Annotated in this window: 57 protein-coding genes and 5 pseudogenes (1 of these 62 only partly in view); 18 read left to right on the plus strand and 44 right to left on the minus strand. The window is 66.6% G+C overall.

The features are described 5' to 3' along the window. From BN977_RS18010 to rox, 3 genes are all read left to right on the plus strand, one after another. On the plus strand, positions 1-1,220 hold the 3' portion of the coding sequence (locus BN977_RS18010) for an LLM class flavin-dependent oxidoreductase (RefSeq protein WP_036399989.1). Its footprint begins 232 nt before the window's first position; 1,220 of the gene's 1,452 nt are visible here — the last part of the coding sequence; its start codon lies off the left edge, out of view; it ends in the stop codon at positions 1,218-1,220. Between the two features lie 17 nt (positions 1,221-1,237). After that, the gene (locus BN977_RS18015) at positions 1,238-1,711 is read left to right on the plus strand and encodes a GNAT family N-acetyltransferase (RefSeq protein WP_036399990.1); all 474 of its coding nucleotides are present in this window, start codon (positions 1,238-1,240) and stop codon (positions 1,709-1,711) included. A gap of 90 nt (positions 1,712-1,801) precedes the next feature. After that, on the plus strand, positions 1,802-3,244 hold the full coding sequence (gene rox / locus BN977_RS18020) for a rifampin monooxygenase (RefSeq protein WP_036399992.1): 1,443 nt from the start codon (positions 1,802-1,804) through the stop codon (positions 3,242-3,244). On the opposite strand, the gene BN977_RS18025 is transcribed toward rox, so the two are convergent. The 3 genes from BN977_RS18025 to BN977_RS18035 are packed head-to-tail and all read right to left on the minus strand — an operon-like array spanning position 3,219 to position 5,862. Beyond that, complete coding sequence (locus tag BN977_RS18025; protein ID WP_036399994.1) at positions 3,219-4,127, minus strand: MetQ/NlpA family ABC transporter substrate-binding protein; 909 nt, start codon at positions 4,125-4,127, stop codon at positions 3,219-3,221. The genes rox and BN977_RS18025 overlap by 26 nt on opposite strands. After that, positions 4,124-4,855, minus strand: coding sequence for a methionine ABC transporter permease (locus tag BN977_RS18030; RefSeq protein ID WP_036399996.1), 732 nt, complete (start codon positions 4,853-4,855; stop codon positions 4,124-4,126). The genes BN977_RS18025 and BN977_RS18030 overlap by 4 nt, the downstream gene beginning before the upstream one ends. After that, entirely contained in the window at positions 4,852-5,862 is a 1,011-nt protein-coding gene (locus BN977_RS18035; protein ID WP_036399998.1) for a methionine ABC transporter ATP-binding protein, read from the minus strand. The genes BN977_RS18030 and BN977_RS18035 overlap by 4 nt, the downstream gene beginning before the upstream one ends. Positions 5,863-5,995: 133 nt before the next feature. Between BN977_RS18035 and BN977_RS18040 the strand changes: the two genes are divergently transcribed. Next, entirely contained in the window at positions 5,996-6,907 is a 912-nt protein-coding gene (locus tag BN977_RS18040) for a MetQ/NlpA family ABC transporter substrate-binding protein (protein ID WP_036400001.1), read from the plus strand. After that, positions 6,904-8,286, plus strand: a complete 1,383-nt coding sequence (locus tag BN977_RS18045; protein ID WP_036400004.1) for an LLM class flavin-dependent oxidoreductase — start codon at positions 6,904-6,906, stop codon at positions 8,284-8,286. Before BN977_RS18040 ends, BN977_RS18045 begins: the two co-directional genes overlap by 4 nt. Positions 8,287-8,289: 3 nt before the next feature. On the opposite strand, the gene BN977_RS18050 is transcribed toward BN977_RS18045, so the two are convergent. The 5 genes from BN977_RS18050 to BN977_RS18070 all read right to left on the minus strand — a co-directional run bounded on the left by BN977_RS18050 (position 8,290) and on the right by BN977_RS18070 (position 12,742). Further along, positions 8,290-8,865 (minus strand): class I SAM-dependent methyltransferase, encoded by a 576-nt coding sequence (locus BN977_RS18050; protein ID WP_036400007.1) that lies wholly within the window; start codon positions 8,863-8,865, stop codon positions 8,290-8,292. Positions 8,866-8,948: 83 nt separating this feature from the next. Beyond that, a complete protein-coding gene (locus BN977_RS18055) occupies positions 8,949-9,680 on the minus strand; it encodes a helix-turn-helix domain-containing protein (protein WP_131590151.1) in 732 nt (243 codons plus the stop codon). A gap of 5 nt (positions 9,681-9,685) precedes the next feature. After that, positions 9,686-10,315 carry a uracil phosphoribosyltransferase gene (upp, locus tag BN977_RS18060; RefSeq protein WP_036400009.1) on the minus strand — a complete coding sequence of 210 codons (630 nt, stop codon included), beginning with the start codon at positions 10,313-10,315 and terminating at the stop codon, positions 9,686-9,688. A 4-nt stretch (positions 10,316-10,319) separates the two neighbouring features. Beyond that, entirely contained in the window at positions 10,320-11,489 is a 1,170-nt protein-coding gene (locus tag BN977_RS18065) for a URC4/urg3 family protein (RefSeq protein ID WP_036400011.1), read from the minus strand. Continuing rightward, the gene (locus tag BN977_RS18070; protein ID WP_036400014.1) at positions 11,486-12,742 is read right to left on the minus strand and encodes a GTP cyclohydrolase II; all 1,257 of its coding nucleotides are present in this window, start codon (positions 12,740-12,742) and stop codon (positions 11,486-11,488) included. Before BN977_RS18070 ends, BN977_RS18065 begins: the two co-directional genes overlap by 4 nt. A gap of 118 nt (positions 12,743-12,860) precedes the next feature. On the opposite strand from BN977_RS18070, the gene BN977_RS18075 reads away from it, so the two are divergent. Continuing rightward, entirely contained in the window at positions 12,861-13,247 is a 387-nt protein-coding gene (locus BN977_RS18075; RefSeq protein WP_024454920.1) for a hypothetical protein, read from the plus strand. Here the strand turns inward: BN977_RS18075 and BN977_RS18080 are convergent. Next, on the minus strand, positions 13,230-13,922 hold the full coding sequence (locus BN977_RS18080; protein WP_051561619.1) for a TetR/AcrR family transcriptional regulator: 693 nt from the start codon (positions 13,920-13,922) through the stop codon (positions 13,230-13,232). The genes BN977_RS18075 and BN977_RS18080 overlap by 18 nt on opposite strands. 108 nt (positions 13,923-14,030) lie before the next feature. Between BN977_RS18080 and BN977_RS18085 the strand changes: the two genes are divergently transcribed. Continuing rightward, the gene (locus tag BN977_RS18085; protein ID WP_024454922.1) at positions 14,031-15,188 is read left to right on the plus strand and encodes an acyl-CoA dehydrogenase family protein; all 1,158 of its coding nucleotides are present in this window, start codon (positions 14,031-14,033) and stop codon (positions 15,186-15,188) included. Positions 15,189-15,191: 3 nt separating this feature from the next. Here the strand turns inward: BN977_RS18085 and BN977_RS18090 are convergent, their stop codons facing one another. The 8 genes from BN977_RS18090 to BN977_RS18125 all read right to left on the minus strand — a co-directional run bounded on the left by BN977_RS18090 (position 15,192) and on the right by BN977_RS18125 (position 20,165). Further along, positions 15,192-15,533, minus strand: coding sequence for a hypothetical protein (locus BN977_RS18090; protein WP_036400017.1), 342 nt, complete (start codon positions 15,531-15,533; stop codon positions 15,192-15,194). 38 nt (positions 15,534-15,571) lie between these two features. Further along, complete coding sequence (locus BN977_RS18095) at positions 15,572-16,753, minus strand: zinc-dependent alcohol dehydrogenase (protein ID WP_036400019.1); 1,182 nt, start codon at positions 16,751-16,753, stop codon at positions 15,572-15,574. Then, entirely contained in the window at positions 16,698-18,302 is a 1,605-nt protein-coding gene (locus BN977_RS18100) for an FAD-dependent oxidoreductase (protein WP_084172597.1), read from the minus strand. Before BN977_RS18100 ends, BN977_RS18095 begins: the two co-directional genes overlap by 56 nt. Before the next feature lie 41 nt (positions 18,303-18,343). Next, on the minus strand, positions 18,344-18,547 hold the full coding sequence (locus BN977_RS18105) for an NAD(P)-binding protein (protein ID WP_024454926.1): 204 nt from the start codon (positions 18,545-18,547) through the stop codon (positions 18,344-18,346). A 120-nt stretch (positions 18,548-18,667) separates the two neighbouring features. Then, positions 18,668-19,012, minus strand: a complete 345-nt coding sequence (locus BN977_RS18110; RefSeq protein WP_024454927.1) for a rhodanese-like domain-containing protein — start codon at positions 19,010-19,012, stop codon at positions 18,668-18,670. Continuing rightward, positions 19,009-19,275 carry a hypothetical protein gene (locus tag BN977_RS18115; RefSeq protein WP_024454928.1) on the minus strand — a complete coding sequence of 89 codons (267 nt, stop codon included), beginning with the start codon at positions 19,273-19,275 and terminating at the stop codon, positions 19,009-19,011. The genes BN977_RS18110 and BN977_RS18115 overlap by 4 nt, the downstream gene beginning before the upstream one ends. Then, complete coding sequence (locus BN977_RS18120; protein WP_024454929.1) at positions 19,272-19,712, minus strand: hypothetical protein; 441 nt, start codon at positions 19,710-19,712, stop codon at positions 19,272-19,274. Before BN977_RS18120 ends, BN977_RS18115 begins: the two co-directional genes overlap by 4 nt. A 33-nt stretch (positions 19,713-19,745) precedes the next feature. Further along, positions 19,746-20,165, minus strand: coding sequence for a MarR family winged helix-turn-helix transcriptional regulator (locus tag BN977_RS18125; protein WP_024454930.1), 420 nt, complete (start codon positions 20,163-20,165; stop codon positions 19,746-19,748). A 209-nt stretch (positions 20,166-20,374) separates the two neighbouring features. On the opposite strand from BN977_RS18125, the gene BN977_RS18130 reads away from it, so the two are divergent. Then, positions 20,375-21,262, plus strand: coding sequence for a DMT family transporter (locus BN977_RS18130; RefSeq protein WP_036400022.1), 888 nt, complete (start codon positions 20,375-20,377; stop codon positions 21,260-21,262). A gap of 10 nt (positions 21,263-21,272) precedes the next feature. Here BN977_RS18130 and BN977_RS18135 read toward each other — a convergent pair whose 3' ends face one another. The 4 genes from BN977_RS18135 to BN977_RS18150 all read right to left on the minus strand — a co-directional run bounded on the left by BN977_RS18135 (position 21,273) and on the right by BN977_RS18150 (position 24,570). After that, a complete protein-coding gene (locus tag BN977_RS18135) occupies positions 21,273-21,782 on the minus strand; it encodes a DUF4232 domain-containing protein (RefSeq protein ID WP_109790229.1) in 510 nt (169 codons plus the stop codon). After that, positions 21,779-23,080: a hypothetical protein gene (locus BN977_RS18140; RefSeq protein ID WP_084172598.1), complete on the minus strand. Its 1,302-nt coding sequence runs from the start codon at positions 23,078-23,080 to the stop codon at positions 21,779-21,781. Before BN977_RS18140 ends, BN977_RS18135 begins: the two co-directional genes overlap by 4 nt. Positions 23,081-23,203: 123 nt before the next feature. Further along, positions 23,204-23,683 carry a hypothetical protein gene (locus BN977_RS18145; RefSeq protein ID WP_036400029.1) on the minus strand — a complete coding sequence of 160 codons (480 nt, stop codon included), beginning with the start codon at positions 23,681-23,683 and terminating at the stop codon, positions 23,204-23,206. A 59-nt stretch (positions 23,684-23,742) separates the two neighbouring features. Further along, on the minus strand, positions 23,743-24,570 hold the full coding sequence (locus BN977_RS18150) for an ANTAR domain-containing response regulator (protein ID WP_036400031.1): 828 nt from the start codon (positions 24,568-24,570) through the stop codon (positions 23,743-23,745). Between the two features lie 452 nt (positions 24,571-25,022). On the opposite strand from BN977_RS18150, the gene BN977_RS33320 reads away from it, so the two are divergent. After that, a complete protein-coding gene (locus BN977_RS33320; protein ID WP_234709624.1) occupies positions 25,023-25,202 on the plus strand; it encodes a hypothetical protein in 180 nt (59 codons plus the stop codon). 38 nt (positions 25,203-25,240) lie between these two features. Here BN977_RS33320 and BN977_RS18160 read toward each other — a convergent pair whose 3' ends face one another. From BN977_RS18160 to BN977_RS18195, 8 genes are all read right to left on the minus strand, one after another. Beyond that, positions 25,241-25,879, minus strand: a complete 639-nt coding sequence (locus tag BN977_RS18160; RefSeq protein WP_036400037.1) for a TetR/AcrR family transcriptional regulator — start codon at positions 25,877-25,879, stop codon at positions 25,241-25,243. A 95-nt stretch (positions 25,880-25,974) separates the two neighbouring features. Then, positions 25,975-26,802 (minus strand): MBL fold metallo-hydrolase, encoded by an 828-nt coding sequence (locus tag BN977_RS18165; RefSeq protein ID WP_051561626.1) that lies wholly within the window; start codon positions 26,800-26,802, stop codon positions 25,975-25,977. Between the two features lies 1 nt (position 26,803). Then, positions 26,804-27,421, minus strand: coding sequence for a carboxymuconolactone decarboxylase family protein (locus BN977_RS18170; RefSeq protein WP_036400040.1), 618 nt, complete (start codon positions 27,419-27,421; stop codon positions 26,804-26,806). Positions 27,422-27,455: 34 nt separating this feature from the next. After that, on the minus strand, positions 27,456-28,655 hold the full coding sequence (locus BN977_RS18175) for an alpha/beta hydrolase family protein (RefSeq protein ID WP_036400043.1): 1,200 nt from the start codon (positions 28,653-28,655) through the stop codon (positions 27,456-27,458). Positions 28,656-28,881: 226 nt separating this feature from the next. After that, positions 28,882-30,558: an acetolactate synthase AlsS gene (alsS, locus tag BN977_RS18180; protein ID WP_234709626.1), complete on the minus strand. Its 1,677-nt coding sequence runs from the start codon at positions 30,556-30,558 to the stop codon at positions 28,882-28,884. 56 nt (positions 30,559-30,614) lie between these two features. Then, a complete protein-coding gene (gene budA, locus BN977_RS18185) occupies positions 30,615-31,382 on the minus strand; it encodes an acetolactate decarboxylase (protein WP_084172618.1) in 768 nt (255 codons plus the stop codon). A 58-nt stretch (positions 31,383-31,440) separates the two neighbouring features. Further along, the gene (locus BN977_RS18190; protein ID WP_084172600.1) at positions 31,441-32,457 is read right to left on the minus strand and encodes an alpha/beta fold hydrolase; all 1,017 of its coding nucleotides are present in this window, start codon (positions 32,455-32,457) and stop codon (positions 31,441-31,443) included. A 3-nt stretch (positions 32,458-32,460) separates the two neighbouring features. Then, positions 32,461-33,702, minus strand: coding sequence for a DUF3500 domain-containing protein (locus BN977_RS18195; RefSeq protein ID WP_206666822.1), 1,242 nt, complete (start codon positions 33,700-33,702; stop codon positions 32,461-32,463). An 88-nt stretch (positions 33,703-33,790) separates the two neighbouring features. Between BN977_RS18195 and BN977_RS18200 the strand changes: the two genes are divergently transcribed. Further along, the gene (locus BN977_RS18200; RefSeq protein WP_206666821.1) at positions 33,791-34,495 is read left to right on the plus strand and encodes a cupin domain-containing protein; all 705 of its coding nucleotides are present in this window, start codon (positions 33,791-33,793) and stop codon (positions 34,493-34,495) included. 30 nt (positions 34,496-34,525) lie between these two features. Here the strand turns inward: BN977_RS18200 and BN977_RS18205 are convergent, their stop codons facing one another. Genes BN977_RS18205 through BN977_RS18215 form a run of 3 tightly spaced genes read right to left on the minus strand, consistent with a single transcriptional unit; the run spans position 34,526 to position 39,101 of the window. Beyond that, positions 34,526-35,794 (minus strand): MBL fold metallo-hydrolase, encoded by a 1,269-nt coding sequence (locus tag BN977_RS18205; RefSeq protein WP_131590153.1) that lies wholly within the window; start codon positions 35,792-35,794, stop codon positions 34,526-34,528. Beyond that, entirely contained in the window at positions 35,791-37,641 is a 1,851-nt protein-coding gene (locus BN977_RS31495; RefSeq protein ID WP_131590155.1) for a gluzincin family metallopeptidase, read from the minus strand. The genes BN977_RS18205 and BN977_RS31495 overlap by 4 nt, the downstream gene beginning before the upstream one ends. Before the next feature lie 29 nt (positions 37,642-37,670). After that, positions 37,671-39,101: a patatin-like phospholipase family protein gene (locus tag BN977_RS18215; protein ID WP_084172619.1), complete on the minus strand. Its 1,431-nt coding sequence runs from the start codon at positions 39,099-39,101 to the stop codon at positions 37,671-37,673. A 499-nt stretch (positions 39,102-39,600) separates the two neighbouring features. On the opposite strand from BN977_RS18215, the gene BN977_RS18220 reads away from it, so the two are divergent. Next, complete coding sequence (locus BN977_RS18220) at positions 39,601-39,999, plus strand: VOC family protein (protein ID WP_036400054.1); 399 nt, start codon at positions 39,601-39,603, stop codon at positions 39,997-39,999. A gap of 386 nt (positions 40,000-40,385) precedes the next feature. Here the strand turns inward: BN977_RS18220 and BN977_RS33645 are convergent, their stop codons facing one another. The 3 genes from BN977_RS33645 to BN977_RS18235 all read right to left on the minus strand — a co-directional run bounded on the left by BN977_RS33645 (position 40,386) and on the right by BN977_RS18235 (position 42,301). After that, positions 40,386-40,598, minus strand: coding sequence for a PIN domain-containing protein (locus BN977_RS33645; protein ID WP_051561632.1), 213 nt, complete (start codon positions 40,596-40,598; stop codon positions 40,386-40,388). Between the two features lie 153 nt (positions 40,599-40,751). After that, positions 40,752-41,672: an SMP-30/gluconolactonase/LRE family protein gene (locus BN977_RS18230; protein ID WP_024454679.1), complete on the minus strand. Its 921-nt coding sequence runs from the start codon at positions 41,670-41,672 to the stop codon at positions 40,752-40,754. Between the two features lie 2 nt (positions 41,673-41,674). Beyond that, positions 41,675-42,301, minus strand: a complete 627-nt coding sequence (locus BN977_RS18235) for a TetR/AcrR family transcriptional regulator (protein ID WP_024454680.1) — start codon at positions 42,299-42,301, stop codon at positions 41,675-41,677. 68 nt (positions 42,302-42,369) lie between these two features. Between BN977_RS18235 and BN977_RS18240 the strand changes: the two genes are divergently transcribed. Beyond that, entirely contained in the window at positions 42,370-43,248 is an 879-nt protein-coding gene (locus tag BN977_RS18240) for a 3-hydroxyacyl-CoA dehydrogenase family protein (RefSeq protein WP_024454681.1), read from the plus strand. A gap of 493 nt (positions 43,249-43,741) precedes the next feature. Here BN977_RS18240 and BN977_RS18245 read toward each other — a convergent pair whose 3' ends face one another. Both BN977_RS18245 and BN977_RS18250 read right to left on the minus strand, forming a co-directional pair. Then, entirely contained in the window at positions 43,742-44,773 is a 1,032-nt protein-coding gene (locus BN977_RS18245; protein ID WP_024454682.1) for a DUF4331 family protein, read from the minus strand. 212 nt (positions 44,774-44,985) lie between these two features. Then, the gene (locus BN977_RS18250) at positions 44,986-46,074 is read right to left on the minus strand and encodes an NmrA family NAD(P)-binding protein (RefSeq protein WP_234709627.1); all 1,089 of its coding nucleotides are present in this window, start codon (positions 46,072-46,074) and stop codon (positions 44,986-44,988) included. 35 nt (positions 46,075-46,109) lie between these two features. Here BN977_RS18250 and BN977_RS18255 point away from each other — a divergent pair, with 35 nt between their 5' ends. The 3 genes and pseudogenes from BN977_RS18255 to BN977_RS18265 form a co-directional block, all read left to right on the plus strand. After that, positions 46,110-46,850 (plus strand): hypothetical protein, encoded by a 741-nt coding sequence (locus BN977_RS18255; protein ID WP_024454684.1) that lies wholly within the window; start codon positions 46,110-46,112, stop codon positions 46,848-46,850. 103 nt (positions 46,851-46,953) lie between these two features. Then, complete coding sequence (locus BN977_RS18260; RefSeq protein WP_024454685.1) at positions 46,954-47,577, plus strand: TetR/AcrR family transcriptional regulator; 624 nt, start codon at positions 46,954-46,956, stop codon at positions 47,575-47,577. Between the two features lie 253 nt (positions 47,578-47,830). Beyond that, positions 47,831-48,106 (plus strand): annotated as a pseudogene (locus tag BN977_RS18265) (tautomerase family protein); the annotation flags it as partial. A gap of 31 nt (positions 48,107-48,137) precedes the next feature. On the opposite strand, the pseudogene BN977_RS33650 reads toward BN977_RS18265, so the two are convergent. Next, a pseudogene (locus tag BN977_RS33650) lies at positions 48,138-48,833 on the minus strand (aldo/keto reductase). Positions 48,834-48,934: 101 nt separating this feature from the next. Beyond that, positions 48,935-49,216, minus strand: a pseudogene (locus BN977_RS33585) (aldo/keto reductase); the annotation flags it as partial. Between the two features lie 173 nt (positions 49,217-49,389). On the opposite strand from BN977_RS33585, the pseudogene BN977_RS33655 reads away from it, so the two are divergent. From BN977_RS33655 to BN977_RS33660, 3 genes and pseudogenes are all read left to right on the plus strand, one after another. Then, positions 49,390-49,641: pseudogene (locus tag BN977_RS33655) on the plus strand (AraC family transcriptional regulator); the annotation flags it as partial. A 26-nt stretch (positions 49,642-49,667) separates the two neighbouring features. Then, complete coding sequence (locus tag BN977_RS33510; protein ID WP_268817621.1) at positions 49,668-50,093, plus strand: AraC family transcriptional regulator; 426 nt, start codon at positions 49,668-49,670, stop codon at positions 50,091-50,093. A 15-nt stretch (positions 50,094-50,108) separates the two neighbouring features. Beyond that, positions 50,109-50,489 (plus strand): annotated as a pseudogene (locus BN977_RS33660) (helix-turn-helix domain-containing protein); the annotation flags it as partial. 161 nt (positions 50,490-50,650) lie between these two features. Here BN977_RS33660 and BN977_RS18280 read toward each other — a convergent pair. The 5 genes from BN977_RS18280 to BN977_RS18295 all read right to left on the minus strand — a co-directional run bounded on the left by BN977_RS18280 (position 50,651) and on the right by BN977_RS18295 (position 55,457). Further along, entirely contained in the window at positions 50,651-51,049 is a 399-nt protein-coding gene (locus BN977_RS18280) for a type II toxin-antitoxin system VapC family toxin (RefSeq protein WP_036400060.1), read from the minus strand. Positions 51,050-51,069: 20 nt separating this feature from the next. Next, positions 51,070-51,306: a type II toxin-antitoxin system Phd/YefM family antitoxin gene (locus BN977_RS31995; RefSeq protein WP_081664526.1), complete on the minus strand. Its 237-nt coding sequence runs from the start codon at positions 51,304-51,306 to the stop codon at positions 51,070-51,072. Between the two features lie 100 nt (positions 51,307-51,406). Next, positions 51,407-52,558, minus strand: coding sequence for an S-methyl thiohydantoin desulfurase family protein (locus BN977_RS18285; RefSeq protein ID WP_051561634.1), 1,152 nt, complete (start codon positions 52,556-52,558; stop codon positions 51,407-51,409). After that, the gene (locus tag BN977_RS18290; RefSeq protein WP_234709639.1) at positions 52,555-54,120 is read right to left on the minus strand and encodes a hydantoinase/oxoprolinase N-terminal domain-containing protein; all 1,566 of its coding nucleotides are present in this window, start codon (positions 54,118-54,120) and stop codon (positions 52,555-52,557) included. The genes BN977_RS18285 and BN977_RS18290 overlap by 4 nt, the downstream gene beginning before the upstream one ends. Next, complete coding sequence (locus BN977_RS18295) at positions 54,120-55,457, minus strand: purine-cytosine permease family protein (protein ID WP_051561635.1); 1,338 nt, start codon at positions 55,455-55,457, stop codon at positions 54,120-54,122. The genes BN977_RS18290 and BN977_RS18295 overlap by 1 nt, the downstream gene beginning before the upstream one ends. Positions 55,458-55,461 lie beyond the last annotated feature (4 nt).

Consider the following 55,461-nt stretch of genomic DNA (forward strand, 5'->3'; position numbering starts at 1 on the left):
CACAGATCCCGGTGGGCGACCCCCTGCTGCTGGTCTCGGCGATGGCGCTGGTCACCCAGCATCTGGGTTTCGGTATCACCACCGGAACCGGTTTCGAACACCCTTACCCGTTCGCGCGCCGCATCTCCACCCTGGACCACCTGACCGGCGGACGGATCGGATGGAACGTGGTCACCGGTTACCTGCCCGCCGCCGCCCGGAACATGGGCCAGACCGATCAGCCCGCCCATGACGCCCGCTACGACCACGCCGACGAGTACCTCGAGGTGCTCTACAAGCTGTGGGAGGGTTCCTGGGAGGACGACGCGGTGATCCGCGACCGGGATCGTGGGGTGTTCACCGATCCCGACAAGGTGCATCACATCGGTCACGAGGGCACCCACTTCAGCGTCCCGGGGGTGCACCTGGCCGAACCGTCGCCGCAGCGCACGCCGGTCATCTACCAAGCCGGCTCCTCGCCGCGCGGCGTGCGGTTCGCCGCGGAGAACGCCGAAGCCATCTTCACCGCAGCTCCCACCAAAGCGATTCTGCGCGAGACGGTCTCGACCATCAGGTCCGAGCTCGAGCTGGCCGGGCGCGATCCCTACTCGGCGAAGATCTTCAACCTGTCCACCGTGATCACCGCCGCGACCGACGAGGAGGCGCACGCCAAGCACGCCGAGTACCTGTCCTACGGCGACCCCGAGGGCGCCCTGACCTTCATGTCCGGCTGGATGGGGGTGGACCTGTCCCGGTACGGGCTGGACGAGCCGGTGGGCAACGTGGACTCCAACGCCATCCTGTCGGCGGTCCAGGCCTTCCAGTCCGCCGACCCGGACGGCGGCGAGTGGGCCGTCCGCGATATCGCCGAATGGGGCAAGATCGGCGGGATGGGACCGCGGATCGTCGGTTCGGGTGCCCGGGTCGCCGACACACTGCAGGAATGGGTCGACGAAACCGATGTGGACGGGTTCAACCTGGCCTATGCGATCACACCGGGCTCGTTCGCCGATTTCGTGGACCATGTGGTGCCGGTACTGACCGAGCGGGGCGCCTACCAACAGGACTACGCCCCCGGCACCCTGCGCAACAAGCTCAACGGTAAGGGCGATCGGCTGCCCGAGGAGCACCGGGGAGCCAGTTACCGTGTGGGGGGCCGGAATTCGACGATCATCGAGCGCCCGTCGACGCGGCCGTCGTCGTCGGACTCGGTGGCCTCGCAACCGGCGCGGGGGCGGTAGCCCCGTAGAGTGGCCGGATGGATGCTGCACCGATCCGTCCGGCCACCGGCGCCGATCGCCCCGCGGTCCACCGTGTCGTCACGGAGGCGTTCGAGAAGTACGTCGACCGGATGGGGCGGCGCCCAGCCCCGATGGACGCCGATTTCACTGCAGCACTGAATGATTCGCGGGTCTGGGTGATCGAGCACGACGGCGGGCTGCAAGCCGCGTTGGTGCTCGAGTACGCCGACGACCATGTGCTGATCGACACCGTCGCCGTTCTGCCCACCGCGCAGGGCCGCGGGTACGGCGCGCTGCTGCTGCGCCGGGCGGAGTCACGGGCCCGCGACCTCGGGCTGGCCGAGGTGCGGCTCTACACCAATGAGGCGATGTCGGAGAACCTCGCGTACTACCCGCGGCAGGGCTACCAGGAGACCGCACGCCGAACCGAGAACGGATACCGCAGGGTGTACTTCCGGAAGCGGATTTCCCCCGCCCCTTTCAAGGTATAGCCGACCCGGGGGCTTGCCGCAAGGCCCCGGGTGTGCCGCACAATCGTCCCTCCACACCTGTTCGGCAGGCCGATTGAATTGGGGGATTGGATGTTTGACGTGATCGTCATCGGTGCGGGACCCACCGGATTGATGCTGGCCGCGGAACTGCGCCTGCACGGTGTGCGGGTGCTGGTGCTGGACAAGGCGGCCGAACCGACCCCGGTGGTGCGGGCTCTGGGATTGCACGTGCGCAGCACCGAGATCATGGATCAGCGCGGCGTGCTGGAGCGCTTCCTGGAGTTGGGCCGGACGTTCCCGGTCGGCGGCTTCTTCGCGGCCATCGACAAACCGGCGCCGAGTGGACTGGACACGGCGCACGCATACACCCTGGGCATTCCACAGCCGGTCATCGAACGGCTGCTGGCCGAACGGGCCGACCAGCTCGGCGCACAGCTGCGCCGGGGCGCCGAACTGGTGGGTTTGACGCAGGACGCCGATGGGGTGAGCGCATACCTGGCCGACGGGACGCATCAGCGCGCCGCGTTCCTGGTCGGCTGCGACGGAGGACGCAGCACGGTGCGCGCCCTGACCGGGATTCCCTTTCCCGGCGAGCCGGCCGGCACCGAGACCCTGCTCGGTGAGATGAGGCTGGCGGCCGACCCCGAGATCGTCACCGCGACGGTCGAGCGGATTCGGCAGACGCAGAAGCGGTTCGGTGCCGGACTCCTGGCCGGGACGGACGGTGTCTATCGGGTGGTGGTGCCGGCGGCCGGGCTGACCGACGACCGCGGGGTGCCGCCCACGCTCGACGAATTCCGCCGGCAGCTGCTTGCGGTGGCCGGCACCGATTTCGGGGCGCATTCCCCGCGGTGGTTGTCGCGGTTCGGCGACGCCACCCGGCAGGCCGAACGCTACCGCTGCGGACGGGTGTTCCTGGCCGGCGACGCCGCGCACATCCATCCGCCCGCCGGCGGCCAGGGCCTCAACCTCGGCCTCCAGGACGCGTTCAACCTGGGCTGGAAACTCGCCGGGCACATTCGGGGCTGGGCACCGACGCACCTGCTGGACACGTACCACGACGAGCGGCACCCGGTGGCCGCCGACGTTCTGAACAACTCGCGCGCCCAGATGGAATTGATGTCCACCGCTGCCGGCCCGCAGGCGGTGCGCCGGCTGGTCGCGGAGCTGATGGATTTCGACGAGGTGAACCGCTACCTGGTCGAGAAGATCACCGCCATCGGCGTCCGCTACGACGTCGGCGACCGGCGGTGGGGGCGTCGGTTGCGCGATATGCCCGTCGGGCGGGGACGGCTGTACGGTCTGATGCACCACGGCCGCCCACTTCTGCTGGACCAGACCGGCGCGTTGTCGGTCGCGGGCTGGGCCGACCGGGTCGATCACGTCACCGACAGCGCTCCCGAGCTGGACGCCGCCGCCGTGTTGCTGCGCCCCGACGGCCACATCGTCTGGTCGGGTGACGACCAGACGGGCCTGGCCGACCGCCTGACGGCGTGGTTCGGTGCCCCTACAGCGGCAGCAGGATGTCCTTGACGCTCGGATCGGTGGCCAAGAACTGCTGCACGGCAGGATCTTTGAACGTCTCCACCAGCTTCTTGATGTTCTCGGTGTCGGCCCACTTGGTGCCGATGGTCAGCTGACCGGCGAACTCGTCGGGAGCCGGGGGAGCGAAGATCTGCTGTTTGATCGGCACCTTGGCGGCCAGGTAGTACTCGGTGTAGCCGACGGCGGCGTCCAGGTCGGGCAGCGAGCGGGACTGTGCGGCGAAGTCGAGCAGGGTGAACTTCAGGTGCTTGGGGTTGGTGTCGATGTCCTTCTGGGTCGCCTGCCACTTGTCGACCCCGGGCTTGAGCGTGATCAGGCCGGCGCGTTCCAGCAGCCACAGACCCTGCGCTTCGTTCGCGGGATCGGAGTACAGCGAGACGTTGGCGCCGTCGGGCAGCTGCGTGACATCGGTGTACTTGTCCGACCAGATCCCGAAGCCCCAACGGAACACCGGCGTGGCGGCGGTCTCGCGGAAGTCGGGGTTGGCTTCCAGCACCTGGCCCAGCCACAACTTGTGCTGATAGACCGTGCCGGCCACCTCGCCGTCGTTGACGGCCCGGTTGATGGTGTTGCTGTCGGACAACCCACGGAACGCGACCTTGATCCCGTGCCGGGGCGCGACCTCCCTGCCGATGTACTCGATCAGGGCCTGCTCGGCGGCGTTGCCCTCGTTGGTGGCGACGACGAGCGTCGCACCGGGAATCTCGTTGGCGGACTTGGTCTCGTTGAAGAAGGCGTAGCGCACCACCACCACGCCGACGATGACGACCGCCAGGGTCAGCGCGATCCAGGCCCACTTCGCGTTGCGTTTGAGTTCGAATCCGTGGTCGTCCTGGTCGGGGGCGGTGTCGGAGGTCGGAGTGGTGGTCATGCGGGGACCTTTCGGCGCAGGGACAGGGCGGTGTGGCCCCGACGGTGCGGGGTGGTGAAGCGGACGAGTGCGTCACCGGCGAGCTGGACGAGCGCGACGGTGATGACGAGGATGACGATGGTGGCCAGCATGACGCCCTGATCGAAGCGTTGGTAGCCGTATGTGACTGCCACATAACCGATTCCGCCCGCACCGATGGTTCCGGCGATCGCGGAGTATTCGATCATCGCGATGATGTTGATCGTGAGGCCGCCGATGATCGATGGCACCGCCTCGCTGAGCTGCGCGGTGCGGATGATCTGCAGCCGGGAACCGCCGGAGGCCCGGGCCACCTGGACCACGGCCGGCGGCACCGAACGAAGCGAGTTCTCCACGATTCTGGTGAAGAACGCGATACCGGCCAGCGACATCGGCACCACCGCGGCGGCGATGCCGATGTTGGTACCGGTGATGAACCGGGTGAACGGCATGATCGCCGCCATCAGGATGAGGAACGGCAGCGACCGCCCGATGCTGATCACCCAACTCAGGGTGGTGTGCAGGGCCGGGTTCTCGAAGAGCCCGCCGGGGGCCAGGTTGTGGATCAGTGCACCCAGCGGGACACCCACCAGCACCACGATGGTCATCACGATGCCGACCATGATCAGGGTGTCCAGCAACGCCGGGAAGAGCAGACCCGGCAGCTCGTCGAACCGCACTTTGGCGTTGGCCAAGACGGATTCGGTCATGCCACCACTTCCAGCTCGGGCTCGATCGCCGCACCGGTGTTGGCCGACAACCCGAATCCGGCCAGCACGCCGGCCACCCGGGCGCCGACATCGGCCGGAATGCCCAGTGTCGCTCCGCCGATCGTCACACCGGCGACCACCTGCACCGAGGCGCCGAGCACCGCCAGCGGCACACCGAGCTCGGCCGACGCCCGCCCGATCCAGTCGGCGGGGACGTCGGGCGAGTCGTAGACGATATTCCAGACCTGCAGCCCCGCAGCGGGTGTGGCGTCGACACGGTGCGGCCGCAACTCCGAACCCAGCGCCGATTGCGGGTCGGTGAGCAGGTCGACGAGGCGGCCGGATTCGGCGATGGTGCCGTGGTCGAGGCGGGCCACCGAGTCGGCGATCTTGAGGACGGTGTCCATCTCGTGGGTGATGAACACGATCGACAGGTCCAGGTCGTCACGCAGTTCGCGCAGCAGATCCACCACCGAGGCGGTGGTGGTGGGATCCAGCCCGGCGGTGGCTTCATCGGAGAGCAGCACCGACGGCCGCAGCGCCAGCGCCCTGGCGATGCCGACCCGCTGGCGCTGCCCGCCGGACAGCTGGAACGGATAGTGCTGCGCCCGCTCGGACAATCCCACCCGGTCGAGCAGTTCGGCGACGCGCTTCTGGGTCTCCGCGGCGGTCACCCCCAGGTACTCCAGGGGCAGCGCGACGTTCTCGGCGGCGGTGCGCCGTTCCAGCAAGCCGGACGACTGGAACACGGTGCCGATCCGCCGGCGGGCGACGCGTAGCTTGCGCGCCGAGAGCGTGGTGAGGTCTTCGCCGTTGACCACCACCGAGCCCGAGGTCGGCGGGGTGAGCAGGTTGATACATTGCGCCAGAGTGCTTTTGCCGGCTCCGCTGGGCCCCACCACGGCGAGGATCTCGCCGGCCTCCACCCGGAAGTTGATCCGATCCAGCACCACCGTGCGCTGCGCACCGTGGCCGTAGGCCTTGGTGACGTCGGTGAGTTCGATCATGGATGTCGACGGTGACACAGTGGCCTGCTGTGGGCCATCATTGCGCTCACCGTGAGCGCAGCCACCCTTGGTTGGCGCCAGGCTGAGCCGAATCCTTGAGGCCGGCGTCGCCCGCGGACACACTCGACGCGTTATGACCATCGAAGAATCTCCGGCCGACACCAACTCTCACGGCTTCACCCTGCAGAAGCGCCGAAAATGGCCGCTGATCGCGATCGCCGTCGCGGTGGTGGTGGCGATCGCCGGGTACTTTCTGCTGTTCCGCGGCAACGGGTCCCATTCGGCGAACGAGACCGCCGGCGCCACGCTGGGTGTGGTGTACCTGGATTCCAACCCCGCCGAGAAGGCCATCATCGAATACATCGGTGCGCACATCGCCCCCGACTACGGCGTGAAGGTTGCCGCGGTCGGGCTGGGCGACAGCACCCAGATCAACAGCGCCATCAGCGACGGCCGCTACGCCGGCACCATCTTCCAGCACCGGCACTGGTTGCGACAGGTGCTCGACGCCAACCCCGGATTCAAGGAACAGGCCGCCACCGGTCCGTTCTTCCACTGGGTGTTCGGCATCTGGTCGGACAAGTACAGATCGGTGCAAGATCTGCCCGACGGGGCCACGGTGTCGCTGCTCGCCGACCCGGCCAACAATGCCCAGGGCATCTGGTACCTGGCCCAGGCCGGCCTGATCACCCTGCGGCCCGGTGCCGACGTCACGGCACTGACACAGAAGGACATCGCCACCAACCCGAAGAACCTCAAGTTCACCCTGCTCGACTTCGGGGCACAACCGCGCGCCTTGCCGGACCTGGACGCCATCGTCGGGTACGCCGAATCCTTCCTCGCCGCAGGCGTATCCGAGGACAAACTGATCTTCGCCCCCAAGTCACCGGACGAGTTCGCCTCGGTCCTCACGGTCGGCAGCAACTACATCGACACGCCGAACGTCCAGAATCTGATCAAGGCGTTCAAGGATCCCCGGGTGCAGAGTTTCATCGCCGACGACCCCGAGGTGAAGAAGTTGGCGCTGCCGGGTGATCCGGCATGAGCGGTGCCCGACCACAAGCCGGCGACCGCCAACTCCATTTCGGGTTGAACGTGCTGTCCGACGGGATGCACCCGGCGGCCTGGCAGCATCCGTCGGCCGAGCCGACCTGGTTCACCGACCCGGCATATTGGATCAACCTGGCCCACATCGCGGAGCGGGGCACCCTGGACGCCCTGTTCCTGGCCGACAGTCCGTCGTTGTTCCAGCCGCCGGACCAACCGCTGGTGGCACCGCCGCTGGCGCTGGACCCGATCGTGCTGCTGTCGACGCTCGCCTCGGTGACCACGCATCTGGGCCTGATCGGCACGGTGTCCACGTCGTTCGAGGAGCCCTACAACCTGGCGCGGCGATTCGCCTCACTGGACCATCTGAGCCGCGGGCGGGTCGCATGGAACGTCGTCACCAGTAGTGATCCGTACGCCTGGAACAACTTCGGCCGGGCCGGCGGCACGTCGGTGCAGCCGCCGCGGGACGAGCGGTACCGCCGCGCGGCGGAGTTCGTGGATGTCGTGCGTGCGCTCTGGGACTCCTGGGATGACGACGCGGTGCTGGCCGACAAGCGCACCGGGGCGTTCAGCCGCGTCGGGTCGATCAACACCATCGGCCATCGCGGCGAGTTCTACCGGGTGGACGGGCCGTTGACGCTGCCGCGCCCGCCGCAGGGACATCCGGTGCTGTTCCAGGCCGGTGGCTCCGCGGGTGGGCTGGACCTGGCGGCCCGCTATGCCGACGGGGTGTTCGCCGCGCAGGCCTCGCTGCCGGATGCCCTGCACTATGCCGAAGAACTGCGGGCCAGGACCGCCGCCCATGGTCGGCCGCGGGACGCCATCCGCATCATGCCGGGGTTGTCCTTCGTGCTGGGCAGCACGGAGGAGGAGGCACACCGGCGCCATCGGGAGCTCAACGAGCTGGCGGGGGAGCGGCGGCTGGCGCATCTGGCGGGCCAGCTCAGTGTGGATCCTGCCGAACTGGACTGGGACAAACCGTTGCCGCAGTGGCTGATCGACGGAGCCGAGACGACCGTCGGGTCGCAGGGTGCCCGCGATATCGTGGTGAACCTGGCCCGCCGTGAGCGCCTGACGGTGCGGCAACTGCTGGATCGGGTGATCACCTGGCACCGGTTGGTGGTCGGGTCTCCCGAGCAGCTCGCCGACGCCATCGAGGAGTGGTTCGTCGCGGGCGCGGTGGACGGGTTCAACCTGATGCCCGACGTCTTCCCCTCCGGGCTGGAACTTTTCGTCGATCACGTGATTCCCATCCTGCGCGACCGTGGGCTGTTCCGCCGGGAGTACCGGCACACCACGTTGCGCGGACATCTGGGATTGTCGCGGGTTCCCGACCGCAGGGCCGCGCTCACCGCGCACGCCAGTGGCCTGTGACGTTCAGGCGGCGCGGACGTCGAATCTCAGCACGTGGCCCCGCAATCCGGTCGCGATCTCGGGACGCAGGCCGACCGCGGCGCAGCCCGCGCCGAACTCGTCGACGGTGAACAGCCGGAACGGTGATCGGTCGACCCGGTGGATCGCGGTGGCCAACGGGGTGCGCACCAGGTCGTAACCGACGAACACGCCGCCGGGTCGCAGCACGCGGGCGACCTCGGCCAGCGCGGCCTCCCAATCGATCACGTGGTGCAGCATCAGGGCGCTCAGCACCGAATCGAACGATGCGTCCGGGAACGGCAGCGCGGTGGCGTCGGCGGTCCGCACCGTCGCGTTGGGCACAGGAGCGAGCCGCGCGGTGGCCGCTGTGACCATGACCGGATCCAGATCGGTTGCGGTGATCGTGATTTCCCGGCGTTCGCGCGCGAGCCGTTCCGCGACCGCCCCGTTCCCCGAGCCGATCTCGAGGACCTCGTGCCCGAGCGTCGCCGCCGGCAGGCTCCGCACCACCGCGCCGGTGCCGGTGCGCCACAGCGCTCCACAGCAGAATGCCCGTTCCACCTTCGACATCGCCGGCATGTCCGTTCCCTCCTGGGTGTTGGTGCTGCCAGCCTGCCGCGCACCCGCGCGGTCCGCTTGTACGGATCCGTCCTTGTTCGGCCCTATTCGGCGAAGTTGCGCGCCAGCCGGCTCGGGGCTGCGCCCAGCAGCTCCCAGCAGGCACGGTTGGCGTGTGCGCCGTCGGTGAATCCGGCCGAGTGTGCGGCGTCTGTGACCGATCCGCCCGCGCGCAGCCGCTCGAGTCCGGCGACCAGGCGCAACCACCGAGCGGTGGCCGAGAACGACGTCCCGGTCTGCTCTTTGAACAGTCGGCCGAGGTAGTCGGGCGACAGGGCCACCGCCCGTGCGGCCGAGACCAGGTCGACGGGTCCGGTCCTGAGCAGATCGATGGCTTGCCGCAGTTGCGGATGGCCTTCGCGGGCGGCGGTTCGTGCGCCGAGTTCGGCGACCAGCCGGCGGGCGGCGGCCGGCAGCCCTTCCGCGTCGAGTACACGGGCAACGTCGTCGCAGAGCGCGTCGTCGTCGATCACCCAGATGTCCCCGCGGGCTCGCGCGTTGATTCCGCCACCCGGCCCGATGTCCGGCCGCAGATACAGCGACAGCGGCGTCACCCCGGCCGCGCAGCCGAGCGCGTGTCGGGTGCCACCGGCGATGGCGACCGCCCGGCACGTGCGGGTCGAGCCGTCGGCGGTGGTCACCTCGATGGGGCCATCCAGCCCGACGGCCACCTGGACCGCCGGGTGGTGGTGCAGGGCGACATCGCCGAACGAGCCGGCGATGGCGAATTGGATGCCCAGCTCGTCATCGTCGGCGGCGACCCAGGTGCCGGGCATGACGTTCACTTGGTCCCGAAGATGCGGTCACCGACGTCTCCGGCGCCGGGCACGATGTAGCCGTGCTCGTCGAGGGCACGATCGACGGCCGCGGCGAAGATCGGCACGTCGGGATGGGCATCGTGCAATGCCGCCACACCCTCGGGGCAGGTCAGCAGGCAGACGAACTTGATGGACCGGGGCGAGTACTCCTTGAGCCGGTCGACCGCCGCGATGGCCGAGTTGCCGGTGGCCAGCATCGGGTCCACCACCACGATGTCGCGTTCGTTCAGATCGCTTGGCATCTTGAAGTAATACTCCACGGCGATATGGGTTTTCGGATCGCGGTAGAGGCCGATATGCCCCACACGGGCACCCGGTACCACGTCGAGCATGCCGTCGAGGATGCCGCTGCCGGCTCGCAGGATGGACACGAACACCAGCTTCTTGCCGTCGATGACCCGCCCCGTGGTGGCCTCCAGCGGGGTCTGCACCTCGACCTCCTGGGTGGGGATGTCGCGCAGCACCTCGTAGGTCATCAGGGTCGCGATCTCATGGAGCAGGGTGCGGAAACTGTTGGTGGAAGCGTCTTTTCTGCGCAGCAGGGTCAGCTTGTGCTGCACCAGGGGGTGATCGATCACGTGCACGCCCGTCATGTGTCTAGAACACCGTCCCGTCACTGATGATGGTCAAAGGGGGAAGACCGCCGCGCAGCCGGTGTGCGGTGGCGCGGCCGGCTTGCCAGGTACCGCCCTCCAGGACGCATGCCAACGGCACGTCGGCACCCAGTTCGGCGCATACCAGCGGCGCGAGTTCGTCCAGCAGCGCGACGGTGAGCGCCCGCCACTCCACCACCAGCTCGTCACCGACCGACCAAGCACGTTGGGTGACAGCCACATCCCGCAAGCCGAGCACCCCGGTGTCGATCAGCAGACCGCCGTTGCGGTACTCCGGCAGGCCGGTCAGCTCGTCGATCCCGGTCACCCGGGCACCCGCCCACCCGAACGGCTCCAGCAGTGAGTACGTCAGCCACTGCGACAGTTTGTGGAACGGCATCCAGCCCGCACTCGCACCCGGGCCCGGTACCGCGGGGTGCCGCCAGACGTCGCCGAGCGCCTGGCCCCCGATTGCGTTACCGGACGGCCAGACCTCCGACAGGGTGGACAGCAACGCCGAAAGGATGGCGTGGGCGGACACCACATTGTCGGATCCGACGAGTGCATCGAACATCGCTCCGGGTCGCCCGTCGGGTCCGTACACCGCAGGGTTCGCGGCCAGCGCCGCACCGAGCCGGCGCAGCAACCCGGCGCGGCCGTCCAGGCCGACCAACTGGTTGTCGTCGCCGACCTGGAAGGCAGCGGCGAGCGCCTCGGGTGTCACGGCCCGCAACCCGGTGGCGTCGGCGCGCAACGGCTGGTCGGGGTCGCCGGAGAACAGGCCGTCGGTGAAGGCGTGCCAACTGGCCACGCCCAAGCCCTCGGAGCGGGTGAAGGACAGTCCCGTGGCGTGCTCGTCGTAGCGCCACTGCGGGCCGGCACCGGCGTCGAGCAGCACGCTGACCACCGCCAGGTCGATCATCGCGGGCGCGTCCAGGCCGGCCCCGCGTGCCACCCCGCCCGCCTCGAAGTGGCGCCACCGGCTGTGGAACGGGACGTTCAGGTCGGGATAGCGGTTCCGGGTCACCGTCGCGACCTCGGCGGCGGTGCCCGGTAACGCGTCGTCGTCGACGGTGAACCAGGCCGATTCACCTGCGCGGGCCCGGGCCAGCAGAAAGCGGGCGCGATCGCGGATGGCGGCGGTGGTGCGCAGTTCGGCGATCGGGTCGGTCACCCGTCGAGCCCCCGACCCTTGACCTTGCGCAGTTCGTCGGCGTCGGGGACGTCACCGGGGGTGAAATAGCCGGCGGCCATCTTGGCGTCGATCTCCACCCGGGCGTCGGCGGGCACCAGTTCGTCGGGGATGTTGACCCGCTCACCGACCTCGATGCCCGACCCGGTGATGGCGTCGTACTTCATGTTGCTCATCGACACCAGGCGGTGGATCTTGCGGATGCCCAGCCAGTGCAGCACGTCGGGCATCAGTTCCTGGAAGCGCATGTCCTGCACACCGGCCACGCATTCGGTACGGGCGAAGTACTGGTCGGCGGTGTCGCCGCCCTCCTGACGCTTGCGGGCGTTGTACACCAGGAATTTGGTGACCTCGCCCAGGGCCCGGCCTTCCTTGCGCGAGTAGGCGACCAGTCCGACGCCGCCGCGCTGGGCGCCCTGGATGCACTCCTCGATGGCATGCGTGAGGTACGGCCGGCAGGTACAGATGTCGGACCCGAACACATCGGAGCCGTTGCACTCGTCGTGGACCCGCGCGGTCAGCTCGACGGAGGGGTCGGCCAGATCCCGCGCCGCACCGAAGATGTAGACGGTCTGCCCGCCGATCGGCGGCAGGAACACCTCGAGGTCACCGCGCGTGACCAGTTCCGGGTACATCCCGCCGGTTTCCTCGAACAGCACGCGCCGCAATTCGGTCTCACTGCAACCGAATCGGGCCGCCACGCCGGGCAGGTACCACACCGGTTCCAGAGCCGCCTTGGTGACCACCGCCGCACCGCTGGCCAGAAGGTGCCGGCCGTCCGGCTGCAACCTGCCCTTGGCGATGGCGTCGGCGATCTCGGGCAGGATCACGTGCGCCTTGGTCACGGCGATGGTGGGACGGATGTCGTATCCGGCGGCCAATTCGGCAGCGAACGCGTCGGCGACGGTCGCGCCCCAGGGGTCGAGGCTGACGATCTTGTCCGCGTCACCCCACTGTTCGTACGGACCGATCGGGTCGGTGGGGGCGGTGTTGGTCAGGTCCGCCCGGTGGGCACGCGACAGGGCGCCGGCGGCCACCGCCAGCGCGCGGTACACGCTGTAGGAACCGCTGTGGGTGCCGATGACGTTGCGGTGGGCGCGGGTACCGGTGGTGCCGACCACGGGCCCGCGTTCGGCGGCGGTGGCGGCGCCCCAGCGGATCGGCAGGGCACCGGAACCACCGCTGTGCGAGGTCAGCCGGATGTGCCCGGGCTTGGGTGTGGCGGTGTCCGCCATCGGAGCTCCTCTCCGCACTGGAAACCCCAGCAGGGGAAGGCGCCAGCTTAGCGACTCGACGTGACCGGCGCCGCGCGATACCGCTGACAGCGGGCCCGACCTGCGGCACAGTTGCGTCATGAGCAGTCAGAAGATGCCGAAACCGAGCGATCTGAGGGCCGCGGCGCAGGCGGCGGTCGACTCCGCCCAGGCGGCGGTGGAGGCGGCGCAGGCGGTGGCCGGGGGTGCGATGCGCATCCCGCCCGCGTCGGTTCAGCTCGCCGCGCAACTACCCGATCTCATCGAGAACCTGGCGATCGCGACGGAGCGCCTGAACACCACCATCGACCGCACCGAACGCTATATGGCGATGGCCGATCCGATGTTCCGCACCCTGGACCGGCTGCTCCCGCAGTTGGAGGCGCTCGTCGCGACGGGCAATGAGGTGTTCCGGATGTTGTCGAGCATTCCGGGAGTGTCCCGGCTGGGCAAGTTCACCGGGAAGTCCTCAGACGACCGGAGCTGAACCACCCGGCGCCGGCTTGACCGTGGTCCGGCGCCGCTGCCGGCGTTCACCGATCGCGCCGAACCGCATCTTCAGTCCGTCGATGAACGCGGTGAGCGCCAGCTCGAAACTGGCCGTGTCGATTTCGTCGGCCTTGCCGCGTAACAGATGAGCCTGGTGCATGTGCGGATAGCGGTCTCGGTAGACCTGCACATCGTCGGCGAAGCCCTGCGAGAACGACCCGACGGTGGATCCCAGCACCAGTGATCGGGTGGCCGCGCCGATCAGGGTGGCTTCCCGGGGCGGCCAACCCGCACCCACCAGTCCACCGTGCACGGCATCGGCGATCCGCAGGCTGGCATCGCGCCTGCCGATGCCGCTCGCCAGGTACGGCACCAGGTTGGGGTGGGCGGCCAGCACAGCCCGGTAGGAGCGGGCCCAGTCCGCCAACCCGGCCGGCCAGTCCGCACCATCGTCGAAGGCGGTGGTCTCGACGTCGCTGACCACTCGACTGGCGACGTCGTCGAGCACGTCGTCCTTGGTGGGGTAGTGCTTGTAGAGCGACGCGGCCTGCACCCCCAACACGGTCGCCAGCTTGCGCATGGACAGTCCGTCCAGACCGTCCCGGTCGATCATCTCCAGCGCCGCATCGCGGATGCGCTCGCGGCTGAGCAGGGGTATGCGCGGCCGCCCCATGACGCGCCTCACTTCCCGGCAACCTTGCCCTGGCTAACGCCGTTAGCTTAAACTGTGCACATAAGCTAACACTGTTCGCTATTGGGCGCCAGCCCAGAGGAGATACCGATGCGCAGGACCGTTTTCACCGAAGAGCACGAGGACTTCCGCTCGATGATCCGGGCGTTCATCGAATCCGAGGTCGTCCCGGTCTACGACAAGTGGTTCGAGGAGGGCATCGCACCTCGCGACTTCTACTACAAGCTCGGCGAACTGGGCATCTTCGGAATCGAGATCCCCTCCGAATACGGCGGCGCTGGGCTCGACTCGTACAAGTTCCAGGCCATCATCACCGAGGAGTGTGCCCGCGCCGGCGTCTCCTTCGGCGGCTCCAGCGTGCACATCGGCCTCTGTCTGCCCTATCTGAAGGCGCTGGCCACCGAAGAGCAGAAGCAGCGCTGGTACCCGGGCATGCTCAGCGGCGAGACGATGTTCGCCATCGCGATGACCGAGCCGGGAACCGGTTCGGATCTGGCCGGAATGCGCACCACCGCAAAGCCTTCCGGCGACGGCACGCATTACGTGCTGAACGGGTCGAAGACCTTCATCACCGGTGGCGTGCACGCCGACCGGGTCATCGTGTGCGCGCGCACCGCGCCGCCACGCGAGGACGACCGCCGGTTCGGCATCACCTTGCTGGTGGTGGACACCAAGTCCGCCGGGTACCAGGTGGGCCGCAAACTCGACAAGCTGGGTCTGCGGGTGTCCGACACCGCCGAACTGAATTTCACCGACGTGGTCGTGCCCGCCGAAGACGTGCTCGGCGAGGTCAACATGGGATTCTCCTACCTGGGGCAGAACCTGCCTCGGGAACGCCTCGGTATCGCCGTCGGCGCCTACGCCCAGGCCAAGGCCGCGGTGCGGTTCGCCGCGCAGTACACCCGGGATCGCACGGTGTTCGGCAAGCCGGTCGCGTCGTTCCAGAACACCAAGTTCGAGCTCGCGGCGTGCCAGGCCGATGTGGATGCCATGGAGGCCGTTGTCGACCGGGCCATGGAGGCGCACGACCTCGACGAGCTGACCCCCGCCGATGCCGCCTCGGCCAAACTGTTCTGCACCGATGTCGCCTCCCGCGTCATCGACCGCTGCCTGCAGTTACACGGTGGGTACGGGTACATCAACGAGTATCCGATCGCCCGGCTCTACGCCGACAACCGCGTGAGCCGCATCTACGGCGGGACCAGCGAGGTGATGAAGATGATCATCGCCAAGAACATGGGACTGTAGCGGTCAGGGAGTCCAGGTTCCGTACGGGACAAGAGGATTGGTCCCGTATGGAATGTGCGGGTTGGCGCCGCCCACGGCCTGATCGCGTGGTATCACGATGGTGGGCACATGCTGGTTCGGGCTACCGGCGACAGGTTGCGGCCGCAGTTCGGCCGGCACGTGCGGTGGCAACACCACCGCGCCCCCTGGCCCGGCATCGGAGACCGCGGTCGGTCCGTGCGGAGCGGCCGGGTCGTTCAGTGGCAGCGGGTCCGCGCCCAGGAAGGTTCCCACTCCGACAATGATTTTCGCCGCTCCCGCGGTCAGCATCTCGATCATGGCTTCCACGATGCCGTAGATCGCCACGACCGGCCGCTATCTCTAAGCGACCTCATATCAACGCATCAGGGATGCAAGACGACCTTCACCGCGCCGTGCTCCTTCTTCTGCAGCGCTTCGTACGCCCACGGAGCCTGCTCGAGGGGGAGCACATGGGTGGCGAAATCGTCGACGCCCAATGGGTCCTCGTCGACCAGCAACGGCATGATGTCGGGCACCCAGCGCTTGACGTTCGCCTGGCCCATCCGCAACTGCACCTGCTTGTCGAACAGGGTCAACATGGGCAGGGGATCGGCGGCACCGCCGTAGACCCCGATGATCGAGATGGTGCCGCCGCGGCGCACCGCGTCGATGGCGGTGTACAGCGCATCCAGCCGATCGATCCCCGCCTTCTGCATGAGTGGTTTTGCCACGGCGTCAGGAAGCAGCGCGGTCATCTGCTGCAAGGCTTTTGCGATCGGCGAGCCATGCGCCTCCATGCCCACCGCGTCGATCACCGAATCGGCCCCGCGTCCGTCGGTCCGGGCACGGATGACCTCACCGATCGGCGCATCGGCCGTGCCGGCGTCGATCACCTCGACACCCCGTCCCGCCGCCCGCGCCAGCCGCTCCGCAACCAGGTCGACGCCGATCACCCGGTAGCCCAGTCGCGCCGCGATGCGGGCCGACATGTCGCCGATGGGACCGAGCCCGAGGACGGCCACCGTACCGCCGTCGGGGATGTCGGCGTAGGCGACGGCCTGCCAAGCGGTCGGCAGCACGTCGGACAGATAGACGAACCGGCTGTCCGGCGGTCCGTCCGGCACCTTGATATGGGTGAAATCCGCGTGCGGTACGCGCAGGAACTCGGCCTGCCCGCCGGGTACCGAACCGTAGAGTTCGGAATAGCCGAACAGAGCGGCACCGGTGCCGTGTGTGCGCACCTGGGTCGTTTCGCACTGCGTGTACAGCTGCCGATCACACATGAAGCAACTGCCACAAGAGATTTGGAACGGTATCACCACACGGTCGCCGACCGCGAGGTTCGTCACGTCGCCGCCCACCTCGCGCACGATGCCCATCGGTTCGTGCCCGAGGATGTCGCCCGGTCGCATGAAGGCTCCGAGGACCTCGTACAGGTGCAGATCGGAACCGCAGATGTTGGTGGAGGTGACTTCGATGATCGCGTCGCTGGGCTCTTCGATCTTCGGGTCAGGGAAGGTCTCCACGCGGACGTCCCGTTTTCCTTGCCAGCTCACCGCTCGCATCTGAGGCTCCTTCCGCGCCACCCGGCGCCTGACCGATGGGCGAAAGTCCCTTGGTTGCAGGACCTTCCAGTAACGAACCGTCGGGTGCGAATCGCGAACCGTGCAACGGGCATTCCCACGCCCGGTCGACGTTGTTCCACCGCACCACGCCACCCAGGTGCGGGCAGACCGCCGACACGGTGTGCCGGGCACCGTCTACCACACAGGTGGCGTGCGGTCTCCACAGCGGGCCGCTGACCACACCGCCACCGTCGAGTGGTGCCGATGCGCTCGACATGACCGGCGTCAACCAGCCTTTCGCAAGATTGATGCCGACTTCCAGGTTGTCCTTGACCGCCGTGGTCAACCCGGCCAGCTCGTGAGTGCTCCAGCTGCCGAACGCTTGCGACCAGTCCATCCGTCCGCCGAGGATGCGCGAGGACAGGGCCAGGGCGGCGGCCACCCCGTTGGTCATGCCCCATTTGTCGAATCCGGTCGCGACGAAGATGCGGTCGGTTTTCGGCAGCAGCGGACCGACATAGGGCAGTTCGGCGGCGGGGTGGTAGTCCTGCGCCGACCAGCGGTGCGTCTGGACGGCGCCCGGGTAGTGCAGCGCTGCCCAGCGGGCGAGTTCGTCGACGGCGGCGGCCTCGTCACCGCCGCGGCCGACCGGATGGCCGGCGCCGCCCACGATCAGCTTGTCGCCCTCCGGGGTGGGGGCATAGCGCACCGATCGGGTGGGGGAGTCCACCGAGATGTACATCGACCGGGTGATGTCCCCGGGGACGTCGAAGGCCATGCAATAGGAGCGTTGCGCTTTGAGGCGCGCGAAGAACCCGCCCCGGTCCAGGATGGGCGTGCCGGTGGCCAGGACGCAGCGGTCGGCCCTGACGAAGAACTGCCGGTCCCGGGTGTCGTCGGCGGCGTGGCTCACCCGCAGGTCCACCCGCAGTGGCCCACTGCCGGATATCGAAGTGGCGCGCACGCCCTGCAGCACGGCACCGCCGTGCGCTTCGAGTTCCACCACCAGGCTGTCCAGAAACGGGATCGGGTCGATCTGGGCCTGATCGCGCAGCCGGACACCACCGGCGAACGGGAAGGGCACGTCGGCCGAATCCAGCCACTCGGGATCCAGGCCGGCACCGCGGCAGGCATCGAGCACCGCTCGCACCGTGGGCAGGCCCTGGGCGGTCTGCGCGTACGCGTGATCGTCCTCGCGCTGGGCGGTGAGGCCGTGGTCGGCGCAATGGCGCAGCAGCCAGTCTCGGCCCTCTTTGTTGCCCGTCACGTAGGCCTCCAGCACCGAGGTGCCATGTTTGGCCGCGATGCGGGCCAGTTTGCTGCCCTGGAGCAGGGTGACCTTGCCGGTGGTGTTACCGGTGGTGCCCGCACCGATGTGCCGGGCCTCCACCACGGTGACCCGCTTGCCCGCGCGGGCCAGCAGGACCGCCGTGGTGAGGCCGGTCAAACCGGCGCCGACGACGACCACGTCCACCGCTTCGGGTGTGGCTGTCAACTCCGGTGCCGGTGTCGCGGTCTCGATACGGTCGGTGGTCCACAGCGACGACATGCGCTGTGCTTACCCGGTCGCCGGGTCGTCAAACGCGCCAGTCAGCATCGCAACTTGTGCGGTGCGGTCGGCACCGCTCGTGGTCCCCGATGGTGGCGTCGCGCCGAGGCGGCCACGGCCGTGGTCCGGCCATCGGCTTCGAGCATGGTGACGTCCCAGCCGGCGGCCACCAGGGCGGCCGCTGCGGTGACGCCGTGGCGGCCGGTGCCGATGACGACGGCGTCGGGTGTGTTGATGGGTGGCAAGGGAGAGCACTTCCTGATCGGTGTCTGCACGTTGGGTGTGCCGGAATCGCCCGTGGCGAGCACCCGTGGTACCTCGTGTGGGCTGCGGTAAACCCATGAGGGCGAGCCGGGCCCGGTGTGCTACCTCACATCAGGGACAGTCGTGAGGCAGCCGCCGGCGGCCCGCCATTGGATCAACCCGCCGCTCATGTTGACCGCGTCGAAGCCGTTCTCCACCAACAGATTTGCCGCACCCGCCGAGCGCAGGCCGCCGGTGCAGAAGGCAATGAGCAACCTGTCCTCCGGCAACTCGAGGCAGCGCTGTGGCAGCGCTTCCAGTGGAATGTGCACGGCACCCGGAATATGCACCCGGTTCCATTCGAAATCGCGCCGGACATCCACCACGAGCGCGCCCTCGGCCACCAGTCGGACCGCCTCGGATGCGCTGACCGCGGGCGGGCGCTTGAGGAAATGGCGAAAACTCATCGATTGGTCGCCTCCCACCGCACGTTCATCATGGTGAGGGGGCCGCTGAGCACGGGTATCACGGCTGCGACGCGGGTTCGCGCAGCCAACCCGCGGCCCAGCAGCGCGGTGACCGCCACCGCGAGATAGAGCGCCCCGTGCATGGGCCCCAACACGCCCGCCACCGTCCGGTCGTGCACCGTGCCGAGATTGATCAGCAGGGCCAGCACGCTGGCGAACTCGAGGAGGGAGAGCACCCCGAGGGTGCGCAGCAGCGGGTTCATCCGAGATGCGCCCCGGGCCGCACCACCATGAGGATGACGACGAGCGCCCACAGCAGGTTGAAGATGCCGGCCAGCATGCCGAGCCGCCGCAGCGCGGTAGCGGCGGGGGGCGCGTCCAGCGCCTCGCGTTGCCGGGGCGCGATCTGCAGTGCGAGCAGGCCGCCGGCGGCCGCCGTCAGCACCATCGCGACGATGATCCAGATTTCGGTGGCCCGGCCCTGCACCATCGCGAGCAGCACACCGACCAGTGGCACCACCAGCGCGAGCGTGCCGTAGACCCGGGTGATGCGGTACAGCATCGCGGCGATATCGGCGTTGCCGTGCCCGCCCTCGCCGGCCACCGGAGCGAAGCGGGGAAACAGACTGGTGGACACGGCGATTGGGCCCACGAACAGGATGCCGGCCAGCACGTGTACCGACAGCAAGAGGGATTCCACAACCTTCAGGTTAACTGAAGGTTGGCCGGGAGGCTACTCCGGCGGGGTCACCATCCGCGCGAAGCCGGCCCGCAGCGCCTCGGTCAGTTCTGGATGCTGGACGGCGAACTCGGCGTCGAGCCCACCGACCACCTCCGCGGCCCTGGCCAGGAGCGACTCGGCCTCGGCGGTGGTACGCAAGGTGGACGCGGCGCCCGCGTGGGACGTCCCGTCGTCGACCAGTCCGGCCTCGACCAAGGCCGCCACCGCGGCGTGGGCGCTCTGCACCGTGATACGAGAACGACGGGCCAGCTCGCTGAACGAGATTCCCGGCGTCCTGCGGATGTGCCCCAGCAGGCCGTACTTGCGGATCGTCAATCCGAGCGGTTTGAGCGCCTCGGTGAACGCCGCCTCCCAGACCCGGCTGACGGTGAGGAGCCCGACGGTCGGGCTGAACGGAGGCGGCTCGGCCATGCAGGCAGGTTACTCGGCCCGTGCCGACCGGCCGGCAAGGTCGTCACCCACGCCCTCCCGACCGCACCGAACCCGCTGCCACACTTCGAGGTTCGTGAGCGGGACGGGATGATCGAGGTGCTCGCACCGCCACCGCCGAGCCAACCGGCATGACGGGCGTGATTTAGTGATCCGGTGACCGTTGCAACATTGCGCTTTTCGGGCCGGCGGTGAGCGCACGCGGCTGGCTGCTGTTCGCGGCGATGAGTGTGATCTGGGGCATCCCGTATCTACTGATCAAAATCGCGCTGGAGGGGCTGTCGGTACCCGTGCTGGTACTGGCCCGCACGTTGATCGGCGCCGCGGTGCTGCTGCCGCTTGCGGTGTCACGGGCCAACATCGCGAGCGTCATCGCACACTGGAAACCGTTGCTGGCCTTCGCCTTCTTCGAGATCATCGCGGCGTGGCTGCTGCTCTCCAACGCCGAACATCACCTCAGCAGTTCCACGACGGGCCTGCTCATCGCCGCGTCGCCGATCATCGCTACGGTGCTGGACCGGATCACCGGAAGCACACATCATCTCGGTGCCGGCCGACTGGCCGGGTTGGTGGTCGGCATCGTCGGCGTGGCGGTGCTGGCGGGGCCGGGCCTGTCCGGCGGGGGAGCCTGGCCCATCGCCCAGGTGCTGTTGGTGGCCACCTGTTATGCAATTGCCCCGCTGATCGCCGCGCGGCACCTCACCGACGTCCCGGCCCTGCCGCTGACCGCGAGCTGTCTCGCCGTCGCCGCACTGGTGTACGCCGTGCCGGCGGCGTTGCGGTGGCCGACCGACATGCCGAGCACGCGGGTGCTCGTGGCGACCGTTCTGCTCGCCGTGGTCTGCACGGCGCTCGCCTTCATCGTGTTCTTCGCCTTGATCCGCGAAGTCGGCCCGACCCGCGCGCTGGTGTTCACCTACGTGAATCCGGCGGTGGCGCTGGTGGCCGGCGTGGTCGTCCTCGCCGAGCCCCTCACGGTGTTCAACGTGGCCGGCCTGGCGCTCATCCTGGTGGGCTCGGTGCTGGCCACCCGTCGCTCGGCGGGGGAGCCGGTGCCCGCGCCGCCGGCCGCCGGTTGACCGCTCCGGGCTAGGGCCGTCGCGTCACGGGATGGACCTGCAGCCGGCAGGTCTCGATATGGGTGGCGACGGTGATCGGATCGGTGGTGTCCGGCGGGATGACGTGCAAGTCGGTGTATGTGGGGCACGGGTGGTCGGGATCGGCGCTGTCGACCGCCGCCCCTTCGACGACGGCATAGCCGGGCTGCCCAGCGGATACCGACACGACCGGCGGCGTATCAGGTGCCGCCCCACCCATGTAGCCCGCGCGCGTCCAGTCCGCTTGGACCACCGGTCCGCCGGACCCGGACACGACACCCGGGTAACCCGTCAGTGTGCAGGGTGCGCCGGCCACCAGGCTGAACACCAGCAGCACCCTGCGGTGTCCGGCGGCGGCTTGCTCGCCGCCGTTGCTCACCTGGAGCTGCCCGACCGAGCACGCCTGCGGGGTGCCGGCCCGGGCAACCGCTCCGGAACCGAAGGAGAGCATTGCCGCCAATCCGAGGGTGATCGGGATGGCTTTCGCTGCAGCGTGTTTCATGACCGGCCCGGCTCCGGATAGAGGATGGCCTCGGTGACACCACCGCCGTTGACGGACGGGCCGAGCAGCACGGTCGAGGAGTTGGTGGCCGGGTCGTAACTCACCAGCGCCGTCCCACCGCCGCACCCCAGGTGGCCGTGTAGCACCAGCTTGTCGGCGGTCGCCCCGATCACGAAAACGCTGTCGGACATGCCGGGAACGTCCACCCGGGTGGTGTGGCCGTCGGCCGTCAGGCGAGACAGGAAAGCGGTGCCGCAGGCGCCGGCGGATTGAAGGAACGTTCCGGTGGGCAGTTCCCACGCGATCCCGTCGCCGAGGTCCCCGCCGAAACCGGGATCATCACCCTGACCGGAGTTGAGCGCGGTGAGCGGGGTGGCGGTGCCGCCGTCGAGGGGCACCCGCCACAACTGGGTGGCAGAGCCGTGTTCGGCCGAGCAATCGGCCAGCACCACCTCGGCTGCCCACCAGCGCACCGGCGCACAGGCGGCGTTGGCCATCGGCGTCGGGAGCGTCCGCAGGATTGTGCCGTCGTTGCCCACGACGACGAGGCTGTCGTCGCTGCGGGGGACGAGTTCGTTGCCGAGGTTGGCGGTCGCGAGCACGAGTCGCGTCCCGTCCGGTGAGGCGAGGTAGCGGCCGCTGAACTGGCCGGCGCCGCCGAGCTCGTCGGTCGGGTACCGCTGCTGCACGGTGCCGTCCAGGCCGATGCGCGTCAGTGTCCCCGGCGTGCCGCCCATGAACGGTGTGGAGACCAGCAGCGCCTGCCCGGTGGGCCGGGTGAAGCGGGGATAGCCCTGGGCCGCGATGGTGGTCTGGGTGCCGGTGTGCAGATCGACCGCGATGATCTTCGACGGCCCGGGATACTCGGTGGATGTGAACAGTGCCGTACTGCCGTCACCGGACCAGTCCGTCAACCGGAGCCGGGCGTCGGCGCCCGCCAAGGTGGCGATCGTATAGCGGTTGCCTGCGGGGTCCACCAGAAACAGTGTGGTGGTGGCGGTTTCGGGATCCGCCTCGCCGGGCGCACGCTGTTCACCGGGGCGATGGGCCGTGACCGGGCTCCAGGTGGCCAGTGTCCAGCCGGCTCCGACCTGGTCCCAGGGAACCTCGCCGATGGCGGCCGCACCCTCCCGCGCGGCGACCGGCGCGGCAGGCGCCGGTGCCGGTGTGCGGGCCGAGGTCGCCGCCCCGGGTGGTGGTGCCGTCGGTGTCGACGTCTCCGAGGTGCATCCGGCCGCCAACACCGCCGCGGCGACGGCAACGGTCAGCTGGATGCCTACCCGCGATGTACGGATCATGCTGGTGCTCCTCGGTGCGATGTGGTCACTGGTCCCGATGGTGCGGCAGCCGGCTTGACGGATTCTTGGATCCTTGACGCGCGCCGATACGATCGGCTCGCGCCCGTCCGGGCGACCGCGTCGTCAGCCGAGCTCGTAGGCATCACGGGACACCCGGAAGAAGTGCCCACCGGCGGTGTCGGTGCAGGTCACGCCGGTGGGTTCGCTGCGGCAGGTGAGGGTCCCCACGGTGTGGGCTTGCCCGTACGCGAGCGGGGCCGGCGCGTATTGGCCGGTGAAGAAGATCTGGCTCATCACGAATCCCAGGCAGGGGGCTTGGCCCTGGCTGAGCTGGACATCGTCACCGCCGGGTTCGCCGATGGCGCCGGGCAGGTAGGCCAGCGGGCAATACCCGGTGGCCGGTGCTGCCCAGGCGTGGTTTTGCACCTTGCACCAGGCGTACCCCGTGCCGTCGGCGCGGCTGTCCATATGGCAGGCGATGTTCCCCGACGGGGACAGGAACTGGAAACGGTCGCTGGGTTCGGCGTGTGCGGTTGCCAGTGCGGTGGCGGTCAGTGCCGCGGAGGCGATCAGCGCGGATGTGGCGGCCTTCATCGTGGTCATGGACCGAGTAAAGGCCGTCCGGCCGGCTTACCGATCACAAACAGCCGACATGGCCGGCCTCAGACAGCTTCACCGTCGGAGACCGAGGTGAGCCGCTCGACCAGGTCGACGGCCACCGCGCGCAGCGGGACGTTGGTGTCCTGGCTCTCGCGGCGCAGGCGGTCGAAGGCTTCGTCGGCACTGATGCCATGGATGGCCATCAACATGCCTTTGGCCTGTTCGATCGGGGCCCGCGTCTCCAGTGCCCGCTGCAGCCCGGTGGCCACGTCACGGGCCGAGCGGTACCGCGTGAAGTCGCCGATGGCGCGCGACACCGATTCGGTGAGCAGGTCCAGTACCTCGGCATCGAAGCTGTCGAACGCCGATCGGGAGCGGCCGTAGAGGTTGAGTGATCCGAGGGTCTGATCCGCGGTCACCAGCGGCGCGGCCAGGAAGCTGCGGATGCCTTCGGCTCGGGCGGCGGCGGCGAACTGCGGCCAGGTGGCCGCCGCCTCCTCCGCATCGACGAGCATGATCTGGCGGGTTCGCGCGGCCTCCAGGCACGGGCCCACGCCACTGTCGTATTGCTCGGTGTCCACTCGAAGGGTGCGCTGGTCGGTGTGCACGGCGGTGTAGGTGCGTCCGCCCAGGTCAATGGTGACGCCGGTGCTGTCGGCTCCTGGAATGGCCTCCTGCGCGATCTGGGCGAGATTCTGCAGCAGGCTCAGCAGTTCGTCCTCGTCGGCGACGCTGCGGTTGACCGCCAGCAGCATCCGGCCAAGCTCGGTGGCGCTGATCTGCTGCACGCCGACGGCCGCCGCGACCACCAGGTCCGCCGCTTCACCGGCGTCCTGGTTGGCCGCCGCTGCCGGCAGCGAGGCATCGGTGCGCCGATCGGAGGACGTCATCCAGTCAGTGTGGCACAGCCGGTACCCTCCGAACGAGCCGCAGTAGGGCTGCTGACCTGCGGCGGCCCGGTCCCGGGGGCCGCTTGGACAGGTCGTGACGGCACGGCCCAATCCGCGGGGAACATGCATGATTCGTCGCATCATTCGCGAATCATCCTGTTGTGCTGCTGTATTCAGCGTTCTATGAGGACGCAATGAACGTCATGTGCGGATGGTGTGGTGTGGATTCCCTATGAGTCCGGGAAAGGCGGGTGATCTTGACCTTAGGGTTAACGCGGATGAACCGAATGGCAAAGGAGGCTTGATCCGTGAGGAACGTTTCGGCATGCGTAGGTGTGGTCGTTGCAGGGTTCGGCGTGGGACTGCACGCCAGCGGATCAGCTTCTGCCGCACCATCTTCGGAGTTATCCGCCCGTGACACCATCAGCCAGTTGGAGAGCGAGGGGTATCGGGTGATCGTGAGTAGGGTGGGCAGTGGATCGATGGACGACTGTTCGGTCAGCGCCGTCCGGCAGGGCCGCTCGGTGACCGGGCCCCAGCCGCCGCTGGCCACTGCGGGTATGACGGTTCTGGGCCCCGGGCAGGTGCTGCAGTACACGACGATGCACGTGGATCTGGTGTGCAAGCGCTGAGGTGATCCGCGTCCGGCCGTCGACTGGGGCAGATCCGCTCAACGTGCGCGCTTGTACCGGGACAGGAACAGCGTCACGGCCTCGCGCACCACGTAGTCGCACCGGTCCGCATCGAGCTCAACCGTCGGTGTGGCGACAAGCCGACCCAGCAACATCTCGCCGAGTATGACGTCGATGAACTGCGTCGTTGCCAGATCGGGGTCATCGATCCGAAAGCCGCGCTCCCGGGCGAGTCGGCGCACGTAAGCGTTCACCGCGCGTCGCGCCGGACTTCGTCCGTTGTCCATCAGGCCATGGCCGAGCTCGGGGAATCGCGGGCTTTCCCAGATGACCAGCCGGAGAAACGCCACGGCTTCCGGGGGCGACCAGAAGTCGGTGATCGCCCGGCCGATGGCGTACAGGACCTCCTCGGGCGGCCCGACGCGGTTCGTCGCGTCGACGATGGCGTCCAACGGCATGCGGTTCCACAGCTGCGCCATCGTCGCCTCGAAGAGCAGTTGCTTGCTCGCGAAGTGGTTGTACAGCGTACGGCGAGCCACCCCGCACTCCAGCGCGATCTCGTCCATGCTCGAGTGTCCGTAACCGTGGGCGAGAAACACCCGACCGGCTGTGCGCAGAATCAACCCACGTGTCGATTCTGGTTCCAGCGGAGAGGCCGGGGGGGCGACGGGGGTCATGCCCTTACGTTACGTCGCACCGTCGGTCGACTCACTCGGGGAGTCCATGTCGGGTCCACGTCCCCCGCCACGGCGTGGGCCCGGAATTCGCGGCGCTACTCGCCGTAACGGATGAGCAAGTCGGGCCGACCACGATCGTCGGTCCAGCTGATGTACTCGCTCTGGTCGTGGGTGCAGAACATCTCAATCTCGTCGGGGTGGGCCAACCGGAGTTCGCGCAGCTTGGCCAGCGTTGCCACCCGCTTGGCGTAATCGGTTTGAAACGCGATCTCCAGCGGCAAGCCCGGGGCGGGGGAGAGGAAGTTCATCCTGTGATCGAAGTAGGAATCACCGGCATGCAGCGACCACTTGCCGTTCTCGCGGTAGGCGACACCACAGTGCCCAACCGTATGACCGTGTAAGGGAACGAGTTTGGCGCCCAATTCCGCAGGAAGGTCAAGCGTTCGGGCGGGTAGCCCGAACCATGTCTCCTCAGTCGGTGCGTACGTCTTGAACTTCGTCTGGTGCGACACCTGGTAAGGCATGTAGGGGCCGCGCTTCTGCGTGCTGTCGTAGGCGGCCAATTCCTCGGACGCGACGTGCACCACAGCGTGCGGGAAGTCGTGCAAGCCCCCGACGTGATCGTTGTCCAGATGAGTGACGATGATGTCGGTGACCTGTTCGGGCTCGATGCCACGTGCCCGCAGGCGATGCAGGGCGGTCAATCGCGGATCGATGAGGATGCCCAACTTGAACAGGGCGTCCGTTCCGAGAAGATTCTGCGGGTCCGCCATTTCCTGGGTGCCGAAACCTGTGTCGAGCAGGATGACGCGATCACCGATGTGGAAGATCACGCAGTGGATCGACATCGACGTCGTCGCGGTGTGCGCAAGCGGACCCATCAACCCGAATGTCGCATGCTCGATCTCGATTCTGGATGCCATCTCAGTTTCCTTCAACCGCTCGGGCCTCGTCGGGCGTGGGAATCTGGAACGCGTTGAGCAGTGCACAGGTGAGCAGGTACAGCCCGACCAGATAGACGAGATCGACCAACGTGGCTGAACCGAAGTGCTTTTCGGCCTCCCGATACAGCTCGTCGTCGACTCTGTACTCCCGGGTGAGTTGGCTCGCGAACCTGTGCGCCAAGAGCTGGCCGGGGGTCAGCTCCGCCGGCGTCTCGCCACGGCACAGTCCCGCGATGGCCGCCTCGGATAGGCCGACCGTCCGTGCGACAGCGGAATGGGCGTACATCTCGTAGGGCGTCCTCCAGATGGCGCCGACCGTGAGGATGACCACCTCGTGCGTCTGCTTGTCCAGGGAGGTGTGTTTCGAGTCCGCCTGCATCCACGCCAGGAAACCCGGCGTGATGCCCGTGCTGTACAGGTACGGGTTGAACGGCCCGATGAGCTTGCCGTCGTCGGTCATCCCTCGGAAGCCATTGCTGTCGGCCCACGTGATGAGGGTCGAGCGCATCGTCTGGTAGAGGTCTTTCTGGTCGCCGCTCAGGGTGGCCGGGTCGATCAACGGCAATCGCCCGCCGAGCGTCGAATCGGTATCGGTCATGATGGTTCCTTCGGTCAGCAGATGGAGGTGGCGGTCAGGCCTTGAGGTTGTCGTCGAGCCAGTTGAAGACCACTTCGTCCTTGTAGGCCAACGCACCTGACTGGCAGTGGTTCTCGGCCCCGTCCTCCTCGTGAAAGGCGACGAAGGCCTTGGGCGCCTTCAGTTCTTGGTAGACGTGTTCGGGCTGACCGCGGAAGAACTGATCCCCGTCGGCCTCCATCACCAAGGTGGGGCAGGTGATCCCGTCGAGCACGCCACCGTCCAGGGTCATCTTCTTGCACTCGACCATGAAGTCGTATGGGGTCTTCTGACCGAAACTCCACGTGCCTTGGGTGAAGGTCCACCGGACCTGGGTGTTGGCGTCCATCGCCTGTTGAGCCAGCGTGTTGAAGGTGGCCGCGTCTTCGTCATCGAGGGCCTTACCCGCCCCGGGAGGCATGATCCCGACAATGCTGTCGTAGAGGCTCCAGACCCCGTCGAACAGAATCGCCGCTTTGAACCTCGGCTCGAACGCGGCCGCCCGGGCGGCGAGGTAACCCCCGAGGCTCATGCCCTTGAGCGCCAGTCGGTCGGCGTCCACATCGGGTCGGGACACCGCGTAATCGACTACCGGTGAGACGACCTTCTCCCAGTCGTACCGGAAGTACAGCTTCTGCTCACGCACCGGCATGCCCTGGCCGGGACCGTCGAAGGTCAGACAGTTGTAGCCACGCCGGGTCGCGCCGGCGGCGGCGAAGTAGTACAACTCTTCGACGCTCGAGTCGAAGCCACCGTGGAAAATGAGGGTGGGCCGCGGCTCCGGGGAGTCGTCCGGTTTGTAGAAGTAACCCGGCAACGTCGTACCCTCATAAGGGATTTCAATGGGCTCCCAGGTGGGACCCATCAGTTCGGCAGCCTTTGCGTAGGCGTCCTGCGAGGCCTTGGCATCGGCGAGAATGCGGGGATCATCCGGATTACCGTGCAGATAGAACTCCGACATCCGGAAGTATGTCGACGCACGCAGCAGCGCTTCCCGAGCACTGACGAGGTGGCCCCCGGACAGGTAATCACGCGCTCGCCCCAGCACCCGTTCGCCACGGTTGTGCCAGCTCTGGTACCAGCTGTCGAAGTCGCCCTCGACGATGGTGTCGACCGTGGCCATGATCTCGGCGATATCGGCACCACCGTAATACGTGAACCCCAGATTGCGAACGAGTTCGAATGCGAACGAGTCGTCTTTGAAACCGACCTTCATGACTGCTCCTTGAGATCGAATATCGATGGTGTGAGTGGAGGATCCAGCGGGTGGTACATCAGTCGACTGCATTGCACTGTACAGTGCAGTCGGAGCCGCCGACAAGGCGAAAAGTGGCTTCGCGCCTCAGTTTTCCGGTTTGCCCTACGCTGCTTTTACGGCTAGCACTACCTGCGCCCGCGGGTGACGGCAGGGGTGGTGGCAGATGGGTGCCCGCCTTCGGTTGCTATTCGAAGGCGTCGTCATGAAGGTCGGCGCCCAGCTCACCCGATCGGCTGTAGTCCACGGGCACGTCGATCACGGTGACGCCACCGGCGCCGAACGATGCGCGCAATGCCGTCCGAAACTCCGCCAGTGTGCTCACCCTGACGCCGTGCGCTCCGAAAGCTGCTGCGAACGAGGCGATGGCGTAGTCACCCAGTTCGACGCCGTTGGCCCGTCCATACTTCTGGACCGCCTGAAACTTCACCATGTCGTAGGAGTTGTCGCGCATGATGACGTGTGTGAATTTCAGGCCCAGGCGGCGCGCCGTCTCCAGTTCCTGCGCGCTGAACAAGAAGCCGCCGTCGCCGGACACCGAGACGATCTGCGTTCCCGGCCGCACCATCGATGCGGCCATGGCCCACGGAAGCGCGACACCGAGGGTCTGTTGACCGTTGGAGAACAACAGATGGCCGGGCTGATAGGTGCGGAGGTGCCGGGCGAGATAGATGTAGTGCGTACCGATGTCGCTGGCCACGGTGGCCTCGTCGTCGAGCAGCTCCCGCAGGGTCAGCACGAGTGCCACCGGGTCCACGAGCGCGCTTTCCGCCTCACCCGCGCCCGACACGTCGTCGACGCCCTGCAGGACAGCGCGCTGTTCGTCGACGATGGCCGCGGCGGGATCGGCCAGGCACAGACCGGTCAGCCGCGAGCTCAGCGCGGCCACCGTGGCGGCGATGTCGCCACGCAGTTCGGCCACCGGTTGATAGTGGTTGTCCCAGTCGGCCGGTGCGGTGTCGAGGTGGACGATGCCGCGACGGTCGGGATCGGTGTTCCAGAGCCGGGGGTCGTATTCCACCGGGTCGTAACCCACTGCAAGCACCAGGTCAGCACGACTGAGCACGATGTCACCGGGTTGATTGCGGAACAGGCCGACGCGCCCGAGGTAGTGCGACTCCAGGGCCCGGGAGACGATGCCCGCCGCCTGGAAGGTCTCGACGACGGGCAGGTCCGCCACTTCCAGGAGGCCGCGAATCGCAGCACATGCGGCAGGCTCGGCGGCGCGCATCCCGGCCAGTATCACGGGGAATTTCGCCTGTCGGATCCGGTCGCCCACTGCGGCGATGGCGTCGCCGGGCGCCGGCCCGAGGCGACCGGGAGCGGCCAATCGCGACACCCCACTGGTGGTGCCGGCCTTGGCGACGTCCTGAGGTAGGACCACTGCCGCGGCGCCCTGCGGAACGCTCACGGCGGCTCTGAGGGCATTGGCCACCGCCTCATTCACATTGTCCGGGTCGTCCACCTCGGCAACGTATTTGGTGAACGGCCGCAGAGCCTCCACCGTCGCCATCGACTGGTGGGTCCTCTTGATCCGGTCGGCGCGGTCGACGGCACCACAGATCGCGATCACCGGATACTGCTCGGTGTTGGCCGTGAGCAGACCCGTGGACAGGTTGCTCGTACCGGGACCCGATGTCACCAGCACGGCACCGGGGGTGCCGGTGAGCCGGCCCACCGCCGCGGCCATGAACGCCGCGTTCTGCTCGTGGCGGCAGATCACCAATTCGGGTCCGCCGTCGAGCAGGCAGTCGTACACGGCATCGATCTTCGCTCCGGGGACACCGAAGATGTAGCGCACCCCGAAGGCATCGAGGGTGTCCACGACGCGCTGCGCGGACCGGACAGCAGGCAACGTGATCACGTCGTCCTCTCGAGAGTCGTCAACAATCCTGTATCCCGGCACGGGCGCTCGCGGACTCATCCACCTTCGGTCCGCCCGATATCGGCGTCGAGGTCTGCCCGGTCGAGGTGCGCGTTCAAGAACTCCGCGGTGGTCGGCAAACTGAGGTGCAGATCCGAGCGCACGCTGATCTCTACGCGGGCCGCGGTGATCTGGAAGTCGAGGGCGTGGCCGCCCCGGGCATGCGCGGCATCGAGAAAGTGCAGATGGTAGCCGGCGACGCTGATGCCCTGCTCATAGTCGGGCATGCGGAATCCCGCCATCACCCCGGAGGTGTCCTCGAGGACGGTCTCGCTCTGGTTCTTCGTCGCCTCGGTGAAGCCACGATAGGGGCGGGTTTGCCGAGACACGGTTCTGGTGTGAATTCTGCTGAAATGTCCGGAAATACGGACCGCGTAGATGAGATTGGCACTTTCGATCCGAGCATCCACCGCTGCCGTGAGGCCGGCGCGATCAGTCGGTGCGTCGAGGTCGAACACGTGGTCGGCGCGAAACCAGGTCACTGCCGCGAAAGGCGTCCGGGCCTGCAGATCGGCGCGGTTCACCGTGCCGTCGGCATGCAGCTGGTAGCACACGCCGTCGAGGATCACCATCTCCCCGTCCAGCTGATTGAAGGTTCCGAGCCCGAAGTCGCCGTGCTCGAGCACCTCCTGGATGGTCATGTCACCGTCGTAGATGCCGTCGAGCAGAGCACCCATTGTGGATCTCTGGTACACAGCCCGGCCGTGCTCGCCATCGTGATGCACACCATGCGGTTGCACCCAGTGCGCGAGCCAGGTTCGCATCCACTGCGCGTTCTGGTCGAATGTCATACCGACAACGGTCCTTCCTCACCACGGCACGTCATGACCCGTGATGGCCATCAGTCGTCCACGCGAGGATTTCCCGCACGTGGTGCGCCCAGAGACGGGCGTTCTTGAGTGACAGATGTCCGTCCGACCCGGGGCCGGTCGGGACGATGACGGCTCTTCCCCGTGCGACGCGCTCGACGGCGTCCCGGAGAACATCCGGCCCGCTCGGGTTCACCTCGTCGTCTTCGAAATTGACCGCGAGCAGGGGCGCGGTGATGTCGCTCAGCCGAGCGCTGGGGTCGTAGTCGAAAGACGCGGCGAACTCCCAGATGGTGTCGTTCGCATCCTGCAGCCGGACGGCGTCGTCGGCCGCCTTCTGGACGTACGCATCCGCGGTCGCAATCGAATCGATGGCGCGTTCGAGTGCGGGTACTCCGTGCGTCAACAGCGCGAAGATGTTGAAAGCGAGACCGACCGAACGGGGCTGACTGTCGTAGGCGCCGTCCCGATACGCGGGGTCGGTGCGAATGGCGTCGATGAGCAGACGACGGTACAACAAGTTCCGTCCCCGAACACGCTGCGGCAGCGCGGCTATCGGCATCAGCGCACGCATTGTATCCGGGTACATCTGGCCCCACATCCAGGTCTGCATCCCGCCCATCGACGTACCGGCGACCAACCGCAGCGTCCGGATGCCCAGGTGCTCGGTGACCAGTCGATGCTGGGCGGTCACGATGTCGACATAACCGTACTGCGGGAACCGGTTGCCCAACCCGTCACTGGGTTTACTGGAACCCCCGTGCCCGAGTGCGTCCGGAAGGATCACGTAGTGGCTGGCGAGGTCGAGTGGCCGGCCCGGCCCGAACAGATGGTCCGCGGTGCTCGGAATCAGGAACTGTGTGCCGCTGCCCGTCGTCCCGTGCAGCAACAGCACCGCGTTGACGACATCGCCGTCGGCGGCACGTCGAGGTGTCCCCAGAGTCCGGTAGTTCTGCGTGACGGCGGCCAGCGTGTCACCGCAGGTGAACCGGAAGTCGGTCAACGTGACGTGTGCCTCGGATACTTGCATCGGTCAGCGGTGGGCGACGTTCTCGTAATGGTGCTTGAGCAGATCTATACCGAAGTCCCGCACAGGGTTACGCAACACCGAGTGGACGTGGTTGCCCTTGCGCTGGGTGTTGTCATACTCGTAGAGAAACTCGGTGCCCGCCTGCAGCCGAAAGTAGACCGGCGCGCCGTCAAGGGGTCCGCCCCAGGCAACATGCATTCCCGCCAGCCGATCGGGACCGATCGGCGCCAAGTCGAGGTGGATGCCCGACGACGCCGCGGCCACCAGGCTCTGCAAGAGCTGTCGTTGATCGGGGGACAGGTCGGCCGCGGAGAGGCCCTTTGGCTTGACGGTGTAGGCCATCCGGCGGTGGTCGGCTTTGGTGAACCCCGACTGTTGCTCACCTTCGGCGTAGATGCCGTCGGCCAGCTTGAGCAGTTCCGGCTTTTCGAGTTTGCCACGGAACAGGTTCCGGGTGACCATCATCTCGTCACCATCGGCGAGCCGGTCCCGGTTACCGCTCACGATGTCGCCGACGGCCCGGTCGAGCAGTTGCATCTGTGAGCGCTGTGCGCCGTCGAGCGAGGCGGCGAATTGGAAGGCCAGATCTTCGATGCCGCCGAGTGGGGCGTAATGCGCGCCACCCGGCAGCGGTGCCGAGGCCGGATCGGCGCCGAGGAAGAGGGGAGTGGTCGCCGCGACCTCACCGTCGATCACCAAGAAGTTGATGGACAGATGGTGGCCGCCGAACCGCCAACTCCACGTGGCGCTTTCACGAGGATCGCCGAAGATGCGCAGGTAGTACCGGCCGGTGTCGCGACCGCGCGGGAAGTCCCACTGGATGCTGAAGTCTTCGTAGAGATCGAGGATGTTCTCCAACCCGACGATGGCCGCGGCCGCCACGTAGCCCTCTCGGCTCAGGCCGGTGGCGAGCAACATCATCGCCAACTGCCGTTGGTGCGGGTCTTGCTGCTCCAGGGTGAGCCCACCGTGATCGGTGGGCACATAGAAGAATCTCCGCCGCTCGCGATCGGCATCCTCCTGCGATGGAGCGGGGAACAAGGCCGTTCGAATCTGGCTCTCGGAGAGCGTATTCAGCCAGATGCGTGCCCTGTCGGCCATCTCCGTTGCGCGCGCCCGTGCTGGGCTTTCGCCATCGGATGAGGGCGCGGTTGTTGAGGGGTTCGAACTGTTGGCAGACATCACGCCGGTATTCCCTTCGATCCGCGAAGCTGAGGTCGTTGAGCACTTCACCAGAGCCTGCACTGCACTGTACAGTGCAGTGCAATCGAGGTTCAACACTTACTTGATTCACGTTCCCGCATCCGTGTCCGCCTACCCGCAGAGGATGACCATGTCCGATACACCTCCACACGGTCTCGAACCCACCAGCGACGCGCGCAACGTCGCCACACCGACCGTCTCCGAGGCCGGCTTCCCGCCACCGCCCGCCATCCCGATCAAGCCGGGTATCGGATCACCCTGGCTCGGTCTGCCGGCCGCCGGGTCCAAGCCGGAGCCCGGCTTGGACCCGGACCACCCCCACGTCTTCCATCTACAGTCCGCACCAGGCAATTTCATGCCCGGAGGAAGCCTGCAGGGCGCGCATGCCGAGAACTTCCCGATCCTTCGCGGACAGAAGGCGGCGACCTATCTGATCCACCTCGCGCCCGGCGGGATCCGCGAGCCGCACTGGCACCCCAGTGCGTGGGAAGTCAACTTCGTCATCGCCGGTACCACCCGATGGAGTTTCGTCGGGCCCGACTCGACCCAGGATCGTTTCACCGTCGGCGCCGGTGACCTGGTGTTCGCCCCTCAGGGTCATTTCCACTACTTCGAGAATGTCAGCGACACCGAGGACCTCTATGTGCTGGTGGTGTTCAATGCCGAGACCACCGAACCCCAGGACGACGTGCCACTGGCACAGTCGATCTCATCGGTGCCTGCCGACGTTTTGGGTGCCGTGTTCGGCGTCGACCCTTCCGTGTTCGCACAACTTCCCGTGATCAAGCACCGCAAGCCCGTGGTGCAGAAACCCGGATTCGGCGACAGTCGTTGAGGCTGTGATCGACCGCCGACGTGGACCGGCTCAGCAGGCGATCTCGATGTCGATCCATTTCGCATCGGCCTCGGCGACAAAGCCGGGCGGCAACACCTCGTCGCCCTTGTCGCTGCGCGCATAGCTGATGTCGTGCTCCCCGAGCGCCTTCAGCAGATCCTCGAGCGGAATGTTGTTGCGATAGTTTCCGGAGCCCTCCTGCGTGGACACCATCGCCGGGATCTCACGCGGCAGCACCTTCTCGACGAGCGTCTTGGACGTCGCGTTGTGGCTGCCGTGGTGGCCGACCTTGAAGAAGGTGGCGCCGCGCAGGAGGGAGCGCGCTTTGTTGTTCGCCAAAATGCGCTTCCAGGTTCCCCATTCGGCGTCGCCCGGCAGCAGCAGACGGGCGTCGCCGATCTCGAGTACCAGCACCAGGCTCGTCGAGTTGATCATGTCGTCGACGGCCTTCGCGGCCAGCAGCGCGTCGGCCGAGTGCGCGAGTCCTTTCAGACGCTTGAGGTCTTTGGCGGCGAGCTGCGGTCCCGCGTCGGTTTCAGGCACGCGCCACTGCTCGGAGAACGGGGCTGCAACCGCCTGGGCCAGGACGCCGGCGGCCCTCAACATGAGTGCTTTGTAGGTCTCGTCGTCATTGGCGGGGTCGAGTTCCTCGATCTCGTCGGGATCACGCGGTGGCCCAAGGACGTGCACCTTCATTCCGGTGATCACGCTACTTTCGAAGGTCTCCGGAAAGACGTTGCTTTCGGGCAGGAACCGCGGATCCAGTCGGTCGCGGTGCCTGAACCCGTCGTGCAGCGTCTCCAGCGCTCCCTGGTTGCTCCACGCCGCCAGCTCGGCATCGGCCGCCAGGTTGGTGATGTCTATCCCGGCGTTCCACAGCAGGAAGTCGAGTTCCGCATTGTCCTCCGGCGAGAGCCCGAAGCTCGGGGCCGCCTCGGCCAGCCTCATGGCGAAGCCCTGCTGCTTCTTCCAGAGTTTGGTTGCGTCGGGGTTGTCGCGGTCCTCGACCCAGGGCATCCAGACCTCGCCGATGTCGAGCTTCTTCCATTCCGCCGAATTGAAGGCGAACACGTGATCCTGATGGCGGTGCGTCGCGATCACGACGTCGATGCGCGGTTCACCGCTGTGTGCTTCCGCGTCCGCCGCGATTTGCTTGGCGAGGTCATTGCCGGTGAACGCACCCTTGCCCTGACTGTGGAAGCCCGCGTCCACGAGAATGGTCTTCTTGCCGGGCAGCAGTAGCAGGAACGAGTCGCCGAAGCCGACGTTGTACATGCGGATCGTCATCGTGGAGCTCATCGCCACCTCCGTGCGTCCATGGCCCGCGCCGAGTATGCGGCGGCAATCCGGTTGGGTTTGGGATCAGCTGGGGCCCAGCCCATCCCGTACGTGTCGTCGAATGCGGTGACCCGGTCGCGCAGGGCCTGCTTCCGGTCCTCGCAGAACGGCTTGCGGATGTAGTAGCGGACCTGCCCGTCGATGTTGGCCACGAGTGTCAGTCCCGCGCGGTAGTGCAATCCGCCGAGATCGTCTTCCAGGCGCATGGTCTGGACAATCTGCGCGACCATCTCGACCAGCAACTCGCCCGTGGCGGCGATCCGGTGCACCGGATGGAATTCGACTGCAGCGGGAATGTCGGGATCGAGCTGGAGCCGGCGGCGGTTCGCCTTCACCCAGGATCCCAGCCTCCCGCCCAGGCTGCGCCAATCGTCGTCCGGTTCCTCCGTCTCGGGGATCTGCGCGTCTTCTCTCGGTGGCTCCGAAAGCGACTGGTATTGCTGCGCGTCCCAGTCGGAACGGCTCGTCACCTCACGTGCGCGTGGCTGCCGGTATGTGCTGGTGGATGTCGCCGGGCCCGTCGTCCGGCCGAGCTCGCGCGCACCAACCTCGACCAGGTCCGCGACGATCCTCGCGAGATCGCTGTCCTTCGGCGCGTCATCGGGCTCCACCTCAAGGAGCAGTGATTCGACAGCCAGCGAGCCCACGGCCTGGGGCTGTATGCCGCGCTGGCGGAAAGCCTCGATCATCGAAGCGCGGACACCCGAGACGTCCGAGCGATTCAGTTCGAAGTCGGCCGTGATCATCGCCCGCAGGTAATCGCTGAACGTCGGATCGACGGGCGGCAGGTAGTCGGTGGCGCGGATGCACATCGACAGGACCGTCTGCGCCGTGCGGACGCACTCCCCGGCGAGCCGGTTCACCAGGTCCGGATGCAACTCCCCGTCCGGCAGCTTGCCGCTGCCACCTGTCGCGATGCGGACGAGGTCGCGCGTGCGTCGCTCGTAGGTGTCCACGAACCCGTCGTACACCGCCGACACGAGGATCCATCCGAGGGCATGCGGCTCGGTGGTGGAGGCGACTTTCGACGGATCGCGCGTGGCCGCAATGCTGCGCAGCGCATGGCCTTTCCCGGCGGCAGAGCCGAATTGCGCGCCGATGTCCAGTAACCGTCCCTGCGGATCCAACAGATTGTTGCGCGTCTCACGGATTGCAGTGCTCACGACTTCCGGAAACGTCAGGCGCTGGAACAGCGCGACGATGTCGGCGAACGCCTCATGCAGAGCAGGAACCTGAGGGTTGGTGGGTTCGTTGTACCGGCGATGCAGACGGCTCAACGCCGCGTGCGCGACCTCGTGGGCCACGATGTCGTGCGAGAGGCAGGTGAAGATCAACTGTCCCGGCAAGTTGGGACCGGGATCGTCCACATCAGCGGAGAAGTAGCCGAAGAGCACGGCGTTCAGGTCGTCGTCGAAATACGCGTTGCTGCCCTGAAAAGCGTGCGGCATGAGTCGCAGCCGCTCGCCGCCCCAGAATCGCAGGCGTCGACCGAGCGCGCGGTCGAAGTTCTCGAGCACGCGCGAGGCGACCGCGTACACCATCTGTTGGTGGAACTGGGGATCGGATTCCGACGGCTCGATGCCCTGCTGCATCGCGATCGCGGCGTCGTCGAGGTCGACGGCTTTGTAGTACACGTCAGCGGCAGCGTCGTAGTCGACCACCTCGAGCCGGTCGTCCCAGAAGGAGCGCTCGATCCGGTCGAGCTTGCGATAGGGCACTTCGACGGTGACGCGATGGTCTCCGGCCCGCGAGATCATCGGGTCGAAGGCGAATATCCGCAACGCTCTTCGTTCGGGGGCTTTGCGCATCAAGTCCTCCTTGCCGGCCGCCAAAGGTGCTACTGCAGTGGAACGATGGGCTGTTGGGGTGGCGGTGATGCCGGGTCGTCGCTGGGATTGCTTTGCCCCGGACTTGGTGTGACCAGCCGGCGGAACTGATCGATCGCCGGTATCCCCACGAGCGGATAGCCGAGCAGCACGTGACAATTGACCATGCTCAGGATGTAGCCGTGCCGGATCAGCGATTCGGCACGACGCGGGGCGACCCGCGACAACGTCGTCTTGACGCGTCGGTTGCGATCGGCCTCCGCTTCCCAGAACTGTCTGTCCAATCCACCCAGCGCCGCGATTGCTTCACGAGCGCGGGCAGCCAACGAATCCGAACCGCTCACATAGGCGTCGGGTATCGAGAATGGACTCTGGCTTATTTGAATCGTCGTGCCGCGCAACGACTCCTTCAACACAGACGCTGTGTGATGAATGTGGCCGAGGTCGTCGTCGCGAGCGATACGGTAGCGCGTATTGAGCAGCCGGCGACGCACGGCGGTTGTCTGGCGGTACATCACGTCCTTGACCGCAAGGAGACTGCGAATCTCGCCGATCAGTGGAACCGTGATCGACGGGCGCAGAACGACATCGTCTCCGGCGGACGCATTGACCACGACCACTTCTTCGACCGGGTGCAGGCCGGGCGGGGGAGATCCTTTGAGCCGGTCATCCAGTCCCAACAGCCACTCGGAGCCCATGTTGTCGTACACCCCGCCGTCGAGAAGTTTGAAATGGCGGGGGGCTTGCCGGTCGGGCATACCGCCCTGGGGCAGACCGAAGCGGCTCAGCGGCATTGATACGACGCTGAATGCTCCAGGTAACGCGGCCGACGCCTGCGCCGCCCGCGCGATGCTCAGGTCACCCGGTGTGCCCCAGCCGGTCCGCCACGAATTGACGAACTTGCTCGAGAAGTACACCGCCTGACCCATCTGAAGATCGGTCGCGCACAAGACATGTGACACAACGGAGTTCATCGACGTCAGCGGTCTGCGATGGAACAGCGTGGTGTCGAAGGCGTGCGCGACCACAGTGCTGCGCCACTGGGCCATCCACCCGCACAATGCAATCACGGTCATCCACACCACGACGCACAGCCAGCCCAGGCCCGCGAAACTGAGGGCGGTTGCGAGCGCCAGCAACGCCGCGATGCTGCCCAGGTACAAGTAGGTGACGGGGGCGGCCCATAGCGTTCCTCGACTGGCGATCTGGGTCGCAAAAGCGCGGGCGTGCGTCCACATCGTCGCGGAATCTACCGTCGTCAGGTCCGCCGCGTAGCCGAGGTAGGCGTTGGTAAGCGATCCGCCCGACACGGACGACACCGACCGCAGTTCGGGACCCTTGCCGGCGTCGATGAGGTACAGCAGAGCGCCCAAGTTGAATAGTGCCGCCCGGTGACCGCCCCCGGACAGTGCCACCCCGATACCGGGTACATCGTGTGCCATCACCCTCCCTTTTGGCGCTAGGTTGAGGTGATCCCGAACGAGTGCTCCGCCAGCGGCCGAGACCCTGTCCGCCAGTGGTGATGTTCAGTGTCACGTACCGTCTGCCGGCACATGCGAGTAGCGCGGTACTCGAATTGCAATCGGCAGTGGCGAGCCGAACCTCGGGAGAGCCCGTGCACGCCGCATCCTCGGTTCGACGCGGGGGATAGAAGAACCCTTCCTTTCAATGCGGTCACGAACGCGAGGGAGCGTTCTGCCGCCGCCGCTTGGGCAAAGACTTCTAATCGCATGACGCTTGAACCCGCCTCGACCACGTCGGTGCCGTCGGGGAGGTTGACCTGGGAGTCGGGCGTTGAATGGGCAATGGCCCAGCGGGACATGCCAATTCGTCACTGTGACGTTTTAGCGGGCTACCAGCCCCAAGTGAGGGACACCGGCGTCACGGACAGGGGATGCGGCTTCGGCTCCGGCGTCAGCTTCCACCAGTTACCATCAGGCCGTGCTGGGTCATCTCGGCGTCAACGTGCCCGACCTCGCGGCGGCTCGACGATATTACGACGAGCTCATGCCGCTGGTTGGATTCGAGCCGTTCCTCGACGCGGACGATCAGATCGCGTTCCGGCCAACCGGAGGCAAGCCGGGGACCTACATTTTTCTCTACCCGTCAGGTGAACCGGGTGATTATTCGCGCCACCGACCGGGTCTTCAGCACCTGGCGTTCATGGTCGGGACACGGTCGGCGGTTCCCCGTGTGCACGAGGCCGTAATCCAACTCGATGGCGTCGTACTCCATGAGCCGCAATCGTTCCCGGAATACCCGCCGCCGTACTTCGCCACGTTCTGGCTGGACCCTTTCGGCCTCATGCTGGAAGCCGTGTGCCATCACGACCGAGACTGAAGCCCGTCGCAGCGCACCGAGACGCTCGAGGTCAATTCGTCACTGTGACGTTTTGACGTTGACGAGAGGCGTTGGGAGAGAGCTGGAATGGGTTCGACCATCGACAGTTCGGCCGACGGCGGCCGATGCGCCCGGGCCGCCAACGGTGCCGAGCGTCCAGGCAAGCCCGCTGGTCATGGCTGACGACGAACGCGCATAAAACAGCCGCACTCCGCGACGATCGCCGAATCAGCAGCGGGGCCAGGCGCTCGAATGGTCACGCGGTCGCAGCGCTATGCGGTCCGCCTGTTCGGATACGCCCACCGTGATATGTGCCGATAAGCCACATTATGTCAACTAAATCAATATAAGTTGCCGTGCCGCCCAGGGCTTTTGAAGTCAAACAGTCAGATGGCCCCCTGTTCCAGAACCCATTGGTGCCGGAACGGTAGTACCTCTGCGGCAACCTCAAAGTCGGCGTCATAGTGAATCAGCGTCACATCATGAGCCTCTGCGAGGGTAGCGATCAGGAGGTCGGCCATGCCGACGGCGCGGTGGCGCCCAGTGCTGGCCAGCTGGCGAGAGCAGGCGCCATCGTGAAGCCCGGCGACCCGCGACATCCTTCGAGAAGCGACAGCGCGAGCCTCGAATTCTACGCTGTCTCAATGTCATTGACTCGGACATGGCTTAGCCAATGTAGAGGTCCCCGGATGGCTTTGTCGCGAGCTACTCCCCGGCCAACCGACGCGGGAGTTGGGCGTTGCTGACGAATATCAGTGGACTAGTGCGATTCCTGTGGCGGCACCGGCCAGGACGGCGATGACTCGCGTGTTGCCGGTGGACAGGTCGACTTGCCGGATGGCGCCGGATAGGTCCGAGACGTAGGCAACGTTGTTGGGCAGGTCGAGTGCCACGCCGATGGCTTCGGAGAAGCCGTGCGCGATGATGTCGGGGGTTACTCCCCTGTCGCCCGGTTCGGGAACGTGGGCACGGTTGAGCGTGTTGCCGTTGGGTGGTGTTCCCCGGTCGGTCCAGTACAGGATCTGGTGTTCCTCGTTGAGTTCCAGGTCGATTGGTTCGGGCAGACCGTCCCATAGAATTTCGATGTCCGTCCGTGCCTCTGGCGGTGTCCCCTGCGGAATGTCGAGTGGGGCGCGCAGTATTCGGCCTTTGCCGCCGTCGGACGGCCCCTTCTGGGTCCAGTACAGCCAGTCGTTCGTGGGGTCGACCGCAATGCCGACGCATTCCCGCTCAGCGGCTGGAAGGTCTGCGTTCGCGTTGTCGATCAGGCGGGTGACCGCGGTGCCATCACGCTCGCAGCGGTAGACCGCACCTCCTTCCCGGTCACACCAGAACAGCCGGCCTGTTCGTGGATCAGTGGCCAGTTGTTTTCCTGTTGTGAAGCGTCCCCTGTCGACGACGATCTCGGGTGCTCCGCCGGTGAGTGCTACCCGTTGGATGGAGCCGTTGCGTGCGGTGAATGGTGGTTCGTGTGCTGGTTCCAGCGGCGTGTCCGGCCGACCCATGAGGGTGAAGTAGGCGTAGCCCTCGGCTTCGTCGACGATGATGCCGTCCGGTGCCTCCTCGAGCCCGGTGGCCAGGTCGTGACTCTCGCCTGTGGCGACGTCTATGCGGTGGACGCTGCCGCGAATCAGGTCCAGTGCGTAGAGCCGGGGTGGCGGTTCGGTTGTCATGGCTACTCCTGTGTGCGCGTCGACCGGGTCGGGGCTTGTTCTGAGATTCCTTTGAGTGCTGCAAGGAAGGCGTTGCGGCGCAAAGCCTGTGTGGGGTCGTCGATGATCGCCAGCTGCAACACTGCTCCGACGTTGGCCGCGATGACGACCTGTGCGGCGACGTCGAGGGCAACGGTCAAACGCCGGCCTGCCGCCCGCACAGTGGCATCGATGAACGGTTCGATGCCTTGGCGAAGTTGATCGCTGTGTGACCGCAAGGCTGCTGCGATGTCCTCGCGGCCGCGCGCGCGCACCGCGAAGGACGCGCGAATCACATACCAGTCGACGTCGGCCGGGATGAGGTCCACGAGCGCGTCGGCGGCTTCCTCCAGCGTCGCGGTCGTGGTCTGCGGCGAGGCGTCGGCCATCCGCGCGAGCAGGTCGGCGCTCGCGCGCTCGTAGAGGGCGAAGAAGACATCCTCGACGGTCTTGAAATTCGAGTAGAACGCGCCCCGGGTGAATCCTGATGTGCGACAGATGTCGTCGATGGAGACCTGGGTCGTTCCGTGCCGGGCGAACAATTCCGCAGAAGCATCCAGCAGCCGGTTGCGGGTGTTCGTCCGCTTGCGTTGGACTGTCTCGTCGGTCACTGCTGACCCCTTTCCGGCTCGGTCCGATTCATAATATACTCAATACATTCTGAATCGGAAGGCTCGCCATGAATGTCACACCCCCCACCAACGTCACTGACCGCCCCGTTACCGTCATCGGCGCCGGCACCTTGGGTCGACGCATCGCCGCGGTATTCGCCGCGGCGGGCAGCGCCGTCCGACTCGTCGATACAGACGCCGGGCAGCGCGACGATGCGCTGCGGTATGTGGCCGATCAACTGCCCGCGCTGACCGCACGCACCGGGCGACAACCGGGCCGGGTCTCGGCCGAGGCCGACATCGATGCCGCCGTGCCGGGAGCGTGGCTGATCATCGAGGCGGTGCCGGAACGTCTGGACATCAAGCGGCCCCTGTTCGGAGCACTGGATCGAGTGGCCGACTTCGACGCCATCCTGGCTACGAACTCCTCGTCCTACGCCTCTCGTTTGATCGTCGACGAGGTGGCACATCGCCATCGGGTGCTCAACATGCATTTCGCCCTGCCTCCGCAGAACATGGCGGTCGAACTGATGTCGGACGGCGAGACCGATCCTGCGGTCATCGATTTCCTCGAGTCACGGTTGCCCGAGTTCGGTTTGTTGCCCTTCGTCGCACGCAAGGAGAGCACCGGATTCATCTTCAACCGCATCTGGGCAGCCATCAAACGGGAGTCTCTGCAGGTGGTGGCAGAGGGGGTGAGCACACCAGAAGAGGTGGACGCGATCATGGTCGCGAACATGGCGATCGCCGAGGGCCCGTTTCGACTGATGGACCGGGTGGGTCTTGACATCGTCCTGGATATCGAAGATCACTACGCGGCCGAGAATCCCCACCTGCCCGATGGCCCTCGGCGACTGTTGCACGAGTACGTGGACTCCGGCCGGCTCGGAGCCAAAACTGGCCAAGGGTTCTATGAGTGGCCCGACCAATCCGCTGCGCGGAGGTAAGCCAACGCTGTGCCGGTACGTCGTGAAGGGGTCGCGGCTCGCTCGGCGGCGGCGGAGTGTTGTCCTCCTCCCGGTGCGGTGGGCGGATAACGGGCCGCCGTCCGGCATCTGTTGTTTCCCAGACTCGCTGTTTCTTACTGAGAACGATTGGAGTCGCCCGTGTCGCGATGACGGCGCCGACCACCCCGACCGGTTCCTTGACCACCAGGGTCTGGCCGTAGGGATTCGTGCCAGGATCGCGCGTCGGCGAAACCGGCGTAATCGACGACAGGGACCTGGCCCTCGTAGCGGTTGCGTGCGTCGTCGTAGTTCCCGGGCAGGGGATCGTCAGACGCCGTGATGCATGGTCTACACCGCGTGCCTCAGTCATGGGAGCACCTTTCGTCGTCTGGCGCCGCAACGGTGGTGCGGTTGTTGAGCGCCACCGCAGGTTCGGCGGGTCAGCGGCGGCCGGTGTTGGTGGGTGGTCGAGGGGTGTGGTCAGGGCTGCGGGTCAGCGCAAGACGGGTACGTACGGGAACGTCGTGGTGGGTGGTGTGGTGACCGATTCCTTGCCGATGCCGAGGCTGACTGGTGTGTTGGTGACGAGGCTGAACATCACGTCAGGGGCGTTATCGATCAGTGAGCGGCCGTTGAAGCCGGCGAAGCTGAAGGCGGCGGGTGTGCCGACGGTGTAGGGCAGAATGTTGGGGAACAGCCGGGCGGCGATGACGGCGCCGTGGGTTTGGGGATCGGTGGCGGTGCCGTGGGCGGCAATGACGGCGGCCAATTTGGCGGCCACGGAGGGGCCGTAGGTGGCGTAGTCGTCGCGGGGTTGGCCGGCGTTGAGGTCGTCGCCGAGGCGTTCGTCAAATTGGGTGAACAGGGGATGGATCATCGGGAGCCCGACTCGGTTGATCGAGCGCCACCCGCCGGCGTCGGTGCCCAGTGAGGCGACCGCCCACACTCCGATGCGGCCGTCGTCGCGGCGCGAGGTCAGTTCAGTGTCGGGCACTTCCAGCACCAGCGAGTACACGCTGTGGCCGGCGAACAGGTTGGTGGCCTGCTCGCGGCGCCAGCCGGACAAGTCCAGGGCAGTGCCGTCCTGCACGGCGTGGCCTATGGCGTGCAGGACGTCGGGTTCGATCCAGAACGGGTCGCCGGCGCGGCCGGCCCAGACTCGGATACCAGTGGCGCCGGTGGTCTCCTGGCCGGTGGTTCCGGCGAGCAGACGTGTTCCGTCGGCGAAGGGATCGCTCGCCTGTGCGCCGGAGGTGCGCAGCAGGGTGAAGTCCTGGCGCTCGTCGGGAGTGCGGTCGGTGAAGGTGAAACGGTACGTGAGGTCTTCGATCGCGTCACCGTCGAGGTCGATCTTCAATTCGTACATGCCTTCGGGGTGAAAGCCCGGTGCGGGAATGTCGCCGCCCATGGAGTGACAGACGTTGATGATCAGCACTGTGCCGCTCTCGCCGCGGAACAGATAGAGGTCGGTGATGTCGAGGCGGATGTCTTGGCGGGCGATGGGCGAGTCGAGATGGTGGGACATGGTGTGGGCTCCGGTTGGTGTCGTGGGGTCATGCGTGTTCGGCGGTGATGTGGGCGTCGTTGAGGACGGTGATTTGCTCGCGGTAATAACGACATCCGCTGAGCACCTCGGTGCCTTAAGCGCCGAGCAGGGGCACCGGTGATCCGCGGGGTAGCCGCAGAGTGCGGCGCCGCGCGAGAACGCAAACCTCGGCGGCTGTGCCAGGCGCGCCGCTATGTAGCGCGTCGTCCCGACATCGACGCCGCGACCGCGTCCGCGGCGAACTGGTCGCGGTGGGTGCTCAGGTAGTCGCGCAGCGATATCGGTTCGCGCCCGATGAGTGCGCGCAGGGCATCCGGGTCGGCCGGCAGCGACGCCGCTCCGAGCACCGACACCGCGTGACCGATCGACGAAATATGCTGCGCCATAGCCTCGTTGACGACCTCTTCGCCGACGCGGCCGGACATGTCGACGAGTTCTTGGTGCCAATCGTGCTTGTTGATCGGCTCGAAAGTGATCTCGGTGTCCAGCACGTCGCTGAGGATATCGGCAACCTCGTAGTGGCTGAACATCTCGAAGCCCTGGGGCCAGACCACAGCATCGGTGAACCGTGCGGGGTGCAGCAGCGCGACGACACCGAGTTCGGCGGCGTCCTGGCCGCTGATCCACGCCATCTTCACCGACCCGAAAGAGTTGCGGAACCGCTGCTCGCGCCGGATCGACGACGCGTGCAACACTTGCAGATTCTGGTGAAACAAGGCACTGACCCGCAAGATCGTCAAATCCAAACCGGCCCACTCCATGACTTGCTCTGCCAGCCATTGCGCCTTGCCCAGATCACTGGGATGGTCCTTTTGCGCCGGCCCCATCGACATGACCACTGTGCGCGGAAAGCGGCCGACATCGCGCACCGCGGCTGCGTAATTCGCCGCCGCGTCCACCACTCCCGCGGCGATCGGATAGGTGAAGTACGCCAAGTCGACGCCATCGAGCGCGGGCACAAGGGTGCGTCGATCATGAAGGTCACCGACCACCACCTCGGCGCCCAATCCCTCCAGTCGTCGGGTGCGCTCACTGCGCGTGCGGGCCAACACCCGCACCACCTGCCCTTCCTCCCGCAGCCGCGCCACCAGGTACTCACCAGTGTTGCCGTGGCGCCCGGTGGCGCCGATCACCAAGATCGGGTGGTCGTTGCTCTTAGCCAATGTTGCTTTCCTTTCATGCAATACGCCGCCGGCTTCTATCGCGATTGCATGAGGTCCGCACAAATGCGCGGCGGCGTCAATGAACGTGTCGGCGGTGACGCTACCGCGCAACGTCAAGGTTGTAAACCGATCTGTATGGTTTACTTGGGCGTGTGACCGACACCCGACTTGCCGCCTTGCTCACCGACGTCCTCGACGCCCACGGCGGCCTCACCCGTTGGCAGGCCTACGATCACCTCGACGCGGAACTGGTCAGCGGCGGCCTGCTTTACGACCTTAAAGGCCAGCACACCGACCAAACCCCACGGCGCGTGCGAGTGCGGCTAGGTCGGATTGCCACATCCATCGAGCCATTCGGCGCCGCTGATCAGCGACTGAACTTCACCGCAACGCGCACGGCCATCGAGAAACTCGACGGCACTGTCGTCGCCGAAGGCGCCGACGTACGGCCCAGCTTCGCCGGCCACACAATCAGCACCTCCTGGACAGCGCTGCAGCGCGCCTACTTCAGCGGGTATGCGCTGTGGAACTACCTCAACTGCCCATTCCTGCTCTCGCTTCCCCAAATCCGTCTGCACCCGCTGGAACCAGTCGAGCACCGCGGCGTAGACTTGGTCGGCATCGGGGCCGAGTTTCCGGCCAACGTCCCTGCCCACAGCCGCCGACAGCGGTTCTACTTCGACGCCGGGCGCCTGCTGCGCCGCCACGACTACCGCGTTGACATCGCCGGCTCCTTTCCCGCCAGCCAGTTCCTCAGCGACTACACCATCGCCGACGGATTCCCGGTCGCCCTGAGCCGCCGCGCCTTTCGCACCAACGACACCAGCGATCTCGTTTGCTCCGACACCCCCATGGTCGCCATGCGCTTCACCGACATTCGCTTCAGCAAGTGATCACACCACCCACCCATCGGCGCATAGAGATCGATCACGTGCAAAGCGGGTTAACGCACTGCGCGCGTTGCCACTGGTAGACAATTCTGTATGCTTAATCGCTGTGAGCAGCTCAGCGGCAACTACTCCCGGAACCCGACGAAAGGGCCGGGGCGCCCGCGAACGCATCACCGCAGCGGCCTCGGAACTGTTCTACCGCCGCGGCATCCACGCCACCGGCGTCGACGCGCTGATCGCGCAGGCTCAGGTGTCCAAGCGCACGTTCTACCAGCACTTCGCCAGCAAGAATGACCTGATCGAAACGTATCTGCGCGATATCGAGGAGCGCGGTGGCTCCCCCATGGAACGACGCCTGCAACTCGACCTTGCCCCCCGCGAACGCCTACTGGCCATCTTCGACGCCGCCACGGTGAAGCGGTTTCGCGGCTGCCCGTTCCACAACGCGGTCGTTGAGATCGCCGGCGAACTCGACGCTGTCGACGACATCGTGCGCGCCCACAAACAGCGCTTCACCGAACAGTTGACCGCCGTCGCCGGCCGCGCCGGCGCGCTGGATCCATGGCAACTTGCGCAACAGCTCCTCGTGTTGTTTGAAGGCGCCACCGCCCTGGCCACCACCCTCAACGACCTCTCCCCCATGGTGCACGCCCGTACCGCGGCCGCCCAGCTCATCGACAACGCATGCCGCCAGAGCGCCGACGACCCGCGACAGACCCCGAACGACTAAGCACCCACTCCGCCGTCGCAGCCGGGCTGCGAAGACACCGAGCGCCGGACGGTCTCACTGCGCAGACGGCAGTGCGTCCAGCCCGCATTCATAGAACGGCCCCGCTCGTGCAGCCGAGTCTGTCGCCATACGGAAGTGACAACTTCATTGAGACAGATCAGACCAAGAACGTCTCAGTTAAGCTGGCAGCTTCGCAGGTGGCGGATGCCAACCTGACTGAGGCCGGACAGTCTTCACCCATCACTTCCAAAGGTTTATCTCCTTGGAGCAAGCTGACTTTCGCGTCAGTCCTCGCTATCCCGATTTGCAGAAACCTCGCACGGACGATGTCCTGATGATCGAAGCCGTGCCTTCGTCAGGGACCGCCGAAGACAGGAAGCGCTCGCTGCTCTCTGCAATCGTGACTCACCTGCAGACGGCTGGAATCAACCCCGACGACGTCATGGTCTTCTTCGGCGAGATCGACCGGGCCAACAGTTCCTTTGGTGGTGGCAGCCCCGCCCTGCCCGTCGAGGTAGTTCCTGACTAGGGGCGCGCGCGACAACGGCTCAGCCGTGTGTTCAGTAGCGGGCCGCGTTGGCGTGCAACAACGGCGAGACGGACGAAGGGATTCCGTCCACCGTGGCCCCGGCGAACTGCAGCGACCGCGATAGCATTCGGTTGTTGTGTGCCGGGAAGTTCAACGACGGCGTTGACACCTCGTCCAGCGTGGCTCTCTGGGTATCGGTGAGCGTCAAGTCGAGGGCGGCGAGATTGGCTTGGAGTTGGTCCAAGCGGCGTGCGCCGAGCAGGGTCGAGGTGATCCCTGGCCGACCCAGTATCCACGCCAGGGCCACCGCGGCAGAGCTGGCGCCTACCTCGTGGGCAACCTCGTTGAGAACGTCGATTACGGCGTAGTCGGCAGTGCTTGGCGCGCCGACCAACTGGGCGCGGGTGGTGTCCACCGCGCCGGTGGTGCTGCTGGAGTACTTGCCCGATAGAAATCCGCTTCGCAGCGGACCCCACGCCATCACCCATACCCATCGCCCGGGCCATGGGTATCAACTCTCCTTCCGAGGTCCGTTCGAGAAGGTTGTACTCGAGCTGCAGTGCGATGACGGGAGCCCAGCCCGGGTGCGCGCAATAGTGGCCGCCTCCGCCGTCGCCCACGCGGGGACGTCGGAGAAACCGACATAGCGGATCTTGCCGTCGCTGACCAGATCGTCCAGCGCTCGCAGGGTCTCCTCCACTGGCGTGGTCGGATCGAAATTGTGCATCCAATAGACGTCGACGTAGTCGGTGCGCAAACGGCGCAACGAGTTTTGCAGCTGTTGCACGATCGCCTTACGGCCGGGTCCACCCCGTTCGGGTCGTTCTCGTAGAGGTTGGCGAAGAACTTCGTGCCGATGACGACCCGGTCGCGTAGCGCGGACTTGCCGTAGAAGTATTCGCCGACGATCGCCTCGGCATGGCCGTTGGTGTAGATGTTGGCCGTGTCGATCGAGTTGCCTCCTTGGTCTAGGTAGGCCGCCAGGATCGACTTGGAATCCTCCGGGCTGCTACCCCAGCCGTGATCTTCGCCGAAGGTCATGGTGCCGAGGGTGAAGGGGCTGATTCGCAATCCCGAGCGGCCGAGTGTGGCGTAGGAACTCAGCGACATGGTGGGTCCTCAACCTTCGAGTCATGGAGCCGGTGGACACGTTGTGTGGCATCTGAAGTCAACTACCTTGAGCCTCGGTGACCTAGACAGATGTGTGCAGATCGTTGAACGATCCGCTCAACTTTGTTCGAATCGTGCACCGCACCGGCAGGTGCCCATGCATCACTGGGCCGATGGACCACCTGGGCAAACTGCGTGCGCGTATCGCGCGACTAGCCGCGACGGGCGACGGGCCGGTGTGCGTCGAGGGAATCACGGTCTTGTCGACTGAGCACCCGACTGAACCAGTGGGCTCGATCAACGAACCGGTGTTCGCCCTCGTTGCCCAAGGGGTGAAGCGGGTCGTCGTCGGCGAGCACGTCTTCGACTTCCGTGCGGGCCAATATCTCACCGTCACCGTTGATCTTCCGGTGACATCGCAAATCACCCATGCCTTCGCGCCGAGCCGTACCTGGTGTTCGGGCTGCCCCTCGAACCCGCCGTCATTACCGCGCTGCTGGTGGAAGCTGGTCCCGGTCTGGCCCGCCGGCACAGTGGACCCGCCATCGCGGTCACCTACGCCGACCACGATCTGATCGACGCCGTCGTCCGACTTCTTCGCCTCGTCGACCAGCCACGCGATTTCGCAGTCCTGTCGCCCGGCGTGCGTCGTGAAATCCACTGGCGCCTGCTCAACGGTCCCCAGGCGTCACTCGTCAGAGAAATCGGGCTGGTCCAGAGCCCTCTAGCCGTCGTCACTCACGCGATCGAATGGCTCAAGGCGCAATTCGACGAGGTCATCCGCATCGACGACCTTGCAGACGCTGTAGGCGTAAGTGTGTCGTCACTCAACCGGCATTTCGGAGCAACGACGGCAATGAGCCCGCTGCAGTACTAAAAGCACCTCCGACTCCAACGGGCACGCATCGAGCTGATGACCTCACCGCGCGATGTCGCCGCCATCGGACACTCCGTGGGCTATGACAGCCCGTCGCAGTTCAGCCGCGAATACCGGCGTATGTTCGGCATTCCGCCAGGACGGGACGCCATGCGCCAGCAGACCACGTCACTCGCCACGGAACAAACGCCCTGTGGAGCACGGTGCGTCTCGGGAGCGCCCCGCGGACCGTCTCGAACACCTTCGCCTTCCTGCCCTCCGCCAAATGCACATGCCTCTCTGACCCCGCAGACTACGACACGATCCTGCATCGGCTCTGAGACAGCGACCGCCCGCCAGCGGGGACAACGCACGGTACCTTCGCATGACAGCAAATCACCGGTAAGCATCGCCTGAGCCGGTAGCCGCGGACCCGCACAGAGGTGAAGTGCGCCCCGGCACATCCAAAAGGCAGAACGTTGATCGGTAGCTATAGGAATACCGCGGAATCGGATACAGCGGGTGACCAGTATCTCCTTTATTTGCGTTGCCGCCCAGGGCTGTTCAGCGTCTCCGCCCTATCGGCGGTGCGGGTGTGTGACTGACCGTAGTTCCAGTCGAGGGATTCCTGCGAAGTCGGAGGGATTGCACGTGTACAGCGGCACTGCATGTGCGATTGCGGTCGCCGCGATGAGCGCGTCGTAGGCGCGCGCGGCTGGCTTGCGTCCCGACGCGCGCAGCGCAGCCGCTACAGCTCCAAACGTCCGGGCGCAATCTCCATCGAACGGCAGGACGTCGAAGTCCGCCTCGGCTTGCTGTAGGTGCTGCTGCCGGGCACTGCGCTCTGCATCGTCGTTGGCGACGTGTGTACCTACGGACAGCTCGGCCAGCGTGATCGCGCTGATCACCGATTCATCGGGAAGCTCGGCTGGGTCAGATAGCTGACCCAAAAGGATCACAGTGGAGGTATCCAGCATCCCCCGACTTTGGCTTTGTGTCACAGCGACGGGTCGATGAGGTTGTCTATGTCGCGTCGGAAGGCATCCGGGTCCACTGGCGGAAAATTCTTGCGGCGACGAATAAGTTCCGCAGGTCCTGCGCTCGAACGAGGCAGCGGCCGTAGCTCGGCAACGGGCGTCCCGTCCCGAGTAATGACGATGCGCTCGCCATGCTCGACGCGGCGCAGAACGTCTCCTCCACTGTTGCGTAGTTCGCGCACTGTGACCGCATCCATGTTTGCAGTGTATCACCGGTGAGACGCCCAGGAGCAGCACTCATAGCGCCCGTTCACCAGACAGGAGCAGCAGGATCTCTTCGATCACGCGCCTCGAGGCTTACCTCGCCGGCGGCGCGGGTAGCGAGATGAGCTGGCTTTCGCATGGCGTCGAGTGGGCGGTCAGTTCCTCCAGCGGTACCCACGGGTGGTCAATTCCGAATGCGTGCGGCCCCCACACCGCCAGCGCCTCCGGCGTGTGCATGATCTGCGGGGTGGCGATGCCGACGACGCGTACCCGCTGACCGAATCGCAGTGCTTCGCTGGTGATCGCCGTGCAGGTCTCCAGGTCGAGCACCGTGATCAGATCGGGGACGACCGCGACGACGCGCTCGCCGCGGCGCGCGACGACGTTCTCGTTGCGGAAGTCGATGGTGAGCAGTTCACCCCCGTCGAACGGGGCCAACGTGACCCGGCCCTGGGTGAAGCCCCCGACCACCGACCGCTCGACATCGACGATCTTGCCTTCCAGCAGCGACGTCGCGTAGCCGTAGATCGAGTCGCGAACCGCAGCGACCAGCGCCGCGAACGGGTCGGCGTGCGCTGCCTTTGCCTCCCGGATCGCGCGGCCGATCTGCGCTGCCAGCGACAGCGTGCGCGGGATGCCCGTGCGCTTGAGGTCGGCACCGCTCATCGGGTACTCGGCGATGAACGAGGCACCGCCCATCTCGACGGTGACCACCCGGGCCAAGCGCTCCATCCGGACGTTGTCGTCGCCGGTGTCGACGAGGACCGTGTCGCCTTTCTCGTCGGCGATCACCAGCGGTGACCCGGCGATGCCGTAGACGCCGAACGTCTCCATCTGCAGTTCGGGGAACGCCCGGCCCATCCCGTCGGCGTCGACCACCGGAATACCGGCCCGGGCGGCCACCAGCAGCGGGATCATCGAGTTCAGCCCGCCGCACTCCATCGGCACCGTCGCGTCGGCGGTCCGGCCGAGATGCGCCTCCAGCGTCCGCAACGACGTCACCGCCTCGCTGCCGTTCGACAGCTTCTCGACGACCACGCTGGGGGCGCCCATCATCGCGGTCGAGATGACGAAGTCGTCATCGTCCAACTCGTCCGGGTCGACGATCTCGACCGTCAGTCCCTCGTCGAGTGCCTGCTGCACCAACAACCGGCCCACCAGGGGGTCTCCCCCGCCGCCGGTCGCCATGATCGCCGCGCCGGCCGCCATGTCCGCCAACATCTCCGGCGTCAGCTTGCGGCTCACGCCTGAGCTCCCATCGGCAGATCCCCGACAGCCTTGACGCGGATCCGCACCGCGTTGCCCGGCAAGTAGGCCAACGGCACCTCGTCCACCTCCACGATCTGAATGGACGCCGGGGCCGCGCCCGCCGCCATTGCCCGGTCGACCGCCTCCTGTTTGGCGGTGTCGAGCACCGCCTCGCGTCGGCCGGCAGGCACGCTGAAGATCCGGTCGACCTCGCCGCCGACCTGCGCGATGGCCGCGCCGATGGCGTTGGCGACCGCGAAGTTCTCCGGCCGGTGCACGCTGCGTGCGCAATCCAGTTGCGCCGGAACGAGAATCGAGCCGCCGCCGACAGCCACCACGTCGACCGGGTCGGCGGAGGTCCGCATCCGGTCGACGGTGTCGGTCAGGATCCGCCGCACGGCGGCCAGTGCCGCCCCGATCTGTGCGTCACCGATACCGGCCACCAGCGTCGCGTCACCGATGTCGGCCAATCCGGCGGCGACCACGATGTCGGTGGCCGTCAACGTCGAACCGCCGAACACCACCGCCTCGGAGCCGATGCGGTAGCCGACCGAATCGGGGCCCACCGTGATGCCGTCAGGGCCACCGTGACCGCCCTCGCGTACCCGCGACCCGCCGCCCAGCCCGACCGAAAGTACGTCCGGCATCCGGAAATTCGTGCGGATGCCCTCGACCTCGACCTCGAGGGCGGCTTCCCGCGGATAGCCATTCTGCAGTACCCCGACGTCGGTGGTGGTGCCGCCGACATCGACGACGACGCATTCGGCGAGTCCGGACAGGAACGCCGCACCGCGCATCGAGTTGGTCGGCCCCGAGGCGAACGTGTTCACCGGATACCGGCGGGTGAAATCCAGGTCCATCACCGTGCCGTCGTTCTGCGAGACGAACAGTGGTGCATCGATGCCCAGGTCGCGCATGGCCTTCGTCAACGCCGCACTGATGTCGCGCGCCAGCCCGCGCAGCGCGGCGTTGATGACCGCGGCGTTCTCGCGCTCCAGCAGCCCCAGCCGGCCGATCTGATGGGACAGGGTGACCGGCACACCGGGATGTTTCTGAGCGATCAGATCCTCGGCGAGCAACTCGAACTCCGCGTTGACAGGCGAGTAGATCGACGAAATCGCGATGCTCTGCGCGCCGTTGGACAACGCCTTGTCGACCGCGTCGAGCAGTTCGTTCGGTCGCAGGTCGCTGATCACCCGGCCGTCGAATTCGTGGCCGCCGTGCACCATGTAGGCCTGACCGGCGATCGCCCCGACCATCCGGGCCGGCCACCCCACCAGCGGTGGCAGACCGGAGCCGGCGGGTAAGCCCAGCCGGATGACCGCGGTCGGACTCAGCCGCTGCCCCTCGACGAGTGCGTTGACGAAGTGGGTGGTGCCGATCATCACCGCGGTGGCGGTGCCGACATCCGCACCGGAGAGCTCCCGCAACCGGCCCACGGCGGCAGTGATACCCGAGGTGACATCGGCGGTGGTCGGGGTCTTCGTGCCGGCAATCACGACGCCGTCGTCGAGCAGGACAGCGTCGGTGTTGGTGCCGCCGACGTCGATGCCGATCATCACGCGGCGGCCCCGAATCGCGACGGCTGAATCGAAAGGGGTTTCAGCAGACCGACTTTGGCGAACAGAAAGTAGCCCACCATCGCGACGACCAGCGAGTTGAGCGAGGAGATACCCCAGGTGACGTAGTAGCCCACGGCGGCGGCAAGCAACCACACCACCAGCGTCCCGATGATGAGGGTCGGCTCCTGGGCGGGCAGGCCGGCGGCGCTGCGGTCGAGTTCGGCGCGCCATGTCCGCACCAGGAAGTACTCGGTGGCCATGATGCCGGCGATCGGCGGGATGACCACGCCGAGCACGGTGAGGAAGTCGATGAAGTGGTCGAGGATGCCGAGCGCTGCGAGCACGGATCCGGCGATCCCGACGATGATCGTGACGATGCGACGGTTCACCACCACGCCGAAGGAGGTCTGCAGGGCGTTGACGATCCCGAGAGTCGACGAGTAGAGATTCCAGTCGTTGATCTTGAGCGTGCCGGACACGATGATCAGTGTGCCGACGAAACCCGAACTACTGGTGACGATGTCCACCACGCTGTCGGTGCGCAGCGCATGTGCGAGCAGCACCCCGGCCAGGCACATGACCAGCTCCCCCAGTGTCACGCCCAGCAGGGTCTGCTTCACCACGTCGCGGGCGCTGCGGTTGAACCGCGTCATGTCCGGGGTGGTGACCATGCCGACGATGAAGCCGCCGGCCACCAGGGTCGCCCCGGCGCCCAGCGACAGTACCGGCCCGGCCGGCTGACCCGAGACCAGCGAATGGAGGTCGTACTCGGTGAGCTTCGCGATCACCAGGTAGCCGGCCAGCAGGATGAACGCCGGCACGGTCACGTACGCCACCCACGCCATGGAGTTGAAGCCGTAGATCACGATGGCGGTGACCGCCAGCCCGAACAACAGCGACCACAGCCAGATCGGCCCCACGGGGATGATGGTCTTGAGGCTTTCGGCCGAGACCGCGGTCTGCACGCCGAACCAGCCGGTGAGACTGAGCGCGATGACAATACCGATGAGCCCCGACCCCCACCGGCCGAAACCCGTCCAGCGGGCGATGACCGATGTCGACAAGCCTTCGCGCTGCCCGATGATGCCGGTGAAGACGCCGACGACTTCGAGGATGACCGCGCCGAGCACGACGGCCAGGATCGCGTTGGTGAAGGTCATCCCGAAGCCGAGCGCGGCGCCGAGCATGAATTGCGACAGGCAAGACAGCTGCCCGAAGCGCTGGATGCACACACTGAACCAGTGATGGCGCGCCTCGGCGGGCACGCGGGTGAGCGCATAGTCGTCACCGTGCTCCGACACGGGCGCGACGACCGAGACGTTTCCGGTGGTCATGACG

This window comes from Mycolicibacterium cosmeticum, assembly GCF_000613185.1.
In the GTDB taxonomy this organism is placed as follows: Bacteria; Actinomycetota; Actinomycetes; order Mycobacteriales; family Mycobacteriaceae; genus Mycobacterium; species Mycobacterium cosmeticum.

Excerpts from the sequence above, each read along its gene's own strand:
- BN977_RS18015 (WP_036399990.1), top strand. The coding sequence starts at position 1,238 with ATGGATGCTGCACCGATCCGTCCGGCCACCGGCGCCGATCGCCCCGCG.
- rox (WP_036399992.1), top strand. The coding sequence starts at position 1,802 with ATGTTTGACGTGATCGTCATCGGTGCGGGACCCACCGGATTGATGCTG.
- BN977_RS18025 (WP_036399994.1), bottom strand. The coding sequence starts at position 4,127 with ATGACCACCACTCCGACCTCCGACACCGCCCCCGACCAGGACGACCAC.
- BN977_RS18030 (WP_036399996.1), bottom strand. The coding sequence starts at position 4,855 with ATGACCGAATCCGTCTTGGCCAACGCCAAAGTGCGGTTCGACGAGCTG.
- BN977_RS18035 (WP_036399998.1), bottom strand. The coding sequence starts at position 5,862 with ATGATCGAACTCACCGACGTCACCAAGGCCTACGGCCACGGTGCGCAG.
- BN977_RS18040 (WP_036400001.1), top strand. The coding sequence starts at position 5,996 with ATGACCATCGAAGAATCTCCGGCCGACACCAACTCTCACGGCTTCACC.
- BN977_RS18045 (WP_036400004.1), top strand. The coding sequence starts at position 6,904 with ATGAGCGGTGCCCGACCACAAGCCGGCGACCGCCAACTCCATTTCGGG.
- BN977_RS18050 (WP_036400007.1), bottom strand. The coding sequence starts at position 8,865 with ATGCCGGCGATGTCGAAGGTGGAACGGGCATTCTGCTGTGGAGCGCTG.
- BN977_RS18055 (WP_131590151.1), bottom strand. The coding sequence starts at position 9,680 with ATGCCCGGCACCTGGGTCGCCGCCGACGATGACGAGCTGGGCATCCAA.
- upp (WP_036400009.1), bottom strand. The coding sequence starts at position 10,315 with ATGACGGGCGTGCACGTGATCGATCACCCCCTGGTGCAGCACAAGCTG.
- BN977_RS18070 (WP_036400014.1), bottom strand. The coding sequence starts at position 12,742 with ATGGCGGACACCGCCACACCCAAGCCCGGGCACATCCGGCTGACCTCG.
- BN977_RS18075 (WP_024454920.1), top strand. The coding sequence starts at position 12,861 with ATGAGCAGTCAGAAGATGCCGAAACCGAGCGATCTGAGGGCCGCGGCG.
- BN977_RS18080 (WP_051561619.1), bottom strand. The coding sequence starts at position 13,922 with ATGGGGCGGCCGCGCATACCCCTGCTCAGCCGCGAGCGCATCCGCGAT.
- BN977_RS18085 (WP_024454922.1), top strand. The coding sequence starts at position 14,031 with ATGCGCAGGACCGTTTTCACCGAAGAGCACGAGGACTTCCGCTCGATG.
- BN977_RS18095 (WP_036400019.1), bottom strand. The coding sequence starts at position 16,753 with ATGCGAGCGGTGAGCTGGCAAGGAAAACGGGACGTCCGCGTGGAGACC.
- BN977_RS18100 (WP_084172597.1), bottom strand. The coding sequence starts at position 18,302 with ATGTCGTCGCTGTGGACCACCGACCGTATCGAGACCGCGACACCGGCA.
- BN977_RS18110 (WP_024454927.1), bottom strand. The coding sequence starts at position 19,012 with ATGAGTTTTCGCCATTTCCTCAAGCGCCCGCCCGCGGTCAGCGCATCC.
- BN977_RS18115 (WP_024454928.1), bottom strand. The coding sequence starts at position 19,275 with ATGAACCCGCTGCTGCGCACCCTCGGGGTGCTCTCCCTCCTCGAGTTC.
- BN977_RS18125 (WP_024454930.1), bottom strand. The coding sequence starts at position 20,165 with ATGGCCGAGCCGCCTCCGTTCAGCCCGACCGTCGGGCTCCTCACCGTC.
- BN977_RS18135 (WP_109790229.1), bottom strand. The coding sequence starts at position 21,782 with ATGAAACACGCTGCAGCGAAAGCCATCCCGATCACCCTCGGATTGGCG.
- BN977_RS18140 (WP_084172598.1), bottom strand. The coding sequence starts at position 23,080 with ATGATCCGTACATCGCGGGTAGGCATCCAGCTGACCGTTGCCGTCGCC.
- BN977_RS18145 (WP_036400029.1), bottom strand. The coding sequence starts at position 23,683 with ATGACCACGATGAAGGCCGCCACATCCGCGCTGATCGCCTCCGCGGCA.
- BN977_RS18150 (WP_036400031.1), bottom strand. The coding sequence starts at position 24,570 with ATGACGTCCTCCGATCGGCGCACCGATGCCTCGCTGCCGGCAGCGGCG.
- BN977_RS18160 (WP_036400037.1), bottom strand. The coding sequence starts at position 25,879 with ATGACCCCCGTCGCCCCCCCGGCCTCTCCGCTGGAACCAGAATCGACA.
- BN977_RS18165 (WP_051561626.1), bottom strand. The coding sequence starts at position 26,802 with ATGGCATCCAGAATCGAGATCGAGCATGCGACATTCGGGTTGATGGGT.
- BN977_RS18170 (WP_036400040.1), bottom strand. The coding sequence starts at position 27,421 with ATGACCGATACCGATTCGACGCTCGGCGGGCGATTGCCGTTGATCGAC.
- BN977_RS18175 (WP_036400043.1), bottom strand. The coding sequence starts at position 28,655 with ATGAAGGTCGGTTTCAAAGACGACTCGTTCGCATTCGAACTCGTTCGC.
- budA (WP_084172618.1), bottom strand. The coding sequence starts at position 31,382 with ATGCGAACCTGGCTCGCGCACTGGGTGCAACCGCATGGTGTGCATCAC.
- BN977_RS18190 (WP_084172600.1), bottom strand. The coding sequence starts at position 32,457 with ATGCAAGTATCCGAGGCACACGTCACGTTGACCGACTTCCGGTTCACC.
- BN977_RS18200 (WP_206666821.1), top strand. The coding sequence starts at position 33,791 with ATGTCCGATACACCTCCACACGGTCTCGAACCCACCAGCGACGCGCGC.
- BN977_RS18205 (WP_131590153.1), bottom strand. The coding sequence starts at position 35,794 with ATGAGCTCCACGATGACGATCCGCATGTACAACGTCGGCTTCGGCGAC.
- BN977_RS31495 (WP_131590155.1), bottom strand. The coding sequence starts at position 37,641 with ATGCGCAAAGCCCCCGAACGAAGAGCGTTGCGGATATTCGCCTTCGAC.
- BN977_RS18215 (WP_084172619.1), bottom strand. The coding sequence starts at position 39,101 with ATGGCACACGATGTACCCGGTATCGGGGTGGCACTGTCCGGGGGCGGT.
- BN977_RS33645 (WP_051561632.1), bottom strand. The coding sequence starts at position 40,598 with ATGTCGCGGGTCGCCGGGCTTCACGATGGCGCCTGCTCTCGCCAGCTG.
- BN977_RS18230 (WP_024454679.1), bottom strand. The coding sequence starts at position 41,672 with ATGACAACCGAACCGCCACCCCGGCTCTACGCACTGGACCTGATTCGC.
- BN977_RS18240 (WP_024454681.1), top strand. The coding sequence starts at position 42,370 with ATGAATGTCACACCCCCCACCAACGTCACTGACCGCCCCGTTACCGTC.
- BN977_RS18245 (WP_024454682.1), bottom strand. The coding sequence starts at position 44,773 with ATGTCCCACCATCTCGACTCGCCCATCGCCCGCCAAGACATCCGCCTC.
- BN977_RS18280 (WP_036400060.1), bottom strand. The coding sequence starts at position 51,049 with ATGCTGGATACCTCCACTGTGATCCTTTTGGGTCAGCTATCTGACCCA.
- BN977_RS31995 (WP_081664526.1), bottom strand. The coding sequence starts at position 51,306 with ATGGATGCGGTCACAGTGCGCGAACTACGCAACAGTGGAGGAGACGTT.
- BN977_RS18290 (WP_234709639.1), bottom strand. The coding sequence starts at position 54,120 with ATGATCGGCATCGACGTCGGCGGCACCAACACCGACGCTGTCCTGCTC.
- BN977_RS18295 (WP_051561635.1), bottom strand. The coding sequence starts at position 55,457 with ATGACCACCGGAAACGTCTCGGTCGTCGCGCCCGTGTCGGAGCACGGT.